Here is a 57,671-nt window from a genome sequence, read left to right on the forward strand (position 1 = left end):
TGTATTTCTCGGGCAACCATCCCGTGAGTAAAACATTCAGCAGTAGATATTGTAATTGTCATTTAATATCCTTCAAAAGTTTAATTATTTCTCCAGTGGTAATTTTAGCAATTTCTTCCAGGACATAAGGCGTTACGGGTTCATCGTCCCTTATAAACTTTCCGGTGGATATTATTTTATGGTTAGTTCGAATACCATTCTTTCTTAAAGCATTGACAACAGGATTCTTGTTATCTGCCTCGGAAATGTCCATTACCTCTATTTTTTCATTACCTATTCCAAAAACACCAGCTGTGCTTATGGTAGATGCCCCCAATGCCCATGCATTTTTTATGATACAAGCAGTTATCGGTACAGTGTGTCCCCCAGCTATCTGGATGCTCACCACATCACCGTTGATAAGATGTAAATTTTCATGATTAATGTCCTCTTTAATGGGTACGACTTCTTTTATACCTCTTAACTCATGAAAGAAGTCCACTTTGTACATTCCTGTAGTGCCACCTAACATTTTAAAAATAACATCTGCCTCAGAAATTCTCTGACCATCAATAGCTGTTATTTTATGGGGGCCTCCCCGATGTATTTGAACTAAATTGATTCCAGTTCTGATCCCTAAACGGCCCAATCCTACCAATATAACATGCCCACGAGGAATTTTCATATCTTCCAGTTCTTCAATTTTTTTTCTATCTTCCAGTTCTTTGATCATCATTAAATCACTCAAAAAGAGGTGAGGGCATCTAACGTGAATTATACATTTGAGCGAAAGGTTGTTTTTATTAGATGCCCTGGAGGCAACATCCAGAACAAAACTGATCAAGTTTTGTATCCTTTTATTGCTAAGTGGCGGAGAAGTAATTGTGGCACCTTCTCCTCATCTACTAAATAGTATACACTATTATAAATACTTTTTTACTAAAAAGTATTACTTTTATGGTTTTTTTCCAAAAAAGGGAATACTTCGGTTCAGACCGTTATTTATTTGACATAAAATTCCCATGGCATTTGAGGATACTCGAACTCAACAGTTAATCCAAACTCTGAAATTAACCTACAAAGTCTTATCAAACCTGGAACCTCAGTTGCTTGGTGTGTGGCATCAACCACAAAAATACCTAATTTTATGGCAGTTAATGCCCCTTTATGAGTCAAATCTCCTGATAAAAATAAATCCACACCTTTATCATAAGCTAACTGTATGTATTCTGGGTTCAGTCCAAAACCAGAAACAATAGCCAACTTCCCAATATGACCATCATCTTTTCTGACCACATTTAGTTGTTCTGTTTTTAATACATCTGCAACATTTATTAAAAAATCTTCCAACGAAATATCAGCTGAACAAATACGGCCAATTCCTGTTTTTGTATCAAACACATCTAAAACTTTAATTTTTAAAGATTCAGCCAATGCATCATTTGCACCGCCTTGTACAATGTCCCAATTGGAATGTATGACATAGGTTGGTATGTTAGGCTTAACTAGAGGCGGGTGATGAGAAACCACTAAATCCCAATCTTCAAGTTCCAATTCATGATGATAATCCAATACCACCAGAACTTTATTTACTTCAATTGTTTCTGGATTGCCCGGCCCTATAAATCCCACAGTATCTGTTGACAAGGCCAATTCCATTGGAACTCTAGCCTCAATCATTTTGAAAAGTTCAGATGCTAACATATTCCACCTTACATTTTATTTTTTCAATGTAATATTCAATGTATTTATCAGGAGCAACAGGTTTAAGTGAAGATATAACAATGGAAGGACGATTTAGAAGTCGATAAAATTTTTTAATATCTTTTTCTTTAAAAAGTAATCCTTCATAAAAATTCATATTTGCTACTGCGTAAAGTACTCCTTCTGTTTTTAATATATCCCCTAAACTACGGCGTAAAATTTCCGTGGTCAAAGTCATGGTTCCAGAAGTTTTTGAATTTAAACCTACCGTGGTCAGTACTCCTTTGTATTGAGATTCAGAAGCTTTTAATCGTTTAGCAGTATCATTTTTTTGGCTAATGAGTTTATCACTACCATCAGATGTGGGATCTTCTACTAAAAATATTTTTGAATCAACGTATTCACTAATTACTTTCGAACTGATACCCCCTAACCCTGTGGTGTCCACCACTAAGTCAGAACCTTCAATATTAGAAAGATCATTATAAAAATCTATTTCACAGTTAATCATATCTTTAAGGTGGGGGTTTATGTCCACTACACTAACTTTAGAAAATTCACTAAGGATTTCTGCTAGTCTAATTCCAGTTAAATAGGTTCCGATTATGGTGGACTGTTCAATATTAACATCTAATGATTTGATCCAATTTAAAGCGGCCAGGCATTTTTTCTCGATTATCAAGTCAACCAGGTCGCAGACTTTTATAGTGGAAAGGAGAGTAAAAACCTCGTCAGTTATTCCTCTTTCTTTAATAATCATTTTAACACCTTGAAACCTATTCTTTCTAGAGCAATGGTCATTTCATCTATTACAGCATCTTTTAAACTTTTTTTGTGTAATACATGGGAGGGGGAGGTTGCAGCAGAAAGGATTCTGCCTTTTTTATCCATAAGCACAAGTAAAGAGCCAGAACCAGGAACTCCGAGCCGTCCCCGGGCAATGATCAAATCACAATCATAAATATCCAGTGCTAAAACAGCTTTATAAATGGCTGGAATGCGTGTAAGATCAGCAAAATTAGTATTAATTTTTAGGTGCTCTGCTAAAGGAAGATTATACCTTTTTAATACATCATTAATAGCTTCAGTTTTCACATGGTTATGATTAGGAACTACAATTTTCTGACAAGATCTTATGTACTCTTGGATAGTTTCCAATTCATCTTTTTTATCACCACGCCTTTTTCCACTAACTGATTCTTCATAAGCACTCTTAATAATCTCTTCAAAAACCATAAACCCACCTATATTTCAGGAGTAAGCCCCATTTCTTTTACACAATTTACGACTTCCTTCAAGTTTCCGTAAGTAGGTGAACCAACACCCTTTACATTTGTAGGATATTTTTCAGGAATAACCGTGGCTAAGTTATCAGCACCTGCAATTAATGAAAATTTAACATTTTCCGGTCCAATAGTAGGGGTTGGAACTGTAATTCTTATATCTGGAAAAATGAGTCGGGTGATGGCAATAGTTTTCATCTGTTCAATCAAGTTGCAAGGAGGATGGTGTTCCATGGGAGTGCCCTGATATGGATTAAATCCCATAATTGGAATTTCACCTAATGTAGGAAATTCTTTGAGGAAAAATAGATGATTTACCCTGTCTTGATATGATTCACCCAACCCTATAAGCAGTCCAGAGGAAAGTTCAAGCTCTGCTTCGCTTATTAACATACAGGCTTTTATTCTATCTTTCAATCTCTCTCCAGGTTTCAGGTAATTAAAAAGTTGATGATTCAAAGTCTCAATATTACAACATATGGTATCAGTTCCATATTCGGCCATTTCTGCCAGAGAGCTCTGATTTAAATCCGTTCCCACATTCACTAATAACTCTAATGAAGTATTTTCTTTTACTATGCGACTTGCTTCCACTGCATGTTGGCCTTGATACCCATGTGCACCGGAACAGCTAACTCGTGGGATTCCAGACATTTCAACCGCCTTAACTGCTTTTAATATTTCATAATTTGACTTGTAAAAAGGATGATAATATCCATCCAGCGAAGTTTCTGCAGCAAAACCACAATATTTACATTTAGGCGTTATTTTACATATATTGGTTAGATGGACCGTAGAAGTTAGTTTAATTGTGCTATTCTTAGAATTTCTTAAGTTTGACGCTGCATCAAATATCTGTTCAACATGTTCTCCTGATTTAACTTTAAACAGATCGTATACTTCTTTTTTTGCAAGTTTTTCTTCTCTTAATGCTTTTGAGATGATTTTTTTTATCAATTTAGCACCTTGATATTTTTATGAGTGATATATTAATGAAATAATTTATTTACCCATCCATGGAGACTAAATGGTCTGAATGTGCAGAACTATAGAATATTCTAATTTTCTTTGAATTTTATTTAAAAAATAAAAAGGGGTTAAATAATTTATACATTACAGGTAGGACCTTTACCTTTCCTCTTTTCCATTACTTCTAAAATAGACGGTAAAACATCAGCAGCTGCCCCGAAATTCATTGAGTCCGCAGTTCCAAGTAAAGCCCCAGGATCAAGTTTTTCTTCCATGTGGTCTATTCCCACTTTATCCATTAAATCAGTGACCTGAGATAATGATTCTTTAGCCATCATCTGGGCAAAACCGGCAGGTGCACCTAATACATTCATTACAGAGTCACGATAACTGAGAATTCCAGCATAAGTTATTGCAGTTAATGCAGAACACATATCACAAACTGGACCTAATAATTCAGCAGGTAGTTTAAAAGCATTGCCTCGTGCAGCAACACCCCAATCAACTAAGTCACAGATTGATTCTTCCGAGGCGTAACCTTCAGCAATGTAAACCTGTCCCTTCATTTCTGGTACTGCTCCCGGATGGTAAGATGATACATTAAATTTAGGGGCAATATTCATTTCATCACTGCTTAAATCTTCAAATATTTTCTGGAACATAGTAGTAGGTACTGTGCAGGCATGGGTCAAAATAGCGCCTTCTTTAAGATTATCAGCAAATTTTTCAATAATCCCCATTTGCATATCTCCCTTAGGTAACCATGTCATGACCCAATCTGCATCCTCAACTGCTTCAATATCGTCAGAAGTTACCTCAAAACCAAGGTCTTCAGGGTGGGTAAAATGTATTGCACCTTCTGGGGGTTTTGGAAGATCTTTAGCCACTTGGTTAACCTTTTCTCGTATTTGTGGCATTACACTTTCTGGGTTATCTTTGTGGGCTTCAATAACCTTTTCATATTCAAAATCGTCTATTACTGTGAAATCGTTATCAAATACCGGATCGGATACTACAACTTCATCAATCCCAGCTAATTCCTTTAATTCAGCACCCATAGTTATGGTTGAATGTGTCATGGCTATTTCTGGTTTGCCAACCATTTCCGCAACTTCACAGGCTCGGGTGAAGTTTGTTATTCCACTTGCAGCATGTGTCCTGTAACACCCTGCACCTAATATTGCAATCTTCATACTATCACTCCTTTTTTTACTACAATGTTAATACTACTAACATTTTTAGTAGTACATATGTTGGATTAATATTAGACAATATAAATATTTTGGTTTAATTTTAGGCGTAATAAAGCCAATAAAAACACTATAAAAAGAAGTATTAATTTTTAAAAATATTTTGAGACTTTCCAGCTTTTTCAATAGATCTTAATACATATCTTTAAAAAAGAACCACATTAGTAATAAATTGATAGTAATAAAAAATTGTAAATTAATAACAATAATTTAATTTAATAAAACATATTAATAATGTAATTAACGTCTTGAAATGATATATTATACCCATTATTCTACTTTAACTAATTTTTAATGATATTGAAATGTTAAAATATCCATAAATAACTTAAAAAAGCAATAAAATAGTTAATAAGATAAAAATAGATAATAATTTTTTGTAAAAAAATCATAAATAATATATCTTATAATTAATATCCAAAGAATTCTTTCTGTATCAATAAAAAAAAGAGAATTATTAGGTATTTTGGCTAAAAAGAGCTTTTTTGATGTTTTAATAAATCAAAAATAATATATAAGTAATACTAACTATTGGTTATTTAATAAGAGGTGAACGAAATGAAAATCTCTGTAAATAAAATTCAAATTATTCGTCCTGAATCAAATCCAAAAAAATCTAGTCTAAATCTAAATGTGGATTGGCACGTTGATTTTATGGAAAAAAGTAGGTCTTCGATGGAATATTCCTGTTTCATCAAAACTTCCCCTGAATATCCCATAGATTTTAAAATTAATGGAATAGTTGGATCTGAAAACCTGAAAGAAGAAAATAAAATAGAATCTAAAGATTTAAAAGATCTAAATACAATTTTACCAGGCATTATCTTTGATAATAGTCTGAATATCATGTTAAACTTAATAAATTTAACAAAAGACGTTAATATCAGTATAAATAGATCAAATCAATATTTAAAGGATTCATTAGCTAAAAAAAATTCTATAAAAAGTAATTACACAAAAATTAATCCTTGTTTGAATTATTAATGACTTTTAGGCTTAATGACAGAGTTAAAGGTGAAAAAATGGAAGTATTGCATAGTATTTGTCCAAGTTGCAGTTTAGGATGTGGAATAAACTTAATAACTAACGAAAATAAGGTTTTAGGAACTTATCCCTACCAAAGGCACCCTGTTAATGAAGGAAAAACTTGTTATGAAGGGAGACAGTGTTATAAATTGATAGATGATGAAAAAAGGTTGAAAAATCCATTAATAAATAAAAATAGCAAATTAATAAAATCTGATTGGGAAGAAGCTTTAGATGTAGTAGTATCCAAAATGAAATCTTATTCCTCAGAAGAAATAGGGATAATAGGCTCAGGAAAATGTGCAAATGAAGAAATGGATACATTGAAAGAACTTGCAAACACATTAAATATAGAGAATATTGGATTCTTTACGGGTAATATGCCTAAATTTGAAATAAAAACTGCAAGCCTTGAGGATGTGGAAAATTCAAATTTCATCTTAATAATGGGTGACGTGATAAAAGAAAATCCTCTACTGGGTAGAAGAGTAATATTAGCCTCAGATAAAGGTGCAGAAATAATCACGATAGATACATTAAATAAAACATTTACCGGCATAAATTCTGATGAATATATAAAAACTGAAAGTATTTCTAAATTTTTAGATACAATTGATTTGGAATTAATAAATAAGCTCAATGAATCATCTGTTATCATATTTAATAAGTTGGATAACCAAAAAGACTTTGAAACTATCCATAATATTGCAGAAAATTCTAAATCTAAAATACTCCCTGTAATGGAGGACTGCAACATATGGGGAATAATGAAAATTCTTCCTGCTCTTGATAAAAGGGATATTGAAAATCTTATAAATAATGTAAAATTACTCTATGTAGTTGGAGCAAATCCAGCATCCTTTGCAGAAGAATCCCTTAAACATATTGATTTTTTAATTACTCAAAGCAGCCATATTAACGAAACTGTTTTACTTTCAGATGTGGTACTCCCTGCTTCATGTTGGGCTGAAAAAACTGGAACATTCATTAATACCACAGGAGTACCACAAAAAATCTCAAAAATTCTCTCCACACCAGATGATGTGCTTGAAGATGAAATTATAATAAAAAAAATTGCAGAAAAAATGGGAATTGAATTATAGGTGATAAAATATGAATCCTGAATATTTACTGGCTCGATCAAAAAATGAAGAAATAATAGAAAAGGGAGAATGTGGTGGAGCAGTTAGTTCTATTTTCCAGTATCTCCTGGATAAGGAAATTGTAGATGGAGTTCTAGCATTAACTATGGGTGAAGATATTTATGATGGAATTCCAACCCTTATTGAAGACTCATATGATATAATAAAGACCTGTGGCTCTCTACATTGTGCTCCCACCATGTTTGGAGATCTGATTAAAAATTATCTGAAAGATATGAAACTAGCTGTAGCTGTGAAACCCTGCGATGCAATGGCCATAAGAGAACTAGAGAAAAGAAAACAAATCGAAAAGGATAATATTTACAAAATTGGTTTAAACTGTGGTGGAACAGTATTACCAGTTACAGCAAGGAAAATGATCGACCTTTTCTATGAAGTGGATCCAGATGATGTGATTAAAGAAGAGATAGACAAAGGAAAATTCATAATTGAACTTAAAGATGGCAGTCATAAAGCAGTGGAAATAGATGAACTTGAAGAACAAGGTTATGGCCGACGCAGCAACTGTCAAAGGTGTGAATTAAAGATTCCTAGAAACGCAGATATAGCCTGTGGAAACTGGGGAGCCGAACCAGGATGGACATTTATAGAAATAAACACTGAAAAAGGGAGAAATTTAGTTGAAGCAGCTACAAAAGAAGGCTATATAACAGTTAAAGAGCCTTCCCCCCAATCTATTGTCATAAGAAGTAAAATTGAGGAAGCCATGATAAAACTGGCATCCAAATTTCAGGAAAAATATCTTGAAGAAAATTATCCTTCCCCTGAAAACTGGGACAAATACTGGAACAGATGCATTAAATGTTTCTCATGCAGAGATGTTTGCCCAATTTGTTACTGCAAAGAATGTGCATTAGATAATGAATGTTATGTTACTGAAAACGAGATCCCTCCAAATCCTCTAACATTCCAAGGCATAAGATTATCCCACATAAGTTTTAGTTGTATAAATTGCGGCCAGTGCGAAGATGTGTGTCCTATGGAAATTCCTATCGCTGTGATTTTCCAAAAAATGCAGAAAAAATATGAAGATGAAACAGGATTCGTTGCAGGGGTTAGTGAAGAATTACCACCATTATACAGTCCTGAAAAGGAGTAAATTAACAATTAATTTTAAAAAGGTGATTAATATGTCTGATGAACCAAAAATATTAGGATTTTGTTGTAACTGGTGTTCATATGGTGGGGCAGATACCGCAGGAACTGCCCGAATGCAATACCCTTCAGGAGTTAGAATCATAAGGGTTATGTGTTCTGGAAGAATCAACCCTGAGATGATACTCAAAGCTTTTAAAGAAGGAGCTGATGGAGTATTTGTAGGTGGATGTCATATAGGAGATTGTCACTATGATGCTGGAAATTACAAATGGAGAAGAAGAGCAAAATTTATTAAAGATCTTCTTCCGGAGTTTGGTATAGATGAAAAAAGGTTCAGATTTGAATGGATCTCTGCTTCAGAAGGGGATAAGTTCCAAAAGACTATGGTAGATTTTTATGATGCCATCAAAAAGCTCGGACCTCTGGAACGATCTACCTAACCTTAATTTTTTTAAATATTGTATAATTGTTATGAGCTCATTTAACTTTATAATCATAAATATATCATTTCTATCTGGTGAATGAAATGAAAATTGCAGTATATGGTGCAGGAAATCAGAATCTCTATGTTAAACAACTTAATCTCCCTGAAAAATATGGTGGATTACCTCCATACGGTGGGAGTAAAATGGCAATAGAGTTTGCCCAATCCGGACATGAAGTTTATCTGGCTGAACCTAACCAGGACATGCTCACTGATGATCATTGGAAAAGTGTTAAAGATGCAGGGGTGGAGATCACTTCAGACGATGTTGAAGCAGCTAAAAATGTAGAAATAGCAGTATTGTTCACTCCTTTTGGTAAAAAAACATTTAAAATTGCTAAAGAAATTATCAAATATATTCCTGAAAACGGAATCATCGCTAATACATGTACAGTTTCTCCTTTAGTACTTTACTATGTTTTGGAAAAAGAACTTAGAAAAGATCGAAAAGACATTGGTATTGCTTCCATGCATCCGGCAGCAGTACCTGGAACTCCACAACATGAACATTACGTTATAGGGGGACATTCTACCAATAATATAGATATTGCCAGCGACAAACAAATCCAAAAATGCGTAAAACTGGCAGAAAGCTGTGGAAAGGAAGCATTTATAGTTCCTGCAGATGTTTCCTCAGCAGTATCTGACATGGGATCTCTTGTAACTGCCGTAACCCTTTCTGGTGTCCTTGATTATTATTATATAGGCACGCAAATAATTAAAGCACCTAAAGAAATGGTAGAAAAACAGATTCTCATGACTTTGCAAACTATGGCCTCGTTAGTTGAAACTTCAGGTGTAAATGGCATGTTAAAAGCTATAAATCCTGATTTACTCATAAAAAGTGCTAAATCAATGCATTTACTTGATGAACAGGGCGAACTGGATGCTGCAATCACAACCCTATCTAAACTTAATTCTGAAGTACTGGAATGGGCTGAAAAATCTGATATCAAACCTACTTATTTAGTGGCAGCACAGGCACTAACCAGTGAACTGCAAAATTTAATGGGAAAAAATGCATCAGAAGGTACTATACGTAGATGCATGAGAAAAATGTTTGAATAATAATCCAAAGCATGAAAAAAGTGTTTAAAGACCATTTAATAGAATACTGAGTATCTATTTTCTTTTTTATTAAAATGGAATAATCTGTTTCAATATTTTAATTTTTTTACGCCAGTATTAATAATAGGAACTAATTTAAGAACTTAGTAATACTAAATTGAAAATTAATGATAATAGTTAAATATAAAATGCGTTTATTTAATTCTATAAAGCTTTAGAACGGAATTATAAAAATACTGAATTTTAATGAAATATTTAAAAAGATTTTGAAACTACAAAAGGCGATAAAAATGCATGAAATAATAAAAGAATCCATAAATGATATGGATGCAGCATTAAAACTTTGTAAATCATCAAAAAACGTTGTTGACGTGGTGGACGCAGTGTCAGAACTCAATACTTATGATGCCAGTAAACTGGGAATGAATTTTAAGAGATTTCCATTAGGTTGCGATTTAACTGAAATTATTGTAGGAACTTGTGCATCTGACCTCAATAAAATTGACCTTTATGGAAATTCTATTTTAGCAGACATGATAGGAGCACCGATACATATATGTGCCTATGCCTTTGCAGATATTGCAGAATCACACGGCATGAAGAGTATAGATATTATCCGAGAAGTTAATGAATTAATTGAAGTACCGCTGGATCTTGATCATTTCGGACGTTATGGGCCCATGAGATTTCCTAAAGAAATAGTAAAATGTTCAGGACAATGTTATTCTGCCGGACCACCATATAACGGATGTCCCCGAGATAGAATACACTCACGACTTATTGAAAAAGAAAAAGAAGATGAAGTGGATAAAGAAGAGTGGGTAAAACTTAGTTCTGCTGTTGCAATTAATTTAACCAGTGAACAAGGTGGAGAAGGGCATGCGGCACCATTAGAAGAAGCAGAAGAAACTTCAAAACTTGCCAAAAAGTATGGTAAGGGAGTGGAAGCCATCATGTTTGTTGGTGACGGTTATGAAGACCTTATAACAGGTTTTGAAAAGGGAATTGAATTAGGTGCTGATGTGTTTGTTTTAGAAGGTGGACCATTCAACACATCTAAAAATAGGTTGGAAAGCTTTGCAAAAGCAGTTTCTATGGCCAGAATTCTTGTTCCTGGAAAAGTGGTAGCAACCAATGGTGCGTATGAAGATGAATGTAGAGTTGGTTTAAGAGCGGGTCTTAATGCAATAATTACTGGTTTTCCAAAGAATCATCATGGTTATATGTGCGGATATTCACCAGGAACGGCTAAAAGAGGTAATTTTGGACTATCTAGAATAATAAAAATTATGAAAGAGGAAGTTAAAAGTCAATTAACTAACGTACCCATTCAAAAAGGAGAATTAAAAGCCCTGGCTAGAGCTGTGAAAATTGTGGGAATTGATAATATATATCCTAATAAAATTGGATCTTTAGAGGTTGGTGATGCTCACTGGGTTGCTTTAGCAAACTCAAACCTTTACAAAAATATAAAAATTGAAAGAAATACCAGAGATGTAGTAGATATTTTGGAAGGTAGTAGTGTATCATTATTAGGAGGTAGATTTGTTTCATGGGCTTTGGCCAAAGAATTAGATGGTTATGTGGATGAAATTATTATCAGTGACATTGATCCGTGGGTAGAAAAAGCCACAATAAATAACTTGCAGGAAGAATTAAATTCAAATGTTATTGGTGCAGGATCCAATGACAAAAAGGCCTTTGAAAATTCAAATATGGCTGTTATAACATCTACTGTGCCTCAGATCGTTAATAAAATCTCTAAAAACTTAGATGCTGCTATAAGATTGATATAAATTATTTATATTTTTTTGTATAAAACATTATTTTTCAATTTAGTCCTATTTAAAAACATAAAATTGATAAAAGAAATTTTTTAGAATTTTTTAATATATTATTCATTTGATTAATCTCTAAAATTAAGTAAAAGTTATTTAATACCATTTTTCAATCAGACTATTTTAACTGCAAACTTTATATACTAAATGACCAGTAATTATAAAATAACTTATAGTCATATTATTACTATAAGTTAAATATGTTAAAATCAGGAAAATGAAAAGGAACATCATATTTATTTAATAACGATGTTTTTTTTTCACTGCTACAAAGGTTTTAAAAAAATTAACTGAGATAAATTTATATTGAGCCTTTTTCCCCCTAACAAATGTTTGCTCTCTCTCAAATTTTTATTCTTAAAGCCGTTTGTAGCTTTTCTTACCTGCTAGTTTCATTTTAAAATGAAAACAATCAAAAGAGGTGTAAAAGTAATGCCAACATATGAAGATAGAATAGACCTATACGGGGTGAATGGAAAGCTTTTAGAAGAAAATGTTCCTTTAGAAGCAGTTAGCCCCATGATAAATCCTACAATCGAAAAAATAGTGCATGAAGTGAAACGTTCAGTTGCTATTAATTTATCAGGAATAGAAACATCACTAGAAAAGGCAGCTTACGGTGGAAAATCAAATTTTGTCCCTGGAAGGGAATTAAAAATACCCTTGGTTGACAATGTAGACTTGATATCTGAAAAGATTAGACGAATGATTCAAGTCAAAGAAGATGATGATTTTAACATCAAACTCATCAACGGGGGCAAACAAATGCTGGTACAATTGCCTTCACAGAGAATGACTATGGCAGCAGATTATACTGTTTCCACTTTAGTAACAGGAGGAGCAGTAATTCAAGCAATCATAGATACATTTGATGTTGATAAGTTCGATGCACCTGCAGTTAAAACTGCTGTTTTAGGAAGATATCCTCAAACTGTAGATTTCTCAGGGGCAAACATTACTGCCCTACTTGGACCGCCAGTTATGCTGGAAGGACTTGGATACGGTCTTCGAAATATAATGGCTAACCACGTGGTTGCAATTACCAAGAAAAATACCCTTAACGCAGTAGCTTTATCTTCAATTTTGGAACATACATCTATGTTTGAAACAGGTGATGCATTAGGTGCATTTGAAAGATATCATCTTTTAGGGATGGCATATCAGGGATTAAACGCTAATAATCTCGTATTTGACTTGGTCAAAGAAAACGGGAAAGGTACAGTGGGAACTGTTGTTGCATCATTAGTTGAAAGAGCCTTAGACGATGGAGTAATAAAAGTAGCAAAAACAATGCCGTCAGGATACAAAGTATATGAACCTACAGATTGGGCATTATGGAATGCTTACGCTGCATCTGGATTGATAAGTGCAGTAATTGTTAACATAGGTGCATCTAGAGCCGCTCAAGGAATAGCATCCACAATATTATACTACAACGACATATTGGAATATGAGACTAGTCTTCCTAGCGTAGATTATGGACGTGTGGAAGGTACAGGTGTAGGTATGAGTTTCTTCTCCCACTCAATTTATGGAGGAGGCGGTCCAGGAACTTTCCACGGAAACCACGTTGTAACTAGACATAGTAAAGGATTTGCAATCCCATGTTCTGCTGCAGCAATGTGTTTAGATGCAGGGACACAGATGTTTTCAGTTGAAGCGACATCCGGATTGGTGGGCACAGTTTACGGAGATATAAACTACTTCAAAGAACCAATAAAATATGTAGCAGATGGAGCTCGAGAAATAAAAGATAAAATATAAAAATAATATTTGTGGCGGTAATATGGAAAAAATTAAAGCCGTAGATGTAAAAATATTTCCTTACCGACGTTTAAAGCCCGAAACTGCCGAGAAAATACTTAATCGTATTATGGAATTTGATGGGATTTTAAGGATTTTGGTAAATGGAAAATCCATACCTAAAATTATAGGTTATGGTCCTGCAAAGGGAACACCAGTTAATCATGAAGATAGAAAGGTTATTAAAGTAAAAAAAGAAAATTTAGAACTTTTTGTTACAGTTGGGGAATTAATAATAACCTTAAGGTATGAAAAACTGGACTTATTCCTGAAAAAATTAGAAAAGTTGTTAAAAAATAATTTAAGCTGTGAATATGATGTTTCAGCAGGTATTTTTACAAAAACGAATATTACTGTTTCTGATTATTTAAAATTAGGTTTAGGATTTGAGGAAGGTATTGATCCTTCCCTAATAGGAATGGTAGATCCTAACTCAAAGTCCTGTGATACTATAAAATTAATAGGTGATTAAATGTCTTATAAAGCTCAGTACTCCCCTGGAGAAACAAAAATTGCTGAAAATCGTAAAAATCATATGGACCCTGATTTCGAACTTAAAAAGATTAGGGAAATTGCGGATGAAGATATAGTTAAAATTTTAGGTCATAGAAACCCTGGAGAAGGTTACAAAACTGTACATCCGCCTCTTGAAGAAATGGATTTTGAAGAGGATATGATGAAAGAACTGGTAGAACCTTTAGCTGGTGCAAAAGAAGGTAACCGAACAAGATATGTTCAATTTACAGATTCAATGTACAATGCACCTGCACAACCATATGATAGAGCTAGAACTTACATGTGGAGATTTAGAGGTGTAGATACTGGAACATTATCCGGAAGACAAGTTATAGAAATAAGGGAACTAGATTTAGAAAAAATATCAAAAACATTGGTTGAAACGGAATTCTTTGACCCTGCAAAAACAGGTATACGCGGTGCAACTGTCCACGGTCATTCATTAAGATTGGACGAAAATGGGTTGATGTTTGATGCTCTTCAAAGATACGTGTACAATGAAGAAACTAATCAAATATCTTACATAAAGGACCAGGTTGGAAGACCCTTAGACGAGCCAGTGGATATGGGTGAGGCCTTAGATGAGGACCACCTCAAAGAAATAACCACAATTTACAGAAGTGATAACATAAGTATGCGAGAAGATAAAGAAGCAATCGAGGTTGTTGAAACAATTCACTCAGCGAGGACCGATGGTGGATTTGGATTAGAAGTTTTCAAAAGTGATTTAAAGCGTAAATTAGGTGAATAAAATGGAAAACGAAAAAAAATTGTTTCTAAAAGCTTTAAAAAATAAATTTGACGAGGATCCTAACGAACATTACACAGACTATTATTGCTTTGGAGGTTGGGAGCAGTCACCTCGTAAAAAAGAATTTAATGAATATGCTGAAAAACTAGAGAAAGAAAGAGGAGGTCTTCCATTTTATAATCCGGATATCGGGGTTCCATTAGGCCAGAGAAAGTTAATGGCCTATAAAATATCTGGAACAGACACTTACGTAGAAGGTGACGATCTCCATTTCTGTAATAACAGTGCAATTCAGCAGTTATCAGATGATATAAAAAGAACCATTATTGTGGGTATGGACACTGGCCATGCCGTTCTAGAAAAACGTTTAGGTGTAGAAGTTACACCAGAAACCATAAATAATTATATGGAAACAATAAACCACGCCCTCCCTGGAGGAGCTGTTGTTCAAGAACACATGGTAGAAGTTCATCCAGGTTTAGTAGGAGATTGTTATGCTAAAATATTTACAGGAGACGATAATCTCGCTGATGAACTTGATAAAAGGTTTATGATAGATATAAACAAAGAATTTCCAGAAGAACAAGCCGAGATGTTGAAAAGTTACGTTGGCAGCAAAACCTATCAGATAAGTAGAGTACCTACACTGGTTGTAAGAACTTGCGACGGAGGAACAGTATCCAGATGGTCTGCAATGCAGATTGGTATGAGTTTCATTTCAGCATACAAACTCTGTGCAGGGGAAGCCGCAATAGCAGACTTTTCATATGCAGCAAAACATGCCGATGTAATTGAAATGGGAACATTTTTACCAGCTAGAAGGGCAAGAGGACCAAACGAGCCAGGAGGAATTGCATTTGGAGTTTTAGCAGATATGATTCAGACCTCCAGGATTTCAGATGACCCTGCCAAAATTAGTTTAGAAGTTATAGCAGCCGCAGCAGCTATTTACGACCAGATCTGGCTCGGTTCTTACATGTCTGGTGGTGTCGGGTTTACACAATATGCAACTGCTTCTTACACAGATGATATATTAGACGACTTTGTATACTATGGAAAGGAATATGTGGAAGATAAATATGGTATTTGTGGAACCAAAGCAGATATGGATGTTGTAAAAGATATTTCAACTGAAGTAACATTATATGCAATGGAACAATATGAAATTCCAACACTCTTAGAGGATCATTTTGGAGGATCACAAAGAGCAGCAGTAGCTGCAGCAGCAGCAGGATGTTCTACCGCGTTTGCTACAGGAAACTCAAATGCGGGAATTAATGGATGGTATTTAAGCCAAATCTTGCATAAAGAAGTTCACAGTAGACTAGGTTTCTATGGATACGATCTTCAAGATCAATGTGGAGCTTCAAACTCATTATCCGTAAGAAGTGATGAAGGGTTAATCCATGAGTTAAGAGGACCTAATTATCCTAACTATGCTATGAATGTAGGTCACCAGCCAGAATATGCTGGAATAGCCCAAGCACCTCACGCTGCAAGGGGCGACGCTTTTTGTGTCAATCCTTTAATCAAGATAGCCTTTGCAGATAAAAACCTTGCATTTGACTTTGAAAGACCAAGAAAATCCATTGCCAAAGGTGCATTAAGAGAATTCATGCCTGGCGGTGAAAGAGCTTTAATTAATCCCGCAGGTTAGGGAGTATCCCTTTTAAATGTGGATTATTTCCACAATTTTTTTATTTTTTTAATATTGTTCTATTCCAAACTAATTTTTAAATAGTCTATTTTAATAGCAATAACATTAATTATTTTATTTTAGGTAACAGATAACAATAATTTAAAAGATGCCAATACAATTTAAATTATTCAGCACTGTAAAAAATTATTTTATAAACATAATACTATATATCTAATACAAATAAAGAAAAATGGGTGAATATATGTCAATCGTAGAGAGAAGGGAAAGAGAAAAAAAGAAACGAAAAAATGATATTATCAACGCTGCAGAAAGACTATTCTTTTCAAAAGGCTATGATAATGTTTCTATGAATGACATAGCACAAGATGTAGAACTTTCCAAAGCAACTATATATTTATATTTTGAAAATAAAGAGTCACTATTTTTTACAATTGTACTGAGGGGAACTAGAATCTTAAACTCTATGATCAAAAAAGCAGTGCATAATGAAGATAAAGGTATAAACCTGGTAAATGCATATAGAACTGCTTATTACAAGTTTACCAAAGAATATCCAGATTATATCCAGATCTATAACTATTTCCAGTCTGGAAGGTTCAATTTGGCTAGTAAAAAAATTATTGAAAATGAAATTGTAAAGAAAGAAACTAAAAAACAATCAGGTAATTCCCTACCATATATTAGTGAATGTGCAATGGAAATTCTCAAGTTGCGTAATGAAAGATTCTCAATTCTCTGTCAATCAATTAAAAAAGGTATTGACGATGGGACAATTCGTCAAAATTTGGATCCTGTTGAAGTTACAGTATTGTTATCTGCAATATCCAAAAGCTTGTCCCACATACCACATGATCATGAAAAAATGCTCCAAAGTCGTGGAATAGATCATGATAAATATTTTAGGGATGTTAGTGAATTTATACAGCGTATGATAATGAACAAAGAGATTGAATAAAAATATTTCCAGTAAAAAATCTACAATTTCTCATGAAAGATTACCAATAAATTCAATCAATATAAACAAAATTGTTATATTATTTAATAAGCTGATTAGGTTATACTCCTTTTTTATAAAATTTATTTAACTGATCCATTGAAAGGAAATTTAGCATATTTCTTAATTTGGACTTAATTTGGAAATTTTAAAAAAGTTTGATTTTAAATTAAAAAATTATTATTAAAAAGTTTATAAGGCACCGATAAGGAGTTATTTGATTATAAACTTAGATTTCGATGCCCTATTCCTTTTTTAGTGTTTACGGGTCTATAATGGCAGATAGACTTTTAATGGGTATATTCAAGGAGGGAATATGGTTCAAATAAACACTTGAATTTTTTTGTTTGAGGTAATAACTATCTTTTTTGCCATTAAAGGATGGTTATTCTTTATTTTATTTAATACTTTCTATTTATTTCGTATTATTACTTAAAGGTAGAATTTCTTTCTATTGTTAATACATTTTGGATAAAAATCAATACTATTTGAAATTAAAATTATTTTGCATAATGAATTTTGAATACAAAATTAAAATCAAAATTAAGAAGCCACTAATTTATTTATCTTAATTGTATTATTTAGTGAAATCAAATTTTATGTTTTCAGTTAATATTGCTATTTTTACCAATATTTTTTTATATAAATTTAGACTAATAGAGGTCATATCATAACTATGTCTAAAGGAGTATTACTAATTATTGGATATAGGAACGAATAGTAATAATTAGAATATAGGTGTTCAAATGAGCTACTTCAGAATCAAAAAGTTAGAAAAAGAGGATATTCAACTTTTTAAAGTCCGTAAATTTCTTTTTAATATAATTGAAGAAGAATTTGGATATGGTTACATTCCAGAATACCATAAAGATATAAAAGCCCTGGCTGACCATTATATTTACCCCATGAAAAATCAATTTTACATGGCAATTCACAATAAAACCCAAAAAGTTATTGGTACTCTAGGCATTAGATCCTATGATAAAAACTTTGAAATTTTTGATGGAGTTTATCAAGCAGAAGATACAGCCAGTATATGGAGAGTTTTTGTTGATAACAGGTACAGAAGAAATGGAGTTGCCTCTTCACTGGTTAAAACTGCTGAGAAATTCTGTGAAAATGCAGGTTATAAACAGATATATTTACATACCCATAAAACAGTGCAGGGGTCTGTGGACTTCTGGATATCAAAGGGATATAAAATTACTGAAGACACCAATAATGAATTAGGAACTGTACACATGGAAAAACTAATTTTATGAAATAAAAAGAATAAAAAAGTAGTAATTCCCTGCTATGTCCTCAAAATAAAGAGTTATATCCAATTTTTTATGACATTTTTCTTTTCATCCAGAAAGCACCAATAGACAGACCTGTCAAAGCTCCAATCAAAAGACCTGTGACGAATGGAATTAAAAAGTTACTGGAGTTATTAGAACTATCTTCACTGGAAGCCGCAGTGATATTCAATTTGTTTAAACTCTCTTTAATTGAATTTTCATCGGCAGCAGATACTATTACTCTGTTGGATAGATCAGGATTTTCTGATAAAAACTTATTGACTGTATCCTGATAAGCCACTGCAATGATTTTTTTATCAGGATTGGTAAGAGCATGTTCCAGTTGATGGGTCACATCCGAATCTGATTTAAATATGTATACACCAACTTCCACTCCCAGTTCATCTACTGTTTCTTTGGCCATCTTCCCTGTAGAATCATCAGCAATTATTATTGTTGATTCAGGTGTTATATCAACTCCATGGGCACTGACCGGGGTAATCATTCCCAGAATGATTATTAAAATACTTAATGATCTCATATTCATTTTTTTTACCTCCTTCTAGATTTTATCAAGTTTTAAAAGTTCCGGTTTCACTTTTGAAATAAAAGATATTATAAAAACATTTATTGCGCCTTCAATCACTGCTATAAATAGGTAAAACGGAATTAATGTAACCATCAACATTTCCAGATTAGCAACTCCTGCCCACAACAATATCAAAACCTGGGTAATAGTTGCTACAATTATCCCCATAAACGTACCAGAAAATATACCTAAACGTTGATCAAGGTCAGATAATAATTTATAAAACAGGTATGTTGACAAACTCAATGCTACACCAATAGTCAATGTATTGGCTCCTAAAACTGTTATACCTCCCATACCTAACAGGAAAAATTGTATAATCAGACAGAGGAAAGCTACTATAACTCCGCTAAGAGGACCTAAAATTATAGCTACTAAAGGTATGAGGAAGAAGTGTATAGATACTCCGAAAGGTGATGGTATTGATATAGATGAAGCTGCAACTGCTGCAGCAGTAAAAATAGCAGTATAAACCACTTTACGTTCTTTTTCCTCGCTTTTAGAAAGTTTAAATAAGTAAATTGATACAGTTACAACAGATATTATCCAGTAGATCGCTGCTTGCCACAAAGGTATGAGTCCATCCATTAAATGCAAAATTTAACCTCCTTATTAAGTAAATTAACTCAAAACTAAGTATATTCTTAAAAATAACAATAGATTTAACTACTTAAAAAAAACCACCTTTATACAGAAAAGCAAATGAAACTAAACCAACCACAACTACGCCCATAATGGCCATGTTATTCCATGAAGAATAATTATCGGAATCGTTGGAAGTATCGTTCGTCATATCTGTGTTATTTGCACCTTCCACAGGTTCTACTCCAAAATTATCGTTATTATCATTAGATGAAGTTGAAGTTTGTCTGTCATTTGTTGCACCAGTTGAGCTGCTTCCACTTGAACTAGTCGTGCTGTCCCTGGTTTTAGATGTGCTTTGACTTGAACTTCCCGAAGAACTTGAACCAGAATTTGAACTAGAATCAGAAGTATCATCAGAATCAACCGGTTCTGGATAAACGCCGTGCCCAGGATGGGCTGAAACCGCCCCAGAAAGTGTCAAGACAAAAATTACCATAAAGATTAGAAGTATTCCCTCTTTTTTAAAATTATTAATATAGTTCATCTCCTTTTCTTTTTTTAAAAAATATTAGTAATTCCAATATATAATACTTGTTATTACTTTTTTATTATTATTTTTAAATAGAAATTCGGGGATTTAGTAATACTAAGAGATACTAAAATATAGAAAAAACTTGATTAAACTAAGTTAGGAAAAAAATTTTTATTAATTTAATAATTTTTAAAAAGAAAAAAAAGAAAAAAAAGGGTTGATTTATTTTAGCATGCCAAGTATGGTTCCTTTAAAGAATCCTAATGCAACTAAAGAGCCTATCAGGATAGCACCTACAGCAATCCATATAGTATTAATGCCAGATCCTTCAGATTCTGGAGTTACTTTGGAAACTTCGTGGCTAGAACCTGTTTCACCATCAGATTCGCCACTTTCAGTGGAAACCTGAGATGCAGCATTAACTGAAGGTCCTAAATCACCAACAGAACTACCAGGTAAACCTGTACCGCTGCCAGATTGAGAACCAGGAACTAAAGAACTACCATTTTGATTACCGTCAGTATTTCCACTCTGATTACCATCCTGAGAACCATTGTTTGCAGGGATCAGATCAGATAAATTTCTTACAGGTAATCCTTTAACATATACTAATGCGTTACCAGATGCATCTCCTCCAGATAGGATTTTTTGAAGATCTTCTTTAGTAATTAACCTATTAAATGTGGTTATTACTGGAGCAGCAAGTAGATTTGGTGAAGAATAATCACCCTTATACAATCTAATGTACTCTTCAAGAGAGTTTGAACCTGGAGCAAAAATTGGACCTGTCCAATCTATAATGATAGCTTCTCCAACACCTAACTTTTCATTCCATTTTATTAGGATTCCAATACTAGAACCAGTTGAAGCACCAGTCATTCTCTGGCTGAAGTAGGTTCCTGCACCTGGAGATATTCCCATTAGATACTGATATATGTCATCTCTGCAGCTAACGGAATTAGCAACAAATATGTAACTCTCATCGTCACTGGTTGGATAATTTTCATATATGTAGTCTGTTATGAGATATCCTGGTGAACTTCCTCCACAAACGTGATTATGCCATAACCAACCCATGAGTGCATCATATGGTGGATCATATAATATAACGTTACCAATGTTACATTTAGCACCATCTTCTACTGTAAATTCACCAGTTTCGGGGTTGTAGATAAGTGATCTACTAATCACAGTCTTATTGATCTGATCTTCTAAGGAAAATTGGAACCATAAATCACCATATATTGCACTATGTACTGGTAATAATGTTGCTCTGCTTAATCTGGAACCTAATTCTTCAAAGATACCGTCCCATGTCATATCAGTGGTTTGTCCATTAATTCTAACATAACCTGCTGAAGTAAACACAGTTAAGTTAGGATCATCATTTTCCAGTGTTATTCCTAGAGCTGCAAATATTTCTCTTGCCTTGTCAACGGCAGCTTTACCAATTTGTTTCATTTGTTCGTCAGTTAAAGTTCCGACAACAGGATCTGGATTGGAAGCTGGAATTGCTGGTGTAAGAACTCCAGAATCAATTTTTCCTTGGATATATTCCATATCTAACCCGTGTGCATCGGCCACTGGATTTCTTGAGTCAAGTCCACCTGCTAAATAATTGTAGTCTTCCTCAGTAAGTCCGGTGTAAGCACCGACAATTTGCACTAAAGACTCTGGATTGTTGGTTAATCGGTCTACTAACCAATTATTGAACGCTAGTTCATTAGCTATGCTTGAATACACTTCAGATCTTGATTTTCCATATAATGTTAGAACAGCATCCTCATCGAATCTCATTAATATTAAAGTTCCAGAATTGGTTGCTGAACACCATTTAATGAAACCAGTTAAAGTGTTATCGACATCAGTGGCATATCCTACATATGCACGTTTTCCAATTGTAAGATCCAGTAGGTACATATATGCATCATCATCAGAGTTTCCAGGTACACCTAATACTCTGTAACTTGTCTCTTCCTGAACTCCACCAATTAAATCTCCAGGTGGGTAATATTTGAGCAAAGTCTGAACCATGGCTTGTCCACTGATGGTTCCCAAACATAAATGACCGTGATAAGCTGCTTGTCGCAGAGTGTCAGAGGGAAGTCCTACAGCCCAAGCATTTGCTAAACTAGCATATGGAAATGCATCGTCTTGACCAAATTTTGAAACAAATGTGTTCCATTGTGCTGATGTCATATTAGCTGAAATTGTTCCATGATAAACGAGGTTACCATTTTGGTCGTAGTAGGCAACCGTCATGTTACTGCCATTTCTGAGAATAAATGCAAAATTCGTTGGGTCAACCCTTGTTTTTCGAAGAGTTAATAGATTTCCTTGACCATAAGTTATCTTACCATTAGAGCCATTAAGAATACCTTCTAAACAATCTTCTGTAGTAGTATTGTTAAGATAAGTAAGGCCTGCACTGGTAATACATAAAATATTCTCAGGATCAGCGTTTGTTAGGTTTAGTAGTTGATTTGCCTTTCTGATAACTTCTCTTCCTAACCGATAGTTGGGTGTAGCTTGCAGATCAAACTCCACATTACCATAAAAGTTCGGATCATCTGGATTGTCAGGATTGGTATTTACTGAAACTTCCTTCTCCTGTGTTTGATATCCCGGAGCACTGACTTTTATCTTAAAAACTGTACCTTCAGTAACATCAGGATAAACAAAACTTATCTCATAAGCAGCATGTGCATGATTGTAAGTTTTCTCAAAATCAATCAAGTTTCCTTCACTATCAGTTACTGTTATGGAAGGAACAATTTCACTATCATCAGGATATTCATAATTTACCTCAACCCCAATAATAGGATCCACTAACTGCGAATCTTCAGCCGAATCATCTTCTGATCCAGTATCAGTTTCTTCAGGCACATCAGGCAGATCTGGATCAACACCACCAGAATCACCCTCGTTTACATCTTCAGTTGCTGAAACTGTACCACACAGTGCCAGCATAAACACAAGCGAAATCGTCAGTAATATTGCTTTGTTTTTCATTTTTTCACCTCCTATATATTCAGTAAAAAAACAATAGTAGTAATACTATATATTAAATTTATGTTATTACATAATGCCTCAAAATCCAGTTATTTGTAATACTTTTCACCCCAGTATTACTATTTACAATATTCTATCGCTGAGCGTAATAACATGATGAACTGTTAAAAATAAGTTTATTTAAAAATCAAAAACCAATAATCCCTGAAGAGATAAATTAAAACTGTATAAAATTTTAATTATTAAAAAAAAATTAATTAATAGGTAATAAATTTAATTAACCTTATATAAACTTAATTTAAATACTTGGTTTTAAAATTTTCTTTTTATAAAAATGTATTAAAATAACCACTAAATAATTCTTTCAAGTATTTAACTTTAATCTGATCAAAATTCAAGCAGCTTTACAATAAATAGTATTAAAACTATTTGATATCTTAACTAGAATAAAAATAGTTTATTTAATACGGTTATTATTGTTGCCTCATCTCCTTTAATGGTAGGGATCAGAATTTAAACTTCAAATTTAACTCAAAATCCCTACTCAAGGAGATTAAGGAGGGAGAACTGAATGGCAGAAAGTTTCCATAAAGATCTCATGTAATACTTTTTCTTAATTTATTGATATTACAATCAAAAATAAGTCACGCTACTATTTAATATTTTCGCTTTTAATAGGATTATTACTATTCTTTTAAAATATAGTGGATTAGTAATATGTTTAATAATCTTAAAATAAATAATAAACAACATAATCATGAATAAAAATAAAATATTCCTTTATCACAATAGAAATTGAGTAAAAGAATATATTGTTGATGAGCCTATTCACTTTTAAGAATACCTTAAGAATATCGAATTTTTTTAAATAAATATTTTATCATCTAATTTAATATCTGAAATAGTGTATAAATATTTTTTAAAGTTTTATTTAACATTATTAACAGATGCATTGCGTTGAAGCCTTCTAATTCAGTGTTAAGCTTCCAATATATTTTTGTACAGTATTCTAGGTATAAAGCAGTATATATTCTACGACCTAATTATATTGGGTGCAAAATTAATAAAAATTACCCTTTTTTACGATAAATTTTAATAATTTTATTCATAAAATGCGATAAAATAAAATTTAATGATATTTTAAATTTATCCTGTTGTTTTAGAAGTTAATGATATATAAAATAAGTAAGTTAATGAGGATATTTTAAAAAATAGTTTCTTAATTTGAAGAAAATTATCTTCATTGATTTTAATAAAAAAAATTTAAATATCTGTATCATAAACATCTTTTTCGATAAAGATTAAATTTTCATCAAAATTAAGATTATAATCTGTTTCTGGCCATTTTAATATTTTTAAACATTTTTTTACAATTTTTAGATTTTTAGGGGTATACGGAAAGGTTATCCAAACTAAATTGTTATCTTTATCGGTTTTAAGATTAGTTTCCAAATGTTTTAGTTTCTCTAGCGCATGATCTAAATTTATATCCATGTTTTTTCTCATTTAGATGACCCCCGCTAAAAAAGTGTTTGTATAGGGCATCTGAAATGATACATTTGAGCGAATAATTTGGATGCCCTACAGATGAAAAAGTCATGTATATTCCATTTAGGATTAGCAAGGAAACTATGGCTTGGATTATACTTGACAATTATAATAAAGAACCCTATCATATAAATACTTTTTTATAAAAAAGTATTACGATGTGATTAAATAAAAAAGGATTTGTAATACCTCTTGTTATTGAAAATTAGGTTTTTAATTTCAATTTAACAATTGTTTTAAACAAAAAAAATAGGAAGATATTTGCCAAATTTATGGAACTATTATTAAAAAATGTGAAAGTTTTAAGACCGATAATTTTCATCAAGGTATTTTTCAAGTTCTTTAATTGCATATTCCACTGCAGCATCAGCAATTCCCTCGTCAATACTGCATAAATCATCTAATGATAATTCAATTTGTATATCTACGTTTAATTCCTCTTCATAGGTTATATGAGTATTTAAATCTAGATCTATGATTTCTTTTTTAGATACTCTATCAAAAATAAAATTTTGTGCGGTAGAAACCGCAAAATCAGAGATCTTTGAAAGATCTTCCTGTGAAAGTTTTTTCAATTTATTCAAGTACCTAGCCCCGGCTGTATACCTGCACTTTGCATAGCATCTTGAATAGTTGATTGCATCTCCTGGAGACGTTTCATTATCCTTTCTTCCTGTCTTTTAATGGTTTTCTCGCGAAGCTCCAGTGTTTCAACTTTTTCTTCAAGTTCTTTACTAATATCTTCTTTTTTAACTTTAACCAATAAATTACCAGCTGTTTTATATATATCAGAATCTTCTTCTGTTTTTTTTAATTCTTCAACAGCTTTTTGAGTTTCTTTAATTTGAATCTCGACATTCTGTTTTTGCATTGAAATTGCCTGTGCCTGTTGTTGTAACTGCTGGAACTGGGCAATTTGATGTTGAATATTTTGTGGAAGTTCCATTTTTTCACCTCTTAAACTTTAAAATTGATATAGAAAATATTTTATTGAACCATCAGTTCAGGATTATAAATAATCTACTTTAATTTTGAAACCTCATAGGATAAAATTATCCACCTTAAATATGAATTTATAGATGCTCTAAATGAAGGAGCATCTTCTGCATCTATCTCTATTCTTAAAACATTATCATCTTTAAGATAAGCATTAACTGTTGATCTATCTGAAGGAGCAGATTGAATTTCCGGTTGTATTGATCTTAAAATATTATCTGCTTCCTGGAAAGTATCAAATTCAATTTCAATTTCAGTTTCAACATGTTTAAGGGATTTCATCCTATACTCCAATCATGAATATATATAATTGGATTGGTTTGGTGACCCTTATCATCAATAAATTCAATAATGGCCTTTTTATCATCATGTTTTTTGATCATAAGGAGATTAGAATCTGAACCATTAGTTTCTTCAGGTAAATCTAAGATAGGTATTAGGTCCTTTAATTCCTCAATCTGACAGATTACAGAAAGTTTTTTATGATTAATATTAGTTCGAATATTTTTAAGAGCCACAGAGACTTCTAAAGTTATTAAGGGTTCTCCTTTATTATTATAGAATGTTAATGTATTTGGATTTCCTTTTTCCTCTGATATAATAAGTAAATTGGAATATTCTAATTCTACTGTTTTTAAAAGAACATTCCTCATGCTCATTTTACCCCGATTAATATACTTTGAATTTAAGGCTCGGCTTAAACTCTGGCAGAATGATCGGGTGCGATTTGAAGGTTTCCTCGAGGTTGTTATTATCATTAAAAAACTACCTAATTATGGATAAATATTTATTAAAAAATTTAGATTGAATCCATTAATAATAATGGATTATCTGGATTTAATAGTTCTTTTAACTTCTGGAATCTCTTTAAAAAGGATTCTGTATCTACATCGGGGACATTTGTTTTCCATATAATCTTTTGGATCAATTAATGTACCACATACTGCGCATTTATACAATTCACAAACCTCCAACAATCCTCTTAATGTTTCTTGCGGCTGTTTTTGCCATTGGAGTTACAGGTACGTATGCACCACCAGTAAATACTGCTCCACATTTTCTACATTTCCATATACCGCTACTTACTCTCTTTACAGCAACTCGGTCGCATTGTGGACAAAGGTGCTTTTTCTTCATATTTTCTTCAATTTTTTTCACAGTTCGCTTTGCCTTTCTACCGTATCTAGCGCCAAATCTTCCAGTAACGCCGACTTTCTTTGTCCTAGCCATAAAAATCACTCCTAATGTATATTACAACTTTTAATTTCGTTTATTAAAATTTAAAATAATATGTTAAACTAAATTTAAAATACTTTCTAGTATTATATATTAAAACTATATTAAATAATTTATTTTAAATAATTATTTCTCAACATAACCAAGAAAAATTATAAATAAATTATTCAAGATGCTATCTTTAGCATCTGTTAGAAGCATGTTAAATACTTTATTTTTAATATTTTGTGATCACCTATCATTTCAAATGCTTTCTAAGATCACTTGTTTTTTCTTTGGTTATGTTAATAGCTTTCATTATTTCTTCTTTACTTAAAGGTTCTGCTCCACCTTTTTGCATAGCACATACTGAACCATCTTCAATTACTCCAACGGATATTCTGGCCCCCATAACCTTTTCTTCTTCCAGAGATGGATCTAAAACCAGTTCATTACCAATTTTGGCAAAGGTACATAGTAATGCTTTTTCTTTGATTGGTAATTCAATCATTTTTTCCTTGTCAATTACAACTTCACCGTCTTTAACAGTTGCAGTAGGTATTTTAACATCCATTATAGCAGCTAGGCATCCTAAAGATGCAGCATCCATTAAATTTCCATCATAATCCAGGACGTGAATGTCTAAAAAGATCATCCAAACTTTTTCACCAGGAAGTATGCAGAGTTTCTCCAAGTCAATAACTCCACCTTCACGGAGACATCGATCAACCACTCGGGATAATTCTACAGACTTTTCATCGGGAGGTCCCGGTTCAAAGGTAGGGGATGCCATAGGTAGAAGTTCAGAGTTAGTCATTAAAACACCATTATTAGGGGTGTCAGGGAATGGTTCAGCAATTTGGGATTTTGCACCAATCATTATTTGAGTATTTCCTATTTTTACTCTAGCAGACCCTTCAGCTTTTGTAATAATACCGGTTTCCAGTGAAACTTCCCGGTATTCATCTAGAGCACGATTATCTGCCCTTTCATTGTTATTTATAAGATCGGTTATGCTTTTTTTAGTTATCTCAGGAATTATATCAACCATTTTATTCACCATACCTGGTCTTTAAGGATTCTTTTTGAATTTCACTGATCTGTTTACATCCTTCTATGGCCAGATCCAGCGCTTTTTCAAATTCTTCTGAAGATAAGTTTCCATCCATTTGTATAAGAGTTATTTCCCCAGTTCTAGGCATAATAGCCACAGGTAGATCGGCTTGACCTTCTTTATCCTCAACTTCAGATAGATCCAGTACCACATTATCATCAGCTTTACCGGCAGCACAGGCCACAACCATATCCCTCATAGGTATACCTGCATCAGCCATTGCAACAGAGGCTGCAGTTATACCTGCACAACGGGTTCCACCTTCTGCTTCTAGAACTTCTATGAAAACATCTATAGTTGACCTTGGATATTTTTCCAGAAACACAGCAGGAGTTAATGCTTCAGATGTAATTTTTGATATTTCAACAGATCTTCTATCTGGTCCTGGTCTCTTTCTATCATCCACTGAAAATGGTGCCATATTATATCTACACCTTACTACTGCCTGGTCTGGTTTTTGTAACCTTCTTATATGAAATTCCCTTGGCCCGTAGACAGCAACCAAAATTTTGTTACCACCAAATTCTAAATAAGCTGATCCATCAGCTCTTTCCAATACTCCAGCTTCTATTTTTATAGGTCTTAATTCATCAAAAGCTCTTCCATCAGCCCTTTTAACAGACCCTTCGTTTTTTCCTAATGTGATAATAGTAATCACCTCTTTTAATCAATACTTGTTTGAATATCTTTATCTTCATTTAAATTTTCTTCATCTTCTTTTGAGTTATTAGATTCACCGTTAACCAGTTCCAAGAGCATATCTCTTACCCGATCAGTCAATCCTGATGTATGGGCCTGATCTTCTATCATTTTTATGACTTTTTCGGTAATTCTTTCCATTGATGGTTCGCCTTTAACCCAAACCACTCCATTTTGACCAACTACAATTTCACATTTGGTCTGGTCTTTGATCATGTTGATCATTGATCCTTTTTTACCAATTAACCTTGGAACTTTAGTTGGGGTTATGTTAATGAGAATTCCTCCGCGGAATTTACCAAGTCCCCTTCCTTTTAGCCCTAATTTAACCTTTTTAACTTCATCTACATCAATAACTCTCAAGAAAAGAACATCACCAATAACGAATGCCCTTTCTAATTCTCTTTTTTCCTTTCCAAATACTTCTGATGCAGGTAAAAGTCCAGAATAAGGGGAGTTTATATCTAATCCCCACATTGAAAATCTGATATCTGTTATTTCACCAATTACCACATCGCCTCTTTTTGGAATATATTTACTCTGTAGGGGAATTACACTAATCTTTTTATTTCTAAGAGCTACCAGTCCCACAACAGATGAACATATCTTATTTTCTTCTTTAAATGTTCCCCTACCGGGATTATATTCTTCATCTGCAAGAACTTCACCAGGGACTACTAGATCTTTATCTTTTACAGTTATCACATTTTGCCTCCTTTGCTTGGAAGGCCATATACATTAAAAGAAGTCATTTTAATAGCTTGGTTTCAACCATTCCACCGGTTAGTTCACTTAGTTTTCGGTGAAATCCTTCCTGTAAACCACCAGGTATTTCAACCACTGCTATCCATGACCCGTCGTTTTGCCATTCTTCTTTCATGATCTTCCCAAAATCAGAAATGGCACTATATGCCTTTCCAGAGAATTCTCCAGGAATTCTTATGGCCATCCGAACTCTCTCAAATCGGATGGGTATTTTCATACGAATGGCTTTAAGAACAATAGGAATTTGTTCATCAACAGTTTTAAACGGGTCAATATGAATTTTAGACTCTTCCATGGCCTTTTCAATTCTTCGAGAAGGGTGAGGAAGTTTTGTCTGAGGATTTATCGCTTCTCTTGTTATCTTTGCGATTATTTTATTTCTTTTTTCCTCTTGCATATCTCTTCTTTGTTGAGCAGTAAGCTGTATTTGGCCTTTTTTTATAATAGCCTCTGCAACATCCAAAGGGTCTTTAGTACCAAATGCTTTGCTCATTGCTTCCTCAGATGCTTTATCACCCTTTTTTGCATCTTTAAATACTTCTTCGACCGCTACTATATCTTCTATTTTGATATCGTTACCTCTCTTGAAATCAGATGCCAGATCTGGATCTACTAAGATCTCGAAGCGCTCCCCATAATATTCCAAACGCGCTATTACAGCTTCTTCAAGAGTAACCATTGTTTACTCCTCTTCCTCCTTCTTCTGCCTTAGGAGGAGTTCTTCAACATGATCTTTAATTTCTTCTTCAGATAATTTTTTGTATTGTTTATCTTTTGATTCAATAACCGCTATTTCCACACTTTCTGGCGTAGTTTTACCTTCAGTAGCTTCATAAACAGCGTCTAATGCTAATTCAATTGACTCGGTTAAATTCATGTCATCCTTATAATTCTTTTCGAATACTTCCATAGCTAATTGTCTACCTGCACCTATTGCAGTAGCCTTGTATTCAATTAAAGCCCCGCTGGGATCAGTTTCAAATAATCTGCATCCCCCATTGGTCACACCACCAATTATAAGTGCGGAACCAAATGGTCTTACTCCACCGTGCTGGGTGTACATCTGTTTCATGTCACAAATTTTCTTAGCTAAACTTTCCACACGTATTGGTTCGTTATAGGTTATTTTGTTTACTTGAGCTTCTATTCTTGCCTTTTCGATTAAAGCTCTTGCATCTGCTACAAGTCCTGAGGTGGCAGCACCAATATGTTTATCTATTTGGAATATTTTTTCAATGGATGTTGGTTCAACTAATTTACTGGTGGGTCTCTTATCCACAACCAGAACAATACCTTCTTTTGATTTAACACCTAATGAAGTTGTACCTCTTTTTACAGCTTCTCTAGCATATTCAACCTGAAATAGTCTTCCATCTGGGCTAAATACAGTTATAGCCCTATCATATCCTGCACTCTGAAGTGGTTGCATAATGTATACCTCTCTACTATTTTTTAATAATCAATAAATTTGATATTTGAAAATTTAGAAAAATTTATCTCATTTTTTTCTATTATTATTTAGTTTATTTATTTAATAAGTCTTTTTGAGTTTTCTAGATTGGTTTAATCTATTATCCATATTAACTTGGTACTATGAACTAAAATTTTTCAATAAATTAACAGATTTTATTATGGAGATAATAGATAGTATTCCTATTATTAATATAATACTATTATATAAAAATATATTTGAAAATGTTACTAAAATTATATCCAGTTTGAACTTTATATAAATTTTAATTGTCTAATTCTTAACAATAACTTCTATTTTAAGATTTTTCTAGTAGGAGATCAAAATATCTCCTAAGTCTTTAATTTAATAAATTTTTCTGTGGCTGATTTTACTGTTCCTGAAATTCCCAGTGTATGAAATACAACTCTTTTACCCCTATATTTAGTTACAATAGCAATTACAGCCCTTACTCTGTCAACTTCTTCCCTTTTACACTGAATAACTCCTTTGATATAATAATTTTTAAGATGTTTCTCCTTTTTATTCCACACCTTCATAACCCATAAATCAAAGTTACTAGTTCCACACTCACCATATAAATTTAATGAATTTTCCCATATTACAGATATAATATCGTCACGATTTAAATAGGATTCTGAAATTGCTTCGAAAGCTATATATCTTTTTTTATCCCTCAATGAGGAGGGTAATATTTTTAATTTCATTAAATCATACCTTAACAAATTTTATGTGATAATATATTTAATGTAACAGTTACCAAGAATCTTAAAACAGTTTATTGTACAGTTCTAATATTTCTAACACCACTTACAACTATATCCTGTCTAATTTTACTTCTATTCAAAATAGTGGTAGGTACAGAAGACATTGCATGAATCGACTCAAGTTTATTCATCCCAAAACACTGTGTTAACCTGATAATATCCCTAGATTTCCTTAAATCATAAATAGAAGTTGCACCACTGGTAATTATTAACGGAAAACTAAACTTACGGTGCAATTTAAGAATATCCCTAAAATGAGTGAAAATCTTTGACCGGTGCGAATAATGGGATTGTAAAATAGAACTTAAATTAATTTCTACTGCCACTTCATTTTTTGCCGCTTCTTTAGATAGAACATGGTTTAAACCACAATCTCGCCGTTTTTTATAGGGCTGGGAAATTATATCAACCCGGGGATCCTCGCAGGCCGCTCTGTTGATCTTAACTTGTCCCCCTTGAACCATTAAAACATCAACTTTCTTTCTAAAACTGGAAATCTTTTTTTTAAGATCATTACCATTCTTGGCAATAACTTCCACTCCGCTGTACACGCCCATGTTAAAATTTTCTTGAAAGTCTTTCAAATCATTAATTAAATTTTTATCAAAGGTTTTTGATGATTGTACTACTGCCACACCAGTAAATCCCAATCTCTGGGATTCCTCTAGCAATTTGTTAATGCTTTCATTTGGTTTTAAATGGAAATCAAAGTACATTGTTTTCCTCAAGCATTTCTATGGCTATTTTAATAGCTATCTCCTTTTTGGCAGGGTAAGCTGCAATTTTAATCTTAAGGTGGATAGAATCACCGTGTTCCACAACGATTAAATTGCCCATGTAAGCTTCCTGCTTATCAAATCTTAAAAAAAGGTTTCCTTTATCATCAAGTTTATTATTAAGGTCTTTTATAATAGAAGTTTTAGTATCAACATCTAAATTTTCAAGTTTTTTGATAAATTCTTTGATTTCGCGTTTTTTGTTTATTTTATCGTGCAAAATCAGAACTTTATTACCGTAATAACCTTCGTTAATGTCTTTTTCAGGTAGGGAATTGGGAAAAAGAGTTTTAATAGCTTCCCTTACCTTTTCTTCATTTTCTGTTCCATAAACAAAAACTCGGTAGGAGATGTTATGGATCATGATTCCTTTCCTTAATTTAATAAAAAAAGAGATTTACTAAGATAATTCAATTTATCTTAGTTTTTCTGCGCCTTTTCCTTTATTTCGAAGTCCACGTGTCTTTTTACCTTCACTAGTTAGTCCACGGAATACTCGACCAGTATGTTGCTTCTCACAGATCCAGTTTATATTTGGATCGTTTTTAATTGATGGATGGCTTGGATCAACTAATATAACTTCGTAGAATTTGAATTTACCGTCTTCCCATACCCAGTAGGAGTTTAATATTTCCATGTTAGGATATTTTCTTGCAACTCTTTCTTCTGCAATCCTTTTAAGGGACTTCTTAGGGGTTATCTTAGTAACACCCATTCTTTTAGGCTTTCTACCAGCAGTAAATCTTGATTTTCTTCGGCCACCACGCCTAACTCGAGTTCTAACAACAATATATCCTTTTTTTGCCTTGTATCCTAAGGATCTTGCTCGGTCAATACGGGTGGGTCTGTCAATTCTAGTTATTACACTTTCTCTTCTCCATACAGGAGCTCTCTGTTGCATTAGCTCCTTAACGAAGGAATCATCTGGATTTTTCCATGCGTCTCTTACATATTTATACATTTAAACACCTCTTTGTTCAGCTTTCGCCACATCCATGGGAATTTATCCCAAAAAAAGTTGTTTTTTATCGCCAAAATTGGCGGTGATAAATATTGATCACCACTACTTAAAAAGGTTATGATAAATGTAAAACATTATCCAGAAAAAAGGATTGGACATTCTTATTCTGGAACAATTGGTTGTTCTTTAAATACAATTTCAATTTCTGTTCCATTATCTCTATTAACTTTAACTTCAGCATTTATCTGATCTGATAATCCATAAATTAGTTTAAACCCCAAGGAATCAGATTTTTCTAAATCAAAATCAGCGGGTAGGCCAATTCCATTGTCACTTACAATTAATTCATAATGAGAATTTTTGGATAAAAATTCCACTTTTATATTACCCTTTTTATCCTTAGGAAAAGCATATTTTAAACTATTAGAAAGTATTTCATTGAGTATTAGTCCAAGAGGAATAGAAGTGTTTATATCTAACATTACTGATTCTACATTTATATCTAGATTAATTTTATTATAATCAGTAATATAACTGTTAAAAAGATCTATAGCTAATGCTTGAGCATATTCACCAAAATCAATCCGTTTTAAATCTTTTGATTGATATAATCTTTGATGTATAAGGGCCATAGACTTGGCCCGATTTTGACTTTCTTTAAAAATATTTAGAACCGCAGGATCTTTAATGTAGCGAGACTGTAAATTAAGAAGACTTTGAATAACCATTAGATTATTTTTTACCCTATGATGAATCTCCTTCATCATTAAATCTTTTTCATCCAGAGATTTTTTTAGTCGTTTTTCCAATTTTTTTCTTTCGGTAATATCTCTAATGACCAGTTGAACTGCTGGTTCATTATTATATGTTATTGGAACATCACCTATCTCTATATCTTTAATTTGGTTATCTAAACTTATTATTTTTTCCTCTAAAAAGTTTAAAGATTTTCTTTCAATGTAAACTTGATACAAACGATTTTCGCAAATATCCTTAAATTCAGGGTGTAAAAATCCTAAAATGTTTTGGTCTATAATTTCTTTAGGACCTTTTGCACCAAAAAGTTTATATGAAGATTTATTGGCAAATACAATTTTATTTCCAATAATTACTAAAATAGCGTCAGGAGAAAGATCAGTTAAAACTTTGTAACGTTCTTCACTATCACTAAGCTGATGTTCCATCATTTTACGATTAGTTACGTCCTGAATAATGAGCATTTTACCCATATTAGATTCATTATCTACGATTGTGGTGATTTGTAATTGAATCCATAAATTCCATGGATATGGTAAAAAAATCTCAGATTCTGATTGATGACCTTGATAAAAAGATTTAATATCTGGAAAATCTTTGAAAATGTCATAGAAATTTTTACCAATACTCTCTTCATTTACACCAATTAAATTTGCCGCTTTGTTAACCTCCATCAAAGTATCTTTATCATCAAAAACCAATAAACCATTTTGCATACTTTTAATAAGTACTTCATCTATAATGGGACGAATAGCTAAAAAATCATACTTAAAAATAGCAATAGCGATAAAAATACCGGAAATAGTAATTCCTAAAGGAGTAACATCCAGTCCTGGAATTTGAACTGATCCTGTAGTATAAAGCAAACTAAAAACTATTGGGGTAATTCCACTAAATATTAACATATATATTTGAGGGCGGTATATCCTGGAAGAACTATTTAAAACAGTTAATAATATAGTAATGCCCATTATACTCATTAAAAAGCTATAAATAACATCTATCCAAAAGAAAAGACCGTGCTCATATACAAGAAGAGCGCCTGGGACATTAGAAACTGGGGTGATGCTGGTCCAAATTAACTGATGTTGAGAATATGTAAAAGCTAAAAATAAGATAAACAAAGGTAAGATCATTAATAACATGATAAAATAAGGTTTTAAATATTTATCATATCCCCCATAACTTAATATCAAAATAAACCATAATGGAGGAACAATAGTAACTCCAAGATAGGCAATTTGCACCCAAAATATTTTTAACCAGGGCTCCACACTGAAAGCGTCCATGGACGACCCAAAACACCATAAAAATGTGAAAAACATCAATAAAGTAAAATATTTATGTAAATTAGAAGAGCGATTTTTATAGCTATAAACTGATAAAAACAATACAATAAAAGCACTCATCAATAATACTGCCCCAAATAAAGAATATTGATACGCCATGTAATATGCTCCTAATTTTTTATTGATTTATTTTATTAATATGATAAAATTATGAATAACATTCTGCCTCTATGATTAATATAAGATCTTATAAATTAAAAAAAGGTGGTTATTAATTAACTTTATCAAAATAATTAAAAAGATGATCTTTTAAGCCATCCTTCAAGTAAATCCGTGCCTTTTTCTAAAACATTTAATGATTTAAAACCTTATCTCTGAGGGCAGCGATTTTATTACTTTTAGAAAATTTGCTTTAGAAATAATCAATAATAGTCCATTCATTTTAAAATAAAAAAAAATAAATTTTGTTTAATTATTTTGTTATTTCGTAAAGTATTTTCATGGCTTTTACAAATGGTGGGTTTCCTGAGGTTAAAAGCACAACTCTTAAAACATCCACTATTTCATCTTTGGTAATGTCAAACTCTTCCATGGCACTTATCATCTGTTTTTTCATTGCACGATCATCTGAAGCAGCTGCTGTAATGGCTAATGCAATTAGTTTCTGGGTTCGATAGTCGAGTACTTTACCAGTATAAGCTGCTTCATTTAATTTTACTACTGCATCATAAATGTCAGGGTAATCCTTTTTAACATGTACCATTCCCTTGCCATAAAAAACATCTTCTTTCATTTAGGAACCTCCAAGCTATTTTACAGTTTAATATTTTGTTTTTTTTATTATATAAATCTAAAAATTATTGTTAATAGTTTTAATAAATGAAAAGTTATTTGATAAATAATTTAAAAGAAATTTAAAATTTATTTTTATCCCCTAAAATAAATAAGATAAATTTCAAATATTAATATAATAAACTTAGAAATTTATTTTACATCATCTAAAGGGAGGTTAAATTAATGATTAACAAAGAAGAACTGGTTGAAAAAATAGAAAACACAGACTTGGAGAAGTTACCTGGAACCGAAGATATTTGGGAAAAAAATATTTATTTAAACAACAAGAAAGTTTTAATAGTGGGTTACAAAGTAGAAGAACCAAGTGAATACATAGAACCGGGAAAAGAGGTTGTTAAAACTTATTATTGGTATTGGGAACTTAGAAACAGCCAAACTTGGGAGATTTTATATGAAAATCATGACCAAAATTTTAATTTTTGCGAATCTGACCTGGATTCTTGGGGTGATGAAGATCGTGTAGAAGATGTGGTAGGGGATATTGATGAAGAAGACGTGTGTAAATGGAGTGAACAAGATCTGATTAAAGACATCTCTGAGGATATTGCAGATGAAGTTATGATATGGTTAAAATCTTGAATTGAATCGAATATTTAAAAGAATTACCTTTTTCTAATTTTATACTAGAATTTGATGATTTTAACTAAAAAGGAATGCCCATTATTAAATTATATTCTTTTATTTATGTAAATGAAATTTTTAGAAAATGACTACTAATTATTCTTCTTAATTAATTCCAATAAATCCTTTTCAAAATTATTTGAGTTTTATTACTTTCAGATTACTTTTAACAAGATTAATGCGAAAAATAAATTAATATGAAATTATAAAAAGAGTTTTATGAAAGTCAATAAAAGAAAAATTGCATGGGGCATTACTGGAAGTGGGGAAAAACTTACAGAAACTGTGGAATTAATGCAAAAATTAAAAGAAAAATACAAAAAAAAGTTTGATATAAGAGTATACATATCAAAAGCCGGAGATCAGGTTTTAAAATATTACAACCTATCTAATGAACTTGAAACTACTTTTGACAAGACATGGACCGAAATAAATGCTAACGCACCATTTTTAGCCGGACAAATACAACTTGGGAACTACGAGTTCCTATTGATTGCACCAGCCACATCAAACACCGTGGCCAAGATATCACTGCGAATCGCTGATACATTACTAACTAATGCTGCCATTATGGGGCAAAAAACTTCAACTCCAATATATATAATGCCAACTGACCCGCGCGAAGGAACAGTTTTAACCAAATTACCAAATGGTAAAGATTTAGAGCTTAAAATAACTAAAGAAGATGCTGAACACGTTCAAAGATTGACAAAAATGGATAATACCTTTATTTTTGAAGAACCTGAAGAAATTGAAGCAATCTTCGAAAAACATTCTAATAAAAAATCAAGCTAGTAAAAAAATTTGTTTAAGTCTCAAAAAATAAAATAATTTATTGAAGTTCTTGCAGTGTTACAGTAAAGCTGTATATCTCATAACCATTTTCATCTTTTTCTTTTCTTATGTCAGTTAAACCTCTGAAATAGTATTTGATATCTCCAGAATTTTCAATGTTCATGGTTAAAGGTTCAAGATCATTGAAACTTTCAAAAAATAGATGTATATTGTTTATTATTTCGTTTGGAGCAGAAAAATTAATTGAATTAGCCCCAGCGCGTACAGTTTGGAACTTGACATATTTTTCCTCTACAACTAGACTATCATCATTTGATCCACCGGTTTTAGTAAAAACAATTACTTCATCTGAAACCATACAAAATGCCCCCTTCAAATTAATTCAATTATTACTGTTAATATTTTATTCGGAAAAGTATAAAATAATTTGCATTAATGTTTTTTTGTAATGCAATATACTCTCTAACCTAAAATTTGTAGCCTATTTCTCTAAGGAAATTCTCCCTATACTCCACATCTTTTTCTTCTTCTATTTTATGTGGTTTTAATCCATCTATAACTCCAATTATACCTTTTCCCTGTTTTGATTCTGCGATTAATACTTCAACTGGATTTGCAGTGGCGCAGAAGAGATTAACAACTTCTGGAACGCTTTTTATCCGTTGGGTTACGTTGATTGGAAAAGCATTTTTCAGGAAAATTAAAAATGAATGTCCACAACCCATCTCCAAGACTTTTTCACCAGCCAATTTAGTTAACTCATTATTATTTCCAGCAATGCGTACCAAACAATCACCCGATGCTTCTCCAAAAGCTAATCCAAATTCTGCCTGAGGGACAGTATTTATTATTGCCTCATAAAGATCTTCAACAGTTTTAATGAAATGACCTTGACCTAATATCAAATTACAATCTTCTGGTGCTTCTAATTTAACCGTGCTCATTTTTATATCCACATAAAATCCTCCTAAAACTCATATTAATTATATGTTTTTTTGGAAATAAATAATGAAAATTTTAATTCAAAATACATCCATTTAAATTAGCACATAAAATTATTGTAAAAAGATCATTTTCATGGCATTAAGGACATTTTATATAAATTGTGGATGATTGTTAAGTCATAATATAAAATTGATTTGTTAATTCAAGTATTTTTTAAAATAATTTCCAATAGTTTATTAAATTGACAATAATTCACCTCATGAAAAACATTAGCATATTATTAATAAAAGACCATTTTAATAGCTACCTTAAATGATAGAGTTGCGACCGTGAAAAAAGTAATAAACGATTAATATATATAGAAGAATTTCCTAATTATCATTAATAATCATGACTAATCATGATTTTTTTATGAATTAATATTTCAATTAAATATTTCATTCTTGAAATTCATTATAAAATTTTAAAATAAGTACAATACATTAATATAATGGAGCATTTTAGTTTAAGAGAATTTTATGTTACAGTTCTATTAATAACCATTAAAAGGTGTCAATATGAAAGAAAAGATCAAAGAAATTGCAGCACGAGTTTCAGAGTTAAGGGAAATTTCTGATATTAGTCCAGAGGAAATGGCTAATTATTTAAGCCTGCCTGTGGAAGATTACAGAAAATATGAATCTGGAGAAAATGACATTCCAGCCAGTGTTCTATACGAAATTGCCCATAAATTTAATGTGGATATGGGTTTGCTCTTAACTGGGGAAGAAACAAGGATGCATATATTTACCGTAACCCGTAAAGATAATGGCGTTGAAGTAGAGCGGAGAAAACAATACAAATACGAAAATATCGGTGAAAAATTCATTCACAAAAAAGCAGAAACGTTCATTGTTACTGTAGAACCCAAAAATGATGGTAAAAAACCTTCTACCAATTCTCACCCCGGCCAAGAATTTAATTACATACTGGAAGGGAGTTTAAAAATTTATATTCACAATAACGAAATCGTACTAAAAGAAGGCGACTCAATATTCTTTGATTCATCCTATGAACATGCAATGAAAGCCATGGACAATAAATCTGCCAAATTCCTGGCAGTAGTAATGTAAGAAAGGTGTTTAAATGTCATCATTATTAGAAAAATTTGTTTCAAAGAGTGAATTCAAATCATATCAAGATTACCATGATAACTTTGAGATAATCGAACCTGAAAATTTCAATTTTGCCTATGATGTAGTAGATAAATATGCTGAAGATGATCCTGATAAAATAGCACTGGTTTGGTGTGACGACAACGAGAACGAAGTAATATTTACCTTTAAAGACCTTAAAAGGTACAGTGACAAAACAGCGAATTTTTTCTTAGATTGCGGTATAAAAAAAGGCGATGCCGTAATGCTAACCCTCAAAAGTCGTTATGAATTCTGGTTCTGTATTCTAGCTCTACATAAAATTGGGGCCATAACTATTCCAGCAACTCACATGTTAAAAAGCAAGGATATTGTTTACCGTTTAAATAAGGCCGACATCAAAATGTTGGTATGCATTGCTGAAAATGGAGTGCCTAAAGAATTCGAAGAAGCTGAAAAAGAATGCAAAAATAAATTAGTTAAAGCCATTGTTGGTGATAAACGAGAAGGGTGGCTGGACTTCAGAGAAGAAATTGAAAAAATTAGTGAAGAATTTGATGGAAAACGTGACGAATTTGGTATTGTAAATGATAATGTATCACTAGTATATTTTTCTTCAGGTACTACTGGACTTCCCAAAATGGTAGAACATGACTATACTTATCCTTTAGGCCATATTATCACTGCCAAATACTGGCAAAATGTAATTGAAGATGGACTTCACTACACTGTTGCTGATACCGGTTGGGCTAAAGCTATGTGGGGACAAATATATGGCCAGTGGATTGCTGGAAGTGCAGTTTTTGTATATGATTATGACCGGTTTGACGCAAAAAACATGTTAAAAAAAGCGTCAAAGCATGGTGTTACGACTTTCTGTGCACCTCCTACTATTTACCGATTTTTAATAAAGGAAGATCTTTCTAAATATGAGTTTTCAACCCTTAAATATGCAGTAACTGCTGGTGAACCTCTCAACCCTGAAGTTTACAATAAATTCTATGAATTCACTGGCTTAAGATTAATGGAAGGGTTTGGGCAAACTGAATGTGTGATTTGTATAGCTAACTTTCCCTGGATGAAACCCCGGCCAGGTTCAATGGGAAAACCTTCACCAGGCTATGATATTCAATTAATGGATAAAACTGGAAAAATATGCGACGTGGGAGAAGAAGGTGAAATTGTAATAAAAACCAGTGAAAATATGCCGGCGGGCCTATTTAATGGATATTACCTTGACCCAGAAAAAACCGAAGAAGTCTGGTATGATGATTACTATCACACTGGTGACACTGCTTGGATGGATGAAGATGGTTACTTATGGTTTGTTGGTAGAACTGATGATATAATAAAAAGTTCAGGATATCGTATTGGACCCTTTGAAGTAGAAAGTGCTGTTATTTCACATCCATCAGTAGTAGAATGTGCTATAACTGGATTTCCAGATCCAATCCGTGGTCAGGTAGTTAAAGCAACAATTGTATTAACACCAGATTATGCTCCCTCTGAAGATCTGGTAAAAGAAATTCAAAATCATGTAAAACAGGTTACCGCACCCTACAAATATCCACGAGTTATAGAATTTGTGGAAGAACTTCCAAAAACAATAAGTGGAAAAATTAGGCGTGTGGAGATACGCAGTAAAGATGAAAAATAATAAAAATTTAGGTTTTAGGTAATTAAATGCTAAAATGCATTAAAAATTAAAAGATTTAATTTAAAGATGGTATTATGTCAGAAAACACTAAAAATAAGCAGGCTTATCCCGTTATTAATAAAATAGAATGTAAGGCATGTGAAAGATGTATTCTGACCTGCCCTAAAAATGTGCTAAAAATGAGTGATGAAATTAATGAACGTGGATACCATTATGTTATTTATGAAGGAGAAGGATGCAGTGGCTGTGGAAATTGTTACTATACCTGCCCTGAACCATTAGCTATAGAAGTTCACATCTCAAAATCCAAAAAATCAACTAAAAATGTAGTGGAGGACTAAAATGGCAACTAAACTTATCAGAGGAAACACGGCAATTATTGTTGGAGCCATGTATGCCGGTTGCGACTGCTATTTTGGCTATCCAATAACTCCTGCCAGTGAAATCCTTCATGAAGCTTCTAAACATTTCCCTATGGTTGGGCGAAAGTTTGTCCAAGCAGAATCTGAGGAAGCAGCTATAAATATGGTTTATGGAGGTGCTTCAACAGGCCATAGAGTTATGACCGCATCTTCCGGACCAGGTATAAGTTTGAAACAGGAAGGAATATCATTTTTAGCTGGAGCAGAACTTCCCTGTGTTGTAGTAGACATTATGAGGGCCGGGCCAGGACTTGGTAATATTGGCCCAGAACAGGGTGATTATAACCAGCTAATTAAAGGTGGGGGACATGGTAATTATAAAAATATTGTGCTTGCACCTAATTGTGTTCAAGAAATGTGTGATTTGACCATTAAAGCGTTTGAACTGGCTGAAAGATATAGGGGTCCGGTGATAATTATTGCAGATGCAGTTTTAGGTCAAATGATCGAACCACTCCACTTTCCAGAGGAAGCTATCCAGCCAAAAATTGACACCTCCTGGGCAGTATGTGGAAACAAAGAGACCAAAGACAACCTCGTAACCTCCATATTCCTTGATTTTGATCAACTAGAAGAGTTTAACTTTAAAATACAAGACAAATATAAAAAAATAGAAGAAAATGAGGTAAAATTTGAAGAATACATGATAGAAGATGCCGATATAGTACTGGTATCTTATGGAATAAGCAGTAGAATAGCCCGATCTGCAGTTGATTTAGCCCGCAAAGAAGGTATTAAAGTGGGCCTATTTAGACCTATAAGTCTATTCCCCTTCCCTAAAAATAGACTTAAAATACTTTCTGATAAAAACAAAAAATTTTTATCTGTGGAGATGAGTAACGGGCAGATGAAAGAAGATATTAAACAAGCCATTGAATGTAAGGATGTTGGATTAGTAAGTAGAATGGGTGGGAACCTTATAGATGTTGAAGATATTATAGCAGAAATTAGAAGAGTTGCTGGAGGTATCAAATGACCGAAAATATTGAAAAAAAGGTTATTAAAAAACCAGAATCTATTTTAGATGCATATCCCCGAAAAGGTGGAAGTGCACCGACAGCAACACATTACTGTCCAGGATGTGGCCATGGAATTCTTCATAAACTTATAGGAGAAGCCGTAGATGAACTGGATATTCAAGACCGTTCTGTTTTAATTAGCCCAGTTGGCTGTGCTGTTTTTGCATACTACTACTTTGACTGTGGAAATGTTCAGGTGGCCCATGGAAGAGCACCGGCAGTTGGAACTGGAATATCCCGAGCCGAAGATGATGCCATTGTCATGCTGTATCAGGGTGATGGTGATCTAGCATCCATTGGATTAAATGAAACCATTCAAGCAGCTAACCGAGGAGAAAAACTGGCAGTATTTTTCGTAAACAATACTGTTTATGGTATGACTGGTGGGCAAATGGCACCAACCACACTTATAGGTGAGGTTACAGTCACCTGTCCTGAAGGCCGGGACCCCCGATTTGCAGGTTACCCTTTACATATGTGCGAACTTTTAAACAACCTGAATGCCCCAGTATTCATCGAAAGAGTTTCACTTTCTGATAATAAACATATAAGAAAAGCTAAAAAAGCTATTAAAAAAGCTTTGCAAATACAAAAGGAGGGCAAAGGGTACGCTTTTGTAGAAGTTTTATCACCTTGTCCCACCAATCTTAAACAGGACGCGAAGGGAGCTGAAATATTTATAAATGAGGAAATGGAAAAAGAATTTCCATTAAAAAATTTCAGAGACCTTAGTAAAGATGTTGTTCCACTTCTAAGAGATGAGAGTGATTTTACTAAAGATTCATTAGATAATATTTTTGAAATTAGCAAAGAAGCAACTCAGGATCCTGTTGATGATGACAGTTTTATCAACAAACATGTGAAAATTGCCGGATTTGGTGGTCAGGGTGTTCTTAGTATGGGTTTAACCCTTGCCGAGGCAGCCTGTAAAGATAGGCGTCATGTTTCATGGTATCCTTCTTACGGTCCTGAGCAGAGAGGTGGTACTTCCAACTGTGACGTGGTGATCTCAGGAAAAGTTATTGGATCACCTGTAATTCACGCCCCAGATGTTTTAGTGGCCTTAAACAAACCATCCCTTGAAAAATTTATAAAAAAGGTGGCAAATGGTGGAACCGTGCTCTATGATACCAATATAAGTGGCGTTAAAATTCCTGATGGCATTAATGTAGTTTCTGTACCTGCATTAAAAATAGCTAAAAGTATGGGAGTAAAAAGGGCCGTTAATACAGTCATGTTAGGGGTAATTATGGAGATGGATTATACTGGATTAAGCAGAAATGTTTTTAAAGAAGCCATTAAACATACCTTCTATAGAAAACCTAAACTTATTCCTATTAATATAAAAATATTAGAAGCAGGCGCTAACTGGGCTAAAAAAAATCTCTAGGCCCTTAATTTTTTTTATTTATTTTTATATTTTATTTTATTTTTTAATTCTTTCAAAAGGGAGTTCACTATAATTAAGTGAATAAATTTTGTAAATCTTTATCCATAATAAATAGTCATATTAAATTATTCTTAAATGATTAAAAATTAATCTAATCCAATTATTATTAGTTAAATATGAGGGATCTTATGAATTATAGAGGATCGGCGAAGGAATTCTTAGAAAAAAAGGATATTGCAATTGGAGATGCTGTAAAATTAACTAAAAAAAATATATCATATACTGGAATGCTTTTAGACCGGGCAGAAGATGCTGATGATAAACATCTGGTAATAAAACTTGATAGTGGATACAATATAGGAGTAAATATAAGTGAAGCTAAGATAGAACTTTTGGAAAAAGGTCTGAAACCAAAAATTGAATTACCCCCTGTTAATCTTGAGAAAGACCATCAAAAAATGGACATATCTATTATATCCACAGGAGGTACTGTTGCCTCAGTTATAGATTATAAAACTGGAGCTGTTCATCCTGCTTTTACTGCAGACGATTTACTGCGCGCTACCCCTGAACTCATGGATTATGCTAATATCAAAGCAAGATCAATCCTGAATATATTAAGTGAAAATATGGAGCCTTCATACTGGGTTAAATCAGCTCGTTCTATTGCAGATGAAATAAATGACGGATCAAGTGGGGTTGTAGTAGCCCATGGAACAGATACTATGCATTATACCTCAGCAGCCCTAAGTTTCATGCTTGAAACTCCAGTGCCTGTGGTTTTAACCGGTGCACAACGAAGTTCTGACCGGCCATCATCTGACGCATTTTTAAACCTTATCAGCTCAGTTATTGCTGCCAAATCAGATATAGCTGAAGTCATGGTTTGCATGCACGCCACTGATAATGATTCTTACTGTCACCTCCATAGAGGTACAAAGGTTAGGAAAATGCACACCTCCCGAAGAGATACTTTTAGAAGTATAAATGCTTTGCCCCTTGCCAGAGTCGAAAACAAAACATTAAGACTACTAGACAAAAACATAGATTATAAAAAGAGAGTTGAAACCGATTTAAAACTTCATGATTCTATTGAACCAAATGTAGCTTTTATTAAAAGTTATCCTGGTATTAAAAGCGATATAATTGACTATCATATTGATAAAGGTTATAAAGGAATAGTATTGGAAGGAACCGGATTGGGGCATGCACCTGAAAATATAGTTCCTTCTGTAGAAAGAGCAGTAGATAGTTCTATTCCGGTGGTTATGACCTCCCAATGTTTGTATGGGTATGTGAATATGAATGTTTATAGTACTGGCCGAAAACTAGTAAATGCTGGAGCCATATCTGCATTGGATATGCTGCCTGAAACTGCTTATGTAAAACTTATCTGGACTTTAGGTCAAAGTGAAGATCTCAATGAAGTTGAAAATATTATGCATACCAATATTGCTGGAGAAATTCAAGAAAAATCTTCTATTAAGTACTTTCTCATTTGATGGTGATTAGATGAATTATGAAAAACTTGGGCTGAAAATGGGTTTAGAAATACATCAACAACTTGATACAAAGAAAAAATTGTTTTGTGGCTGTGAATGTAATCTCACTGATAAAAAAGCTGAATTTAAAATTTTAAGAAATCTTAGACCTACACAGAGCGAACTGGGAAAAATTGATAGGGCAGCTTATGAAGAAGCCCGGAGAAAACTTAAATTCATTTATGAAGCATATACTCATGAAACTTGTCTGGTGGAAAGCGATGATGAACCACCCCACCCACTTAACATGGAAGCACTTGAAATAGGAATGATAATTGCCTCTCTATTGAACATGCACATAGTTGATGAATTCCATACCATGAGAAAGCAAGTGATAGATGGTAGTAATACTGGCGGATTCCAGAGAACGGGTCTTTTAGCCACTGATGGTTACCTTGAAACTGAATATGGTAAAGTAAAGATTGAAAATCTATGTTTAGAAGAGGATGCTGCCAGGAGAATAGGTCAAAAGAAGGGTAATGTCGTTTTTAGATTGGATAGACTGGGAATTCCATTACTTGAAATCACAACTGATCCATCGATTAAACATCCTCAACAAGTAAAAGAGGTTGCCTATCAAATTGGTCAAATTTTAAGAAGTAGTAAGGTTAAAAGAGGTTTGGGGACTATACGTCAAGACTTGAATATCTCCATAAAGGAAGGTGCACGGGTTGAGATTAAAGGAGTTCAAGACCTTGATTTAATGCCTAAAATGGTTGAAAATGAAGTTAAAAGACAGGTAAAATTACTGGAAATAAGAAATGAACTTCTAAAACGAAACGCACATGTCGAAAAAACATTATATGATGTTAGAGAAGTTTTTCAGAATACTCAATCCCGTATTATAGAAAAAAGTGAAAAAGTCCTGGCCATAAAGCTGGAAGGATTTTCAGGATTGATTGGAAAGGAAATTCAACCAGATAGAAGATTTGGAACAGAACTTGCAGGTTATGCTAAGAAAATGGGAGTTTCGGGGCTTTTCCATACAGATGAACTACCAGCATACGGCATATCACAGGAAGAGGTGGATCTACTTCGTGATTTATTAAAAACGTCACAAGATGATGCAGTTATCATCGTGGCCGATTGTGAAGAAAAAGCCAAAAACGCGCTCCAGGAAGTGATTGGAAGATCTAAAATCGCTTTGAAGAATATCCCTGAAGAAACCCGTAAAGCATTGCCTGACGGTAATACTGAATATTTAAGGCCACTACCTACTGCTAGTAGGATGTATGTGGAAACAGATATCCCTTCTATCAGCATAGATTTAGACCTTATTGAAAAAATAAGAAATAATCTCCCAGAATTACCAGAAGAAAAGAAATTAAGAATAATGGACGAATATAAATTAAGTGAGGATTTGGCGGGACAGTTGGTTAGACGAGATATGGTTGTTGACTTTGAAAAGATTGTAGATACAGTCAAAGTTGATTCAAAAATTGTAGCATCCATCCTGGCTTATACTTTAAAGGAATTAAGACGTGACGGATGCAATACTGAAAAAATTGATTTAAATAAGTTGAAAGAAACCTTCAAACTCCTTCAAGATGGTCAAATTTCAAAAGAAGCCATACCCGAAATTTTAACTACAGTATGCCTTGAAGATTGTTCCCCTATAACTGCCGCAAAAAATAAAGGACTTATTATGTTATCTGAAGTAGATGTCGAGACTTTAATAGAAGAGATTATTAAAGATAATAGTTCCATGATTGAAGAAAGAGGTATGGGTGCAATGGGCCCATTGATGGGAATGGCTATGAAAAAATTAAAGGGTAAAGCAGATGGAAAACTGGTAAATAAATTGTTGAGGGAGAAAATAGAAAATCATTAACCATTAATAATTTAGAGACCATAAAGAAAACACTAGATAAATAAAAATTTTAAGCATTTATTGTTTTTCTTAAAATGTGTTTATATATTGGGGATGAGTATAATGGAAGAACATGATCTTATAATTATAGGTGCAGGTCCTGCCGGATTAACTGCAGGCATATATGCTGGAAGAGAAGATATTAAAGCATTAATACTTGAAAAAGGTGTTGCAGGAGGTATGCAAAGTGTGGCTCCATTGGTTGGTAACTTCCCTGGATTTAAAACCATCACCGGTGCCAACCTATCTAAAAGAATGATAGAACAAGCATCCAATTATATTAAGATAAATGAACATGAAATTGTAAATTCTATCACTTTAAAAAATGGAAAATTTTATTTTAAAACCTCAAAACAGGATTATATTACCAAGTCACTCATACTAAGCACTGGAACCACCTACAGAAAATTAGGAGCAGAAGGAGAAGAAGAATTCATTGGAAAAGGCATATCTTACTGTTCTATATGTGACGCACTACTTTTTAAAAACCGTAAAGTGGTTGTAATAGGTGGAGGTAACTCTGCAGTTGAACATGCACTGCATTTGCATGATGTTGGTTGTGACGTTACAATAATTCACCGCCGAGACGAACTTAGAGCTTCAAAACATGGACAAGATCGCCTTAGAGAAGCGGGAATCCCTATTATCTGGAATTCCATGGTTAGAAAAATCAAAGGAGATGTTGTGGTTAGAAGTATTTTGATTTATGACAAAGAAAAAGATGAAGAAAAGGAAATTAAAGTTGACGGTGTCTTCATATCTATAGGAGAAGAACCTAATAACCAGCTAGCTAAAGATATAGGTGTTGAATTAGATAGAAGTGGTTACATCATCACTGATAAAAATCAAAGAACAAATATCCCCCAGGTTTATGCTGCGGGAGATGTAACCGGAGGAGTTAAACAGATGGTGGTTGCAGCTAGCGAAGGTGCAATAGCTGCTATTTCTGCCTATAATGATATTAATTAATATTTAATTTCATTAAGTAAAACCAGTGCATACTCCTATTTATTAATCTAAATTAAATAAAAAAAATTTTAGAAATATTATCTCCTCTAAAATAAAAGAATAAGTTAATTTTATATTTCAGGAATTATTTGACTTTAAAAATATATATATGACATAAGCTATTATAAGGATTATAATAATCGGAAGTAGCCATATGAACAGGTAGAAAAATACTACCGCTAATACTATTGCAATTAAAATGTATATCAAATCTTTAAATTCCATATATTTTAATTATAACTTTTTATATAAAAATGTTTCTATAGAACGTTTTTTATCGATTTAAGAGAATTTAACAGTTTAGGAGATATTAAATGACGATACTGGTTGTAAACAATTATGGACAATATAACCATAGAATTTATCGGGCTCTACATTATCTTAAAATTTCATCAGAACTAGTTTCAAATTCATTATCTACAGAGCAAATTATAGAAAAAGATCCAGCCGGACTTGTTTTAGGTGGAGGTCCCAGTATGGAAAGAATTGGTAATTGTTTGAAATATGTGAAAGAGTTGGATTACCCTATCTTAGGAATTTGTCTTGGACATCAACTTATTGCCAAAGCATATGGTGGAGAGGTTAAAGCAGCAGGCGTAGAAAGCTATGCCAAAATTGAGATAAATATTGAAGATGAAGATGATATTTTTAAAGGTTTAGGAAAAAGCATGAATGTGTGGGCCTCCCATAAGGACGAAGTTTCCAAAATTCCACCAGAATTCAAAAAACTTGCCAACTCCTCCATATGTGACATAGAAGCCATGGCCCATAAAAATAAACCTATCTATGGAATTCAATTCCATCCAGAAGTCCATCACACAGAAGATGGTTCTAAAATATTCAAAAATTTTTATGAAATTTGTGAAACATATAGAAATAAAAAATAATTATTATCCGTATACAAAATTCAAATTAATTCATAAAACATAACTGTAATTAATAAAATAAGGTTCATAAAAAAAATTAAGTAATAATAAATTTAACCCGGTGAAAAAATGTTGGATCCATCTGATTTTATTAAAGAAGCGATAAATCAAATTAAAAAAACTGTAGGTGATGGTAAAGCAGTTATAGCACTTTCAGGTGGTGTTGATAGTTCTGTAGCATCAGTACTTACACAAAAAGCATTAGGAAATAAACTTATAGCTGTTTTTGTTGATCACGGCCTTTTAAGAGAGGGAGAAGCAGAATATGTTGAAAAAACTTTTGAAAAAAGGTTGAATTTTAGATTTATAAATGCCAAAGAGGAATTCCTTGGAAAATTAGAGGGTGTTGAAGATCCAGAAGAAAAAAGGAAAATCATTGGAGAAGTATTCATAAACGTCTTTGAAAGGGTTGCTGAAGAAGAAAATGCCAAGTTCCTAGTCCAAGGTACTATTGCACCGGACTGGATAGAAAGTCAAGGAAATATTAAATCACATCACAATTTGGCACTGCCTCATGGACTGGTACTGGAAATTGTAGAACCTATAAGAGAATTGTACAAGGACGAAGTAAGAATATTAGGACAAGAACTAGGCCTTCCCAGTGAAATGGTGAACCGACAACCATATCCCGGACCTGGACTGGCGGTTAGAGTAGTTGGTAAATTAACTCCAGAAAAGATCGAAATTTGTAGAAAGGCCAACGCCATTGTTGAAGAAGAAGTGAAAAAAGAAGGTTTAGATGAAATACTATGGCAATACTTTGCAGTTTTAACCAATACCAAAGTAACTGGGGTTAAAGGAGATATTAGAGACTTTGGATACCTGGTGATACTTAGAATGGTAGAATCTATGGATGCTATGACTGCTGATGTACCAGAACTACCATGGAAAATGGTTAAAACCATATCAAGTAGAATCACTGCAGAGATAAGTGAAGTAACCCATGTGGCACTATCAGTCAGTGATAAACCACCAAGTACAATTGAATTTGCATAATTTTTAAAAAAAATTGACTATTTTAATCCTCTTCCTTTTCTTTAATTAAAGACACAATACAAACCACTCTTTTTAATTTATTTTAAAAAAAATAATTCTAGGTATTACTAATTTTACTCTTCAAATGCTCTCACTACTTTTTTATTAAATCAAGTTAATATATACAGAACATGATCGGTGGAAAGACTGCCTACCTTAAAAAGCTCACATCTAAAATTCACATGAAATCTGTCAATGTGGGAACTGAAGTTGATGGAAGTACCCCTCCTTCCGTATTTATTGGAAGCTGGAATTATCCTAAAGTATTCGCCGGACCCATGATAGCTCCTCAACAAGGAGATACATCTATGATGGATATGCCAGAATCATGGATTCCCTCCAATACCAGTCAGGAAGAAATTATTGGTTACCGGCTGAATCTGGTTAGAGGTAAGCAGCAGGTGGAAATTAAAGATTTGGATAACCGTTTGGTTGGAAAATTGCAGGAAATATCCCTTGCTAAAAATTCCATTGAAAGTGAAGCCCAATTCTTTAAGAAACCAGTAGGTCGATCTTTTAGTGACGAACACACACCACACGGGCCTAGTGGACTGATTGAAAAGTTTGACATTGACAATGTTCGCTTTGATCATTTACTGGAAAAAACATACTACGACAGTGACTTGAAAGCTGCTGATGCAGTAATGGACTTACATCACAAAGGACTGCCCTTTTCCAGTATACAAAAAGCATTTTCAGTTGGAACCATGGGCATTGAGAAGAATAGACATTTAGTACCCACAAGGTGGTCCATAACTGCCTGTGATAGTACCATAGCTGATAATCTGCTTAGAAAAGTAAGGTACTATGACACAATAGAAACTCACCAAGTTTATGAATTCAACAGTTTGAACAATTATTACACCGTTATTTTAATACCATCTGAATGGCAGTATGAATGGATGGAAGCATTTTTACATGTTTTAAACAACGAAGAAATAATATTCTCAGATTATGAAACCAATAGTGGCAAAAAGGAATATTCAAGAGTAGGAGGATGTTACTACACTTGTAAGATGGCTGTCTTAGAAAAACTGGCCAGGGACAAAAAACAGGCCACTGCCATAATTTTAAGAGAAGCCTATAATGGCTACGTACCTTTAGGAGTATTTAATGTAAGAGAAAATGTGCGCAGTGCCCTCAATCAAACTCCTAAGGAATTTGAAGATTTAAAAAATGCATTAAGTTATGTTTCTGGAAAATTGAAGCTTCCTTTAAAAAGATTTATTAAACAAAGCGATTTACTTCAAGAACTTATAAGATCCAGACAAACAACACTAGATTCATTTTTTAATTATAATATCTAGTTCTTTATAAAAATTTATTAAAAATTTATTAATTCTTTAATAACTAAAACCAGTGCTCTAAAAACATGGCTATAATTAATTAAAATATTATAAATACTTAATTATATATGAAGATAATAAATACTGATTTATTAATCTTTATAAGGAGTAATTGTATGAAAGAAAATCTTAAAAACTATTTAGGTAAACTTTTTCAGGTTTATTTGACTATAGTAATTTCATTAATGGTAGTGGATATTGCTGTACTTATAATCTTAACCTTTTTTAACTTAAAACCTGCCACAATACCCCATATTTACAATTTTGATTTGATGGTGTGTTTATTACTTTTATCTTGTTTAATTGCAGGTTTTATATATCAAAAAGATAAAAAACAATATATTAAAAATAATTGGGTTTCAATTATTGCTGTTTTACCTTTCGACTTTATCTTTATAGGATTGTTGGGTTTTCCATTATCAATACCCCTTTCAATTTTGAGGATTGTCCACATAATTGCCATTGTTAAAACAATTGGAAAATTAGGGTCCAGTTTCGTGAAATTTTCCGAAAAAACTGGTTTGAACTATGGTATAACTATTTTAACCCTTATATTTTTAATCACATCGACAGGATTTTTATTAGCTGAAAAAGATGTGAATCCTGAAGTTAAAAGCTATGAAGATTCAGCATGGTATACTGTTACTACCATGACTACCACAGGATATGGAGACATAGTTCCAATTACCCTTTTGGGAAGGATTTTAGGGGTTATCATGATGATAACTGGGGTGGCCTTTACTGGTTACGCCACTGCATCAGTGGCCAGTGCACTTATTCATAAGTTTAGAGAAGAAAAAGATAAAGATAGAGAAATATTCATTAAAACCACGAAAGAATTTAATGAAAAGCAAATAAAAACTTCAGAAGATATTAAATCCGGATTTCAAGAGATTTTAGATAGATTAGATAAAAAATCATGATATATTTAAAATAATCTTTATTTTTAAAAATATATAAAAAGAGATTATAAACAAGGAATTAGGAACTGAATACTTAAATTAATATGCCAAAACCTTTAGATTCTGCCAGTGTTATTAATTGAGGGAATGCACTTGATGGATAGACTGCTATGTTTCCTTTTTTGTATTGGTCACTGACTGTTTGTATTAAGGTTAGATACTTGGTTTTATCCTGGCTCGTTGAATTGGAAATAGCACTCATTAATGATTTAACAGCTTGTCCCCTAGTATAATTATAGTCATCCTGTTCTTCTCTTAAAAAGTTTAATGTACTGCCATTAACATAACCTATACCATTAACATGAAGAGGTCCTACACTAGCTACTATAGCATCAATGGATTCAACTGAAAAAATGACCACTATATCTGTTTTTATGCCAGTATTATATTCTACAATTTCTTGAGCATACCTGGCCCCTCTATCAGTGTCATTATACCATAAGGAATCGTGTAATAACATTTTACTAACTCCTTGCTTTTGAACCTCTAAAGGTGCAGCTTCAGTTGGATGTGCCATTTTATGGGGATAAATAGAAGTAATATTAGTTATATCACCATCTTTCAATGTAAAAACAAATGCCATATCTACAGCACCCATACCGGGTCTAGGTTCTGATGGATCAGCAGACAAAACTAAGATTTTATGTTCTCCACTCAACACATCCGCTTGAACATTATCATTAAAATTTAAACCTAGAACGCCTACTCCTATAATAAGAATTAATAAGGAAATAACTATAATGCCTTTTTTCGATCTTTTTTTAGGTTTTGAACTGAAATCATCTCTTTTACTCAAAGATACTCTTTTAGGTTGGGAATAAGAATCTTCTCGCTTCCTCAAAGATATAGGTTTAGATTTTGAAGAAAAACTAATATGGGGGGCAAAAATGATCAATAAAACGAATCCAAGAACAGCTGCACAAAGTCCTAAAAAGAAAAACAAAAAATTAGGAGGAGTATCAAAACCAAAAGTCATAGCATAAATTCCTGCTATAATCAAAAACGCTCCAAATATCGTAATGATTAAATAGATCATCTGATGACTCCTGTTTTAGATTTACTATATTTTTTTAGAAATTTTTGGAATATGAGCCAAAATGATTATCATGTTAAAAATTCTTCATAAACCCATTCTTTATATAATTCAATATTGAATATATAATATTTATATATTTCGTGAATTTTACCCTGTTCAATCTTTTTCAAATTAAAACAGAGGTTAAATAATAGATTTTTGAGAGATTTGTATGAAAAAAATTTATTTATTCACTCTCCTTGTAGTAGTTCTAATCATAGGATACATGTTCATAGAACCTTACTGGATCGAAACCAAAGAAGTGATCCTAGAATCAAATCAAATACCTCCGGAATTTGATGGTAAAAAAATAGTTTATCTAGCTGATATTCATGCCGGACCATTCTATAGTCAGGAAAGAGTTGATGGTATTGTAAAACAAGTAAACGCCATGAAACCTGATATGATTTTATTAGGAGGAGATTACGTTGACCGGGAAGATGAATATATTGATCCAGTATTTGATTCTTTAGAGAAACTTAAAGCTCCACTAGGAGTATATGGCGTTTTAGGTAACAACGACCCCCAGTATTTTACTCTTAAAAGATTTAACGAATCAACCATTACGTATATAGGAAATACAGGAACTTGGATCGATATAAACGGATCAAAAATCAGAGTGTGTGGGGTGGGTGATTATAATAATGGCTACCAATACCCTAAAACCGCTTTGGGGGATTCTAAAGCAGAAGATTTTGTAATATTCCTAACCCATAACCCTGATTATTTTCCACAAATAGATCAAAACCTTGTGGATCTAGTTCTTACTGGACATACCCATGGAGGACAGGTCACCCTGTTTGGGTTCTGGGCGCCAGTTCCTAGATCAGACTATGGACAAAAATACTTAACAGGAGTTCAAAAATATAATAACACCACTTTAATAATAAGTAATGGATTAGGAACGGTCATACTACCTGTAAGATTCTTTGCACGTCCTCAAATAATTGTAGTTGAATTAAAAAGAGTAGAGTAAAATAGAAGGTATGCTAATTAAGATGTGATATCATTGCAATTATACTATAAAAAACCATCATCACAAACCATTAAGGCCATGTGTGAAGCTTCAAAGGCACTTAGAACCAGTAAAAGAACAGGTGAACAGATAAATAAAACCCAGGAGAAAATAAGCCATTACATTAATCATGATTCTGTTCGATTGGTTAACAGTGGTAACTCAGGAATTATGGCAGTGATGAGCACCCTCCAAAATAAGGTATTAATACCTGATGAGGGAGGGTGGATCGGTTTTAAGACTATGGCAGATTTGATGGATTTGCAAACAGTTTCTATACCTACCAATAGCGGTGTTATTGACTTGGAAGTTTTAGACCAGTACATTGACATCCACCAGCCAGGTGCATTATTTTTAACTAGTTTTGCTGGATATATTGCAGAACAACCAATGAAAGATCTATTTGAAGTATGTGATGATAGAAAAGTGATTTTAGTGGAAGATGCATCAGGAGCTTTAGGAGATCCCAAAAAAAAGTTAGCTAACGGTGAACACGCTCATGTTATTATTGCATCTACTGGTTCTCCCAAGATAGTTAATGTTGGAAATGGTGGTTTCATATCTACAAATGATAATTATCTTCTTAAAAAGGCTAAAACTGTTTTAAACTCGGTCAAAGCTGATCATATTACAGCTGCTGGTATTTATGAAGAAATAAATCTGGCTCCACGTATTCTTAAAGAAACTATTAAAGCCTGTCAGAAAATGAAGAATGAATTTAATAATGCTCTTCATCAGGATAAAAGAGGAGTTGTTTTAGCTCTAAAAGTGGATAATCCAAAAAATGTAGGATATAAACTTCGACAAATTATAAAAGCTGAAAATCGCCGAATAATCACTGTTTGTCCGGATTATAATAGAACATTATCAAATGCAGTGTGTATTGAACTTAAAAATCTGGATGTGAGATGTTTAAAACCTGAAATAGTTAAGGCAATGATTATAAACATTAAAAAATGCATCATATAAAAAAAATTAGTAATGGTTATTAGCCAGTGCTTCTATGAATTTATACTTCCAATATTAACATAGCTGTTTTTTCTATCATTAAATTTTCTATAGATCCATAAATTTCAAGTTCTGTTTCAGATATGTCATAAATTTCTTTTAATTTGTCCATGTCTGGATCTATAACGCTATTATCTCGGTTGCCTAAAATTTCTTCCAAAGCATCGATTATTTTTTCATTGCAATTAACTGAAACCGCACAAATGTTCATTTCTCCTTTTTTTAACCCCATAATAGTTAATGCTTTTGAAATTTGCCGCTGCAATGATGCCCTCAAACATATTTCCAATCCCAAATCCTTGGCTATATTCTCTCCTCTTTCAAAAGCGTTAATTGCATGTATAACTGCATTTAATATGTGATCATAACCGGCAATAGCATCAGCATTTAAAAGTTGTAATGCATACATTTTTGATGGATTTATATAATATTTAGCACTTAATTCATTGCTTGTTTTTAATAAATAATCTAAATTGTCCACTTTGAATTTAAATCCAACAATTTGTATATTGTTTTCCATTGTTACACCTTTAAATAGCAGTAAAGAACTGATCAAATATTTGTATTGAATAAAGAAAAGGTATAGGAAAGAAAAATGATCTATTCCGATTTTTTTAAGTCTTCTTCAGCTAGTATCCGATTAATTCCGCTTAGAAATGCTTCTACACTGGCCATGATGATGTCCGGCTGGGTACTCCGGGCACTTACCACTTTATCTCCCAGTCTAAGTTTAACAATAACATCAATTAGAGCATCTGTACCTCCGGTTATAGCGTCTACGTGATATTCTTCCAATTTTATGTCAGCAACATCTTTTATACCCTTTTTTATGGCAACAATAGCCGCATCTACTGGCCCTAAACCAATACCTGCTTCAACTATTTCATTTTGATCAATGTTGAGTTTCACAGATGCTGTGGGTGTGACTTTGTTCCCAGAAACTATGGTCAACTCTTCCAGTTCCACCGCCTTCTCTGGAAGAATTCCTAGAACATCTTCTGCTATAGCTTGCAGGTCAACATCAGTTACGCATTTTCCTTTATCACCCAATATTTTTACTCGCTGGAAAATTTGTTCAAGTTTTTCATTATCTACACGTAAACCCGA

General features: G+C 32.9%; 62 protein-coding genes (2 of these 62 only partly in view). 28 read left to right on the forward strand and 34 right to left on the reverse strand.

The features are described from left to right. The 7 genes from CIT01_01035 to hmd form a co-directional block, all read right to left on the reverse strand. On the reverse strand, positions 1–62 hold the beginning of the coding sequence (locus tag CIT01_01035) for a hypothetical protein (protein ID AXV36885.1). The gene continues 436 nt to the left of window position 1, outside the view; only the first 62 of its 498 coding nucleotides appear in the window; its start codon is at positions 60–62; the stop codon falls past the left edge of the window. Then, on the reverse strand, positions 59–712 hold the full coding sequence (locus tag CIT01_01040) for a hypothetical protein (GenBank protein AXV36886.1): 654 nt from the start codon (positions 710–712) through the stop codon (positions 59–61). The genes CIT01_01035 and CIT01_01040 overlap by 4 nt, the downstream gene beginning before the upstream one ends. Positions 713–981: 269 nt before the next feature. Continuing rightward, positions 982–1,683, reverse strand: a complete 702-nt coding sequence (locus CIT01_01045) for a Nif3-like dinuclear metal center hexameric protein (protein AXV36887.1) — start codon at positions 1,681–1,683, stop codon at positions 982–984. Further along, positions 1,670–2,443: a hypothetical protein gene (locus CIT01_01050; GenBank protein ID AXV36888.1), complete on the reverse strand. Its 774-nt coding sequence runs from the start codon at positions 2,441–2,443 to the stop codon at positions 1,670–1,672. Before CIT01_01050 ends, CIT01_01045 begins: the two co-directional genes overlap by 14 nt. Continuing rightward, complete coding sequence (locus CIT01_01055) at positions 2,440–2,919, reverse strand: hypothetical protein (GenBank protein AXV36889.1); 480 nt, start codon at positions 2,917–2,919, stop codon at positions 2,440–2,442. Before CIT01_01055 ends, CIT01_01050 begins: the two co-directional genes overlap by 4 nt. An 8-nt stretch (positions 2,920–2,927) precedes the next feature. Further along, entirely contained in the window at positions 2,928–3,923 is a 996-nt protein-coding gene (locus tag CIT01_01060) for a 5,10-methenyltetrahydromethanopterin hydrogenase cofactor biosynthesis protein HmdB (protein ID AXV36890.1), read from the reverse strand. A gap of 149 nt (positions 3,924–4,072) precedes the next feature. Continuing rightward, positions 4,073–5,128 (reverse strand): 5,10-methenyltetrahydromethanopterin hydrogenase, encoded by a 1,056-nt coding sequence (gene hmd, locus CIT01_01065; GenBank protein ID AXV36891.1) that lies wholly within the window; start codon positions 5,126–5,128, stop codon positions 4,073–4,075. Positions 5,129–5,743: 615 nt separating this feature from the next. On the opposite strand from hmd, the gene CIT01_01070 reads away from it, so the two are divergent. The 12 genes from CIT01_01070 to CIT01_01125 all read left to right on the forward strand — a co-directional run bounded on the left by CIT01_01070 (position 5,744) and on the right by CIT01_01125 (position 18,848). Next, a complete protein-coding gene (locus tag CIT01_01070) occupies positions 5,744–6,169 on the forward strand; it encodes a hypothetical protein (protein AXV36892.1) in 426 nt (141 codons plus the stop codon). 38 nt (positions 6,170–6,207) lie between these two features. Next, positions 6,208–7,314: an NADH:ubiquinone oxidoreductase chain G-like protein gene (locus tag CIT01_01075; GenBank protein ID AXV36893.1), complete on the forward strand. Its 1,107-nt coding sequence runs from the start codon at positions 6,208–6,210 to the stop codon at positions 7,312–7,314. A gap of 10 nt (positions 7,315–7,324) precedes the next feature. Continuing rightward, entirely contained in the window at positions 7,325–8,473 is a 1,149-nt protein-coding gene (locus tag CIT01_01080) for a formate dehydrogenase (protein ID AXV36894.1), read from the forward strand. Positions 8,474–8,504: 31 nt separating this feature from the next. Then, entirely contained in the window at positions 8,505–8,912 is a 408-nt protein-coding gene (locus CIT01_01085; protein AXV36895.1) for a methyl-viologen-reducing hydrogenase subunit delta, read from the forward strand. A gap of 86 nt (positions 8,913–8,998) precedes the next feature. Beyond that, complete coding sequence (locus tag CIT01_01090; GenBank protein ID AXV36896.1) at positions 8,999–10,024, forward strand: methylenetetrahydromethanopterin dehydrogenase; 1,026 nt, start codon at positions 8,999–9,001, stop codon at positions 10,022–10,024. 290 nt (positions 10,025–10,314) lie between these two features. Then, positions 10,315–11,820 (forward strand): 5,10-methenyltetrahydromethanopterin hydrogenase cofactor biosynthesis protein HmdC, encoded by a 1,506-nt coding sequence (hmdC, locus tag CIT01_01095; GenBank protein ID AXV36897.1) that lies wholly within the window; start codon positions 10,315–10,317, stop codon positions 11,818–11,820. 474 nt (positions 11,821–12,294) lie between these two features. After that, the gene (gene mcrB / locus CIT01_01100) at positions 12,295–13,626 is read left to right on the forward strand and encodes a coenzyme-B sulfoethylthiotransferase subunit beta (GenBank protein AXV36898.1); all 1,332 of its coding nucleotides are present in this window, start codon (positions 12,295–12,297) and stop codon (positions 13,624–13,626) included. Between the two features lie 22 nt (positions 13,627–13,648). Next, positions 13,649–14,137 (forward strand): methyl-coenzyme M reductase operon protein D, encoded by a 489-nt coding sequence (mcrD, locus tag CIT01_01105; protein AXV36899.1) that lies wholly within the window; start codon positions 13,649–13,651, stop codon positions 14,135–14,137. Then, positions 14,138–14,932 (forward strand): coenzyme-B sulfoethylthiotransferase subunit gamma, encoded by a 795-nt coding sequence (gene mcrG, locus CIT01_01110; protein ID AXV36900.1) that lies wholly within the window; start codon positions 14,138–14,140, stop codon positions 14,930–14,932. Position 14,933: 1 nt separating this feature from the next. Continuing rightward, on the forward strand, positions 14,934–16,589 hold the full coding sequence (gene mcrA, locus CIT01_01115; protein AXV36901.1) for a coenzyme-B sulfoethylthiotransferase subunit alpha: 1,656 nt from the start codon (positions 14,934–14,936) through the stop codon (positions 16,587–16,589). Between the two features lie 244 nt (positions 16,590–16,833). After that, on the forward strand, positions 16,834–17,547 hold the full coding sequence (locus CIT01_01120; GenBank protein ID AXV36902.1) for a TetR family transcriptional regulator: 714 nt from the start codon (positions 16,834–16,836) through the stop codon (positions 17,545–17,547). A gap of 785 nt (positions 17,548–18,332) precedes the next feature. Next, positions 18,333–18,848: a GNAT family N-acetyltransferase gene (locus CIT01_01125; GenBank protein ID AXV36903.1), complete on the forward strand. Its 516-nt coding sequence runs from the start codon at positions 18,333–18,335 to the stop codon at positions 18,846–18,848. A gap of 67 nt (positions 18,849–18,915) precedes the next feature. Here the strand turns inward: CIT01_01125 and CIT01_01130 are convergent, their stop codons facing one another. The 22 genes from CIT01_01130 to CIT01_01235 form a co-directional block, all read right to left on the reverse strand. Next, positions 18,916–19,413, reverse strand: coding sequence for a hypothetical protein (locus CIT01_01130; protein ID AXV36904.1), 498 nt, complete (start codon positions 19,411–19,413; stop codon positions 18,916–18,918). Between the two features lie 15 nt (positions 19,414–19,428). Next, complete coding sequence (locus CIT01_01135; protein AXV36905.1) at positions 19,429–20,052, reverse strand: cobalamin biosynthesis protein CobM; 624 nt, start codon at positions 20,050–20,052, stop codon at positions 19,429–19,431. Between the two features lie 73 nt (positions 20,053–20,125). Continuing rightward, positions 20,126–20,584, reverse strand: a complete 459-nt coding sequence (locus CIT01_01140) for a hypothetical protein (GenBank protein AXV36906.1) — start codon at positions 20,582–20,584, stop codon at positions 20,126–20,128. Positions 20,585–20,794: 210 nt separating this feature from the next. Beyond that, on the reverse strand, positions 20,795–23,584 hold the full coding sequence (locus CIT01_01145; protein AXV36907.1) for a hypothetical protein: 2,790 nt from the start codon (positions 23,582–23,584) through the stop codon (positions 20,795–20,797). A gap of 1,263 nt (positions 23,585–24,847) precedes the next feature. Then, positions 24,848–25,090 carry a hypothetical protein gene (locus CIT01_01150; protein ID AXV36908.1) on the reverse strand — a complete coding sequence of 81 codons (243 nt, stop codon included), beginning with the start codon at positions 25,088–25,090 and terminating at the stop codon, positions 24,848–24,850. A gap of 344 nt (positions 25,091–25,434) precedes the next feature. Next, positions 25,435–25,770, reverse strand: a complete 336-nt coding sequence (locus tag CIT01_01155) for a hypothetical protein (protein ID AXV36909.1) — start codon at positions 25,768–25,770, stop codon at positions 25,435–25,437. Continuing rightward, positions 25,713–26,078: a prefoldin subunit beta gene (locus tag CIT01_01160; protein AXV36910.1), complete on the reverse strand. Its 366-nt coding sequence runs from the start codon at positions 26,076–26,078 to the stop codon at positions 25,713–25,715. Before CIT01_01160 ends, CIT01_01155 begins: the two co-directional genes overlap by 58 nt. 74 nt (positions 26,079–26,152) lie before the next feature. After that, positions 26,153–26,410 (reverse strand): hypothetical protein, encoded by a 258-nt coding sequence (locus CIT01_01165; protein AXV36911.1) that lies wholly within the window; start codon positions 26,408–26,410, stop codon positions 26,153–26,155. Continuing rightward, on the reverse strand, positions 26,407–26,781 hold the full coding sequence (locus tag CIT01_01170; protein ID AXV36912.1) for a hypothetical protein: 375 nt from the start codon (positions 26,779–26,781) through the stop codon (positions 26,407–26,409). The genes CIT01_01165 and CIT01_01170 overlap by 4 nt, the downstream gene beginning before the upstream one ends. Positions 26,782–26,955: 174 nt before the next feature. Beyond that, positions 26,956–27,087 (reverse strand): DNA-directed RNA polymerase subunit P, encoded by a 132-nt coding sequence (locus tag CIT01_01175; GenBank protein ID AXV36913.1) that lies wholly within the window; start codon positions 27,085–27,087, stop codon positions 26,956–26,958. Between the two features lies 1 nt (position 27,088). Next, positions 27,089–27,358: a 50S ribosomal protein L37ae gene (gene rpl37ae / locus CIT01_01180; protein AXV36914.1), complete on the reverse strand. Its 270-nt coding sequence runs from the start codon at positions 27,356–27,358 to the stop codon at positions 27,089–27,091. A gap of 244 nt (positions 27,359–27,602) precedes the next feature. Beyond that, positions 27,603–28,394, reverse strand: coding sequence for an RNA-binding protein (locus CIT01_01185; GenBank protein AXV36915.1), 792 nt, complete (start codon positions 28,392–28,394; stop codon positions 27,603–27,605). A 1-nt stretch (position 28,395) separates the two neighbouring features. Next, positions 28,396–29,115 carry an exosome complex exonuclease Rrp41 gene (locus CIT01_01190; GenBank protein ID AXV36916.1) on the reverse strand — a complete coding sequence of 240 codons (720 nt, stop codon included), beginning with the start codon at positions 29,113–29,115 and terminating at the stop codon, positions 28,396–28,398. A 5-nt stretch (positions 29,116–29,120) separates the two neighbouring features. Continuing rightward, positions 29,121–29,861: an RNA-binding protein gene (locus tag CIT01_01195; protein AXV36917.1), complete on the reverse strand. Its 741-nt coding sequence runs from the start codon at positions 29,859–29,861 to the stop codon at positions 29,121–29,123. A gap of 43 nt (positions 29,862–29,904) precedes the next feature. After that, positions 29,905–30,600 carry a ribosome assembly factor SBDS gene (locus tag CIT01_01200; GenBank protein AXV36918.1) on the reverse strand — a complete coding sequence of 232 codons (696 nt, stop codon included), beginning with the start codon at positions 30,598–30,600 and terminating at the stop codon, positions 29,905–29,907. 3 nt (positions 30,601–30,603) lie between these two features. Then, positions 30,604–31,350: a proteasome endopeptidase complex, archaeal, alpha subunit gene (gene psmA, locus CIT01_01205; protein ID AXV36919.1), complete on the reverse strand. Its 747-nt coding sequence runs from the start codon at positions 31,348–31,350 to the stop codon at positions 30,604–30,606. Positions 31,351–31,724: 374 nt separating this feature from the next. After that, entirely contained in the window at positions 31,725–32,099 is a 375-nt protein-coding gene (locus CIT01_01210; protein ID AXV36920.1) for a ribonuclease P, read from the reverse strand. A gap of 71 nt (positions 32,100–32,170) precedes the next feature. Continuing rightward, positions 32,171–32,875 (reverse strand): hypothetical protein, encoded by a 705-nt coding sequence (locus tag CIT01_01215; protein AXV36921.1) that lies wholly within the window; start codon positions 32,873–32,875, stop codon positions 32,171–32,173. Then, complete coding sequence (locus CIT01_01220; GenBank protein ID AXV36922.1) at positions 32,865–33,299, reverse strand: exosome protein; 435 nt, start codon at positions 33,297–33,299, stop codon at positions 32,865–32,867. Before CIT01_01220 ends, CIT01_01215 begins: the two co-directional genes overlap by 11 nt. A 51-nt stretch (positions 33,300–33,350) precedes the next feature. Further along, the gene (locus CIT01_01225) at positions 33,351–33,896 is read right to left on the reverse strand and encodes a 50S ribosomal protein L15e (protein AXV36923.1); all 546 of its coding nucleotides are present in this window, start codon (positions 33,894–33,896) and stop codon (positions 33,351–33,353) included. Positions 33,897–34,057: 161 nt separating this feature from the next. Continuing rightward, entirely contained in the window at positions 34,058–36,100 is a 2,043-nt protein-coding gene (locus CIT01_01230; protein ID AXV36924.1) for a histidine kinase, read from the reverse strand. Between the two features lie 313 nt (positions 36,101–36,413). Continuing rightward, a complete protein-coding gene (locus CIT01_01235) occupies positions 36,414–36,734 on the reverse strand; it encodes a hypothetical protein (GenBank protein ID AXV36925.1) in 321 nt (106 codons plus the stop codon). A 224-nt stretch (positions 36,735–36,958) separates the two neighbouring features. Here CIT01_01235 and CIT01_01240 point away from each other — a divergent pair, with 224 nt between their 5' ends. After that, on the forward strand, positions 36,959–37,375 hold the full coding sequence (locus CIT01_01240; protein AXV36926.1) for a hypothetical protein: 417 nt from the start codon (positions 36,959–36,961) through the stop codon (positions 37,373–37,375). A gap of 261 nt (positions 37,376–37,636) precedes the next feature. Continuing rightward, entirely contained in the window at positions 37,637–38,212 is a 576-nt protein-coding gene (locus CIT01_01245) for a hypothetical protein (GenBank protein AXV36927.1), read from the forward strand. Between the two features lie 37 nt (positions 38,213–38,249). Here CIT01_01245 and CIT01_01250 read toward each other — a convergent pair whose 3' ends face one another. Both CIT01_01250 and CIT01_01255 read right to left on the reverse strand, forming a co-directional pair. Beyond that, positions 38,250–38,570, reverse strand: a complete 321-nt coding sequence (locus CIT01_01250) for a hypothetical protein (GenBank protein ID AXV36928.1) — start codon at positions 38,568–38,570, stop codon at positions 38,250–38,252. A 109-nt stretch (positions 38,571–38,679) separates the two neighbouring features. Beyond that, on the reverse strand, positions 38,680–39,162 hold the full coding sequence (locus tag CIT01_01255) for a hypothetical protein (GenBank protein AXV38681.1): 483 nt from the start codon (positions 39,160–39,162) through the stop codon (positions 38,680–38,682). Positions 39,163–39,714: 552 nt separating this feature from the next. Here CIT01_01255 and CIT01_01260 point away from each other — a divergent pair. The 12 genes from CIT01_01260 to CIT01_01315 all read left to right on the forward strand — a co-directional run bounded on the left by CIT01_01260 (position 39,715) and on the right by CIT01_01315 (position 53,427). After that, entirely contained in the window at positions 39,715–40,269 is a 555-nt protein-coding gene (locus CIT01_01260) for a transcriptional regulator (protein ID AXV36929.1), read from the forward strand. A 13-nt stretch (positions 40,270–40,282) separates the two neighbouring features. Next, complete coding sequence (locus tag CIT01_01265; protein ID AXV36930.1) at positions 40,283–41,947, forward strand: acetyl-CoA synthetase; 1,665 nt, start codon at positions 40,283–40,285, stop codon at positions 41,945–41,947. A gap of 74 nt (positions 41,948–42,021) precedes the next feature. Beyond that, the gene (locus CIT01_01270) at positions 42,022–42,288 is read left to right on the forward strand and encodes a ketoisovalerate oxidoreductase (protein ID AXV36931.1); all 267 of its coding nucleotides are present in this window, start codon (positions 42,022–42,024) and stop codon (positions 42,286–42,288) included. Between the two features lies 1 nt (position 42,289). Further along, positions 42,290–43,345 (forward strand): 3-methyl-2-oxobutanoate dehydrogenase subunit VorB, encoded by a 1,056-nt coding sequence (locus tag CIT01_01275; GenBank protein AXV36932.1) that lies wholly within the window; start codon positions 42,290–42,292, stop codon positions 43,343–43,345. Then, positions 43,342–44,778: a ketoisovalerate oxidoreductase gene (locus tag CIT01_01280; GenBank protein AXV36933.1), complete on the forward strand. Its 1,437-nt coding sequence runs from the start codon at positions 43,342–43,344 to the stop codon at positions 44,776–44,778. Before CIT01_01275 ends, CIT01_01280 begins: the two co-directional genes overlap by 4 nt. Positions 44,779–44,966: 188 nt before the next feature. Beyond that, on the forward strand, positions 44,967–46,280 hold the full coding sequence (locus CIT01_01285; protein AXV36934.1) for a Glu-tRNA(Gln) amidotransferase GatDE subunit D: 1,314 nt from the start codon (positions 44,967–44,969) through the stop codon (positions 46,278–46,280). A 10-nt stretch (positions 46,281–46,290) separates the two neighbouring features. Further along, the gene (gene gatE / locus CIT01_01290; protein ID AXV36935.1) at positions 46,291–48,150 is read left to right on the forward strand and encodes a Glu-tRNA(Gln) amidotransferase GatDE subunit E; all 1,860 of its coding nucleotides are present in this window, start codon (positions 46,291–46,293) and stop codon (positions 48,148–48,150) included. A 102-nt stretch (positions 48,151–48,252) separates the two neighbouring features. Continuing rightward, complete coding sequence (gene trxB, locus CIT01_01295) at positions 48,253–49,158, forward strand: thioredoxin-disulfide reductase (GenBank protein AXV36936.1); 906 nt, start codon at positions 48,253–48,255, stop codon at positions 49,156–49,158. Positions 49,159–49,511: 353 nt separating this feature from the next. Further along, positions 49,512–50,084, forward strand: coding sequence for a GMP synthase (locus tag CIT01_01300; GenBank protein AXV36937.1), 573 nt, complete (start codon positions 49,512–49,514; stop codon positions 50,082–50,084). Positions 50,085–50,192: 108 nt separating this feature from the next. Next, positions 50,193–51,119 (forward strand): GMP synthase, encoded by a 927-nt coding sequence (locus tag CIT01_01305; GenBank protein ID AXV36938.1) that lies wholly within the window; start codon positions 50,193–50,195, stop codon positions 51,117–51,119. A 170-nt stretch (positions 51,120–51,289) separates the two neighbouring features. Beyond that, positions 51,290–52,465, forward strand: coding sequence for a hypothetical protein (locus CIT01_01310; protein ID AXV36939.1), 1,176 nt, complete (start codon positions 51,290–51,292; stop codon positions 52,463–52,465). A 107-nt stretch (positions 52,466–52,572) separates the two neighbouring features. Beyond that, positions 52,573–53,427, forward strand: a complete 855-nt coding sequence (locus tag CIT01_01315; protein ID AXV36940.1) for a hypothetical protein — start codon at positions 52,573–52,575, stop codon at positions 53,425–53,427. A 73-nt stretch (positions 53,428–53,500) separates the two neighbouring features. On the opposite strand, the gene CIT01_01320 is transcribed toward CIT01_01315, so the two are convergent. Beyond that, complete coding sequence (locus CIT01_01320) at positions 53,501–54,442, reverse strand: hypothetical protein (GenBank protein AXV38682.1); 942 nt, start codon at positions 54,440–54,442, stop codon at positions 53,501–53,503. Between the two features lie 325 nt (positions 54,443–54,767). Between CIT01_01320 and CIT01_01325 the strand changes: the two genes are divergently transcribed. Both CIT01_01325 and CIT01_01330 read left to right on the forward strand, forming a co-directional pair. Next, positions 54,768–55,517 carry a metallophosphoesterase gene (locus CIT01_01325; GenBank protein AXV38683.1) on the forward strand — a complete coding sequence of 250 codons (750 nt, stop codon included), beginning with the start codon at positions 54,768–54,770 and terminating at the stop codon, positions 55,515–55,517. A 24-nt stretch (positions 55,518–55,541) separates the two neighbouring features. Beyond that, positions 55,542–56,525 carry a hypothetical protein gene (locus CIT01_01330; protein AXV36941.1) on the forward strand — a complete coding sequence of 328 codons (984 nt, stop codon included), beginning with the start codon at positions 55,542–55,544 and terminating at the stop codon, positions 56,523–56,525. A 40-nt stretch (positions 56,526–56,565) separates the two neighbouring features. Here the strand turns inward: CIT01_01330 and CIT01_01335 are convergent, their stop codons facing one another. Together CIT01_01335 and CIT01_01340 are read right to left on the reverse strand one after the other, a co-directional pair. Then, entirely contained in the window at positions 56,566–57,084 is a 519-nt protein-coding gene (locus CIT01_01335; GenBank protein AXV36942.1) for a hypothetical protein, read from the reverse strand. Between the two features lie 80 nt (positions 57,085–57,164). Then, on the reverse strand, positions 57,165–57,671 hold the 3' end of the coding sequence (locus CIT01_01340) for a 2-isopropylmalate synthase (GenBank protein AXV36943.1). 984 nt of this gene lie beyond the right edge of the window; 507 of the gene's 1,491 nt are visible here — the last part of the coding sequence; the start codon falls outside the window, past its right edge — the gene reads right to left on this strand; it ends in the stop codon at positions 57,165–57,167.

This window comes from Methanobacterium sp. BRmetb2, assembly GCA_003491285.1.
In the GTDB taxonomy this organism is placed as follows: Archaea; Methanobacteriota; Methanobacteria; order Methanobacteriales; family Methanobacteriaceae; genus UBA117.

What these genes read in the sequence shown, in the direction of transcription:
- CIT01_01285 (AXV36934.1), top strand. Translation starts at nt 44,967, where the DNA reads ATGAATTATAGAGGATCGGCGAAGGAATTCTTAGAAAAAAAGGATATT.
- CIT01_01240 (AXV36926.1), top strand. Translation starts at nt 36,959, where the DNA reads ATGATTAACAAAGAAGAACTGGTTGAAAAAATAGAAAACACAGACTTG.
- CIT01_01235 (AXV36925.1), bottom strand. Translation starts at nt 36,734, where the DNA reads ATGAAAGAAGATGTTTTTTATGGCAAGGGAATGGTACATGTTAAAAAG.
- CIT01_01045 (AXV36887.1), bottom strand. Translation starts at nt 1,683, where the DNA reads ATGTTAGCATCTGAACTTTTCAAAATGATTGAGGCTAGAGTTCCAATG.
- CIT01_01070 (AXV36892.1), top strand. Translation starts at nt 5,744, where the DNA reads ATGAAAATCTCTGTAAATAAAATTCAAATTATTCGTCCTGAATCAAAT.
- CIT01_01150 (AXV36908.1), bottom strand. Translation starts at nt 25,090, where the DNA reads ATGAGAAAAAACATGGATATAAATTTAGATCATGCGCTAGAGAAACTA.
- CIT01_01120 (AXV36902.1), top strand. Translation starts at nt 16,834, where the DNA reads ATGTCAATCGTAGAGAGAAGGGAAAGAGAAAAAAAGAAACGAAAAAAT.
- CIT01_01080 (AXV36894.1), top strand. Translation starts at nt 7,325, where the DNA reads ATGAATCCTGAATATTTACTGGCTCGATCAAAAAATGAAGAAATAATA.
- CIT01_01200 (AXV36918.1), bottom strand. Translation starts at nt 30,600, where the DNA reads ATGGTTACTCTTGAAGAAGCTGTAATAGCGCGTTTGGAATATTATGGG.
- CIT01_01265 (AXV36930.1), top strand. Translation starts at nt 40,283, where the DNA reads ATGTCATCATTATTAGAAAAATTTGTTTCAAAGAGTGAATTCAAATCA.
- CIT01_01225 (AXV36923.1), bottom strand. Translation starts at nt 33,896, where the DNA reads ATGTATAAATATGTAAGAGACGCATGGAAAAATCCAGATGATTCCTTC.
- CIT01_01335 (AXV36942.1), bottom strand. Translation starts at nt 57,084, where the DNA reads ATGGAAAACAATATACAAATTGTTGGATTTAAATTCAAAGTGGACAAT.
- CIT01_01215 (AXV36921.1), bottom strand. Translation starts at nt 32,875, where the DNA reads ATGTACTTTGATTTCCATTTAAAACCAAATGAAAGCATTAACAAATTG.
- CIT01_01140 (AXV36906.1), bottom strand. Translation starts at nt 20,584, where the DNA reads ATGAACTATATTAATAATTTTAAAAAAGAGGGAATACTTCTAATCTTT.
- CIT01_01270 (AXV36931.1), top strand. Translation starts at nt 42,022, where the DNA reads ATGTCAGAAAACACTAAAAATAAGCAGGCTTATCCCGTTATTAATAAA.
- mcrB (AXV36898.1), top strand. Translation starts at nt 12,295, where the DNA reads ATGCCAACATATGAAGATAGAATAGACCTATACGGGGTGAATGGAAAG.
- CIT01_01160 (AXV36910.1), bottom strand. Translation starts at nt 26,078, where the DNA reads ATGGAACTTCCACAAAATATTCAACATCAAATTGCCCAGTTCCAGCAG.
- mcrD (AXV36899.1), top strand. Translation starts at nt 13,649, where the DNA reads ATGGAAAAAATTAAAGCCGTAGATGTAAAAATATTTCCTTACCGACGT.
- CIT01_01050 (AXV36888.1), bottom strand. Translation starts at nt 2,443, where the DNA reads ATGATTATTAAAGAAAGAGGAATAACTGACGAGGTTTTTACTCTCCTT.
- CIT01_01230 (AXV36924.1), bottom strand. Translation starts at nt 36,100, where the DNA reads ATGGCGTATCAATATTCTTTATTTGGGGCAGTATTATTGATGAGTGCT.
- CIT01_01130 (AXV36904.1), bottom strand. Translation starts at nt 19,413, where the DNA reads ATGAATATGAGATCATTAAGTATTTTAATAATCATTCTGGGAATGATT.
- CIT01_01305 (AXV36938.1), top strand. Translation starts at nt 50,193, where the DNA reads ATGTTGGATCCATCTGATTTTATTAAAGAAGCGATAAATCAAATTAAA.
- hmd (AXV36891.1), bottom strand. Translation starts at nt 5,128, where the DNA reads ATGAAGATTGCAATATTAGGTGCAGGGTGTTACAGGACACATGCTGCA.
- CIT01_01040 (AXV36886.1), bottom strand. Translation starts at nt 712, where the DNA reads ATGATCAAAGAACTGGAAGATAGAAAAAAAATTGAAGAACTGGAAGAT.
- psmA (AXV36919.1), bottom strand. Translation starts at nt 31,350, where the DNA reads ATGCAACCACTTCAGAGTGCAGGATATGATAGGGCTATAACTGTATTT.
- hmdC (AXV36897.1), top strand. Translation starts at nt 10,315, where the DNA reads ATGCATGAAATAATAAAAGAATCCATAAATGATATGGATGCAGCATTA.
- CIT01_01275 (AXV36932.1), top strand. Translation starts at nt 42,290, where the DNA reads ATGGCAACTAAACTTATCAGAGGAAACACGGCAATTATTGTTGGAGCC.
- CIT01_01220 (AXV36922.1), bottom strand. Translation starts at nt 33,299, where the DNA reads ATGATCCATAACATCTCCTACCGAGTTTTTGTTTATGGAACAGAAAAT.
- CIT01_01250 (AXV36928.1), bottom strand. Translation starts at nt 38,570, where the DNA reads ATGGTTTCAGATGAAGTAATTGTTTTTACTAAAACCGGTGGATCAAAT.
- CIT01_01320 (AXV38682.1), bottom strand. Translation starts at nt 54,442, where the DNA reads ATGACTTTTGGTTTTGATACTCCTCCTAATTTTTTGTTTTTCTTTTTA.
- CIT01_01210 (AXV36920.1), bottom strand. Translation starts at nt 32,099, where the DNA reads ATGAAATTAAAAATATTACCCTCCTCATTGAGGGATAAAAAAAGATAT.
- CIT01_01260 (AXV36929.1), top strand. Translation starts at nt 39,715, where the DNA reads ATGAAAGAAAAGATCAAAGAAATTGCAGCACGAGTTTCAGAGTTAAGG.
- CIT01_01185 (AXV36915.1), bottom strand. Translation starts at nt 28,394, where the DNA reads ATGGTTGATATAATTCCTGAGATAACTAAAAAAAGCATAACCGATCTT.
- CIT01_01315 (AXV36940.1), top strand. Translation starts at nt 52,573, where the DNA reads ATGAAGATAATAAATACTGATTTATTAATCTTTATAAGGAGTAATTGT.
- CIT01_01125 (AXV36903.1), top strand. Translation starts at nt 18,333, where the DNA reads ATGAGCTACTTCAGAATCAAAAAGTTAGAAAAAGAGGATATTCAACTT.
- CIT01_01310 (AXV36939.1), top strand. Translation starts at nt 51,290, where the DNA reads ATGATCGGTGGAAAGACTGCCTACCTTAAAAAGCTCACATCTAAAATT.
- trxB (AXV36936.1), top strand. Translation starts at nt 48,253, where the DNA reads ATGGAAGAACATGATCTTATAATTATAGGTGCAGGTCCTGCCGGATTA.
- mcrG (AXV36900.1), top strand. Translation starts at nt 14,138, where the DNA reads ATGTCTTATAAAGCTCAGTACTCCCCTGGAGAAACAAAAATTGCTGAA.
- CIT01_01165 (AXV36911.1), bottom strand. Translation starts at nt 26,410, where the DNA reads ATGAAATCCCTTAAACATGTTGAAACTGAAATTGAAATTGAATTTGAT.
- rpl37ae (AXV36914.1), bottom strand. Translation starts at nt 27,358, where the DNA reads ATGGCTAGGACAAAGAAAGTCGGCGTTACTGGAAGATTTGGCGCTAGA.
- gatE (AXV36935.1), top strand. Translation starts at nt 46,291, where the DNA reads ATGAATTATGAAAAACTTGGGCTGAAAATGGGTTTAGAAATACATCAA.
- mcrA (AXV36901.1), top strand. Translation starts at nt 14,934, where the DNA reads ATGGAAAACGAAAAAAAATTGTTTCTAAAAGCTTTAAAAAATAAATTT.
- CIT01_01075 (AXV36893.1), top strand. Translation starts at nt 6,208, where the DNA reads ATGGAAGTATTGCATAGTATTTGTCCAAGTTGCAGTTTAGGATGTGGA.
- CIT01_01300 (AXV36937.1), top strand. Translation starts at nt 49,512, where the DNA reads ATGACGATACTGGTTGTAAACAATTATGGACAATATAACCATAGAATT.
- CIT01_01090 (AXV36896.1), top strand. Translation starts at nt 8,999, where the DNA reads ATGAAAATTGCAGTATATGGTGCAGGAAATCAGAATCTCTATGTTAAA.
- CIT01_01085 (AXV36895.1), top strand. Translation starts at nt 8,505, where the DNA reads ATGTCTGATGAACCAAAAATATTAGGATTTTGTTGTAACTGGTGTTCA.
- CIT01_01170 (AXV36912.1), bottom strand. Translation starts at nt 26,781, where the DNA reads ATGAGGAATGTTCTTTTAAAAACAGTAGAATTAGAATATTCCAATTTA.
- CIT01_01325 (AXV38683.1), top strand. Translation starts at nt 54,768, where the DNA reads ATGTTCATAGAACCTTACTGGATCGAAACCAAAGAAGTGATCCTAGAA.
- CIT01_01145 (AXV36907.1), bottom strand. Translation starts at nt 23,584, where the DNA reads ATGAAAAACAAAGCAATATTACTGACGATTTCGCTTGTGTTTATGCTG.
- CIT01_01055 (AXV36889.1), bottom strand. Translation starts at nt 2,919, where the DNA reads ATGGTTTTTGAAGAGATTATTAAGAGTGCTTATGAAGAATCAGTTAGT.
- CIT01_01245 (AXV36927.1), top strand. Translation starts at nt 37,637, where the DNA reads ATGAAAGTCAATAAAAGAAAAATTGCATGGGGCATTACTGGAAGTGGG.
- CIT01_01280 (AXV36933.1), top strand. Translation starts at nt 43,342, where the DNA reads ATGACCGAAAATATTGAAAAAAAGGTTATTAAAAAACCAGAATCTATT.